This is a genomic window from Rathayibacter sp. AY2B3 (assembly GCF_002931755.1).
GTDB lineage: Bacteria > Actinomycetota > Actinomycetes > Actinomycetales > Microbacteriaceae > Rathayibacter.
Map to the genome: position 1 here is coordinate 1 of NZ_PSUG01000019.1, position 56,487 is coordinate 56,487.

Consider the following 56,487-nt stretch of genomic DNA (forward strand, 5'->3'; position numbering starts at 1 on the left):
GCCCTCCAGCGCCCCTGCGGGGCGCTCGCCAGGCCCGGCCGGGCACCGCGACGAGGCCATCCGCTCCGCCCCCCGTATACATCGGGCCGAACACGGGACGACGCATTCCTCGCGGATTCGCAGGCGCCGTTATACTCGACGGGGCGCGCAACGCGCCAGAACTTCGAAAGGTACCGCGTGGACATCCTCCAGGTCGTGCTCCAGGTCATCCTGGGCATCACGAGCCTCCTGCTCACCATGCTGATCCTGCTCCACAAGGGGCGCGGCGGCGGTCTGTCCGACATGTTCGGGGGAGGAGTCACCTCCAACCTCGGGGCGTCGGGCGTCGCCGAGCGCAACCTGAACCGCATCACCGTGATCCTGGGCCTCGTCTGGCTGGCCTGCATCGTGGTGCTCGGACTCATCACCAAGTTCACCACCGGAGCATAGGGGTACTCGCAATGGCATCAGGCGGCAGTGCAATCCGCGGTTCGCGCGTCGGCGCAGGACCCATGGGCGAGCAGGACCGGGGCTTCCACGCGGAGCGCGTCGCGGTCTCCTACTGGGACGCTCTCGGCAACGAGACGGTGCGCCACTTCTCGGCGGCCCTCCCCGAGGACGAGATCCCCGAGGTGATCGACTCCCCGCAGTCCGGTCTCCCCGCGGGCCGCGACCGGGCGAACCCGCCCCAGGTCGCGAAGACCGAGCCCTACAAGACGCACCTCGCCTACGTGAAGGAGCGCCGCACCGAGGCCGAGGCGGCCCAGCTCCTCGAGGAGGCGCTGCAGCAGCTGCGCGCCCGACGGGGGACCGCGACCCCGTCCTGATCCTCACCACCGGACGACGAACGACGGAAGGCCCGCCCCCTGGGGGGACGGGCCTTCCGTCGTCTCCGGAGGCTCAGTAGCTCGGAGCGATGAGCGACTCGGGGACCTCGGCCGCAGCCTCCTGGTCGACGAAGAACACCGTGCGCTTGCGGCCGAACGCGCCCGACGCGGGCACCTCGTTCGTACTGGCACCCGCGAGCGCGAGGCCCAGGGCCGAGGCCTTGTCCGCGCCGGCGAGCACCATCCAGATGCGATCCGACTGGTTGATCAGCGGCAGTGTGAGCGTGAGACGCTCCGGCGGCGGCTTCGGCGAGTTGCGGACCGCCAGGACGCCGGGCGTCGTGGCGCGGATCGCGGAGCGCTCGGGGAACAGCGACGCGATGTGCCCGTCCGGTCCGACGCCGAGGAAGGTGATGTCGAACCGCGGGTACTCGCGCCCCTCGGAGGCGTGCTCTCGCAGCTCCGCGTCGTAGGCGGCAGCGGCGCCGTCGAGGTCCAGCCCCTCGTCCGAGGCCGGGTAGGAGTGCACGTTCGCCGCCGGCACGTCGAGGACGCTGAAGAGGTCCCCCGCCTGGACGTCGTTGCGGTCCTCGTGGCCGCGGGGCACCCAGCGCTCGTCGCCCCACCAGAAGTGCACGCGCGACCAGTCGACGTTGCCGGCCGCGGAGGAGGAGCCGATCTCCTTGAGCGTGGCGGCTCCCATCGTCCCCCCGGTGAGCACGACGTTCGCCGACCCCAGGTCGTCGAGGACGTCGATCGTCTTGGTGAGGAACCGGGCGGCGACCGAGCCGGCGAGGGTCTGCTTGTCGCGGTGGACCAGCACGCGGCGTTCGGTGGTCATCTCAGGGGACTCCTTCGGGTTCGGGTGCCGATCGGCGGGGTTCGGCTCCGTGTCGGGAAGCTCTGAGGTGGGGGCACCTGGACGGGCGCCCCCACCTCAGGAGGCGCTGCGGACCTCGGCCTTCTCGGTGAGCATGTCGACCCCGCGCGAGATCACTTCACCGTACAGGTCATCCGGGTCGAGCCGGCGCAGCTCCTCCGCCAGGCAGTCCCGGAGGCTGCGGCGCGGGAGCGAGATGTCGTGGACCGGCTGATCGGGCTGCGTGAGCGTCGCGACGTTGGGCACCGAGCGCTCGAGCTCGATCACTCCGGAGTCGCGGATGAGCCGCACGCCGTGGATCCCGCTGGACCCGGTGGCGCTGATCGTGAGCTCGTGGTCGACGGGGATGTCGAGCTCGAGCTGCAGCCAGGCCGCGAGCAGGATCGTCGAGGGGGAGTCGGGCGCGCCCGAGACCTCGACGGCCGTGATCGGCTCGTAGGGCGGCTGATCGAGCACGGCGGCGAGCTGCGCGCGCCAGAGGGTGAGACGGGTCCAGGCGAAGTCGGTGTCCCCGGGCGCGTAGGTGGAGGCGAGGTGGTGCAGCGCCTCCGCCGGGTTCGACTGAGCCGACGCGTCGGTGATCCGCCGGGTGGCGATCCGGCCGATCGGGGACGCCGAGGCGTTGTCCGGAGCGCTGTTCGGCCACCAGGCCACGACGGGGGCGTCGGGGAGGAGCAGGCCCGTGACCAGGCTCTCCTCGTCCTCGGCAGCGTCACCGAAGGGGCGGAGCACGACGACCTCGCTCGCGCCGGCGTCGCCTCCGACCCGGATCTGCGCGTCGACGCGGGCCGTCGCGTCGACCGGGACAGTGGTGGTGCCGTCGTCCTTCGAGACCACGATGACGCGCATCGGGTGCTCGCGGGACGCGTCGTTCGCGGCTTCGATGGCCTCCTCCTCGTGACCTCGGGAGGTCGCGATGATGAGGGTGAGGACGCGGCCGAGGGCGACGGCGCCGCCCTCCTCGCGGATCTTGACGAGGGTCTTCGAGACCTCGCTCGTCGTGGTGTCGGGCAGATCGACGATCATGGACGCCTCCAGGTGCGGCCGTCGCGGGCGAGGAGCTCGTCGGCGGAATCGGGGCCCCAGGTTCCGGGGCGGTACTGCTCGGGCTGGCCCTGCGTGGCCCAGAACTCCTCGATCGGGTCGAGGATCTTCCAGGACAGCTCGACCTCCTCGTGCCGCGGGAAGAGCGGCGGCTCGCCCAGGAGGACGTCGAGGATGAGGCGCTCGTAGGCCTCGGGGCTCGCCTCGGTGAACGCGTGGCCGTAGCCGAAGTCCATCGTCACGTCGCGCACCTGCATGCCGGCGCCAGGCACCTTCGAGCCGAAGCGCATGGTGACGCCCTCGTCGGGCTGGACCCGGATGACGAGCGCGTTCTGGCCGAGCGACGTGGTCTGGCTCTCGGCGAAGAGCTGCTGCGGCGCCCGCTTGAACACGACCGCGATCTCGGTGACGCGGCGGCCGAGGCGCTTGCCTGCCCGCAGGTAGAACGGCACGCCGGCCCAGCGGCGCGTGCCGATGTCCAGGCGCATGGCGGCGTAGGTCTCGGTGGTCGAGGTGGGGCTCATGCCGTCCTCCTCGAGGAAGCCGAGCACCTTCTCGCCGCCCTGCCAGCCGCCGGCGTACTGTCCGCGGGCGGTGGCGGTGGAGAGGTCGGCGGGGAGGCGGACGGCCGCGAGGACCTTCTCCTTCTCCGCACGGAGGTCGGCCGCGTCGAACGAGATCGGCTCCTCCATGGCGGTCAGGGCGAGCAGCTGCAGCAGGTGGTTCTGGATGACGTCGCGCGCCGCTCCGATGCCGTCGTAGTAGCCCGCGCGACCGCCCACGCCGATGTCCTCGGCCATGGTGATCTGCACGTGGTCGACGTAGTTCGAGTTCCAGAGGGGCTCGTACATCATGTTGGCGAAGCGCAGGGCCAGGATGTTCTGGACCGTCTCCTTGCCGAGGTAGTGGTCGATCCGGAAGACGGAGTCGGGCGGGAAGACCGACTCGACGACGTCGTTGAGCTCGCGGGCCGTCTTCAGGTCGCTGCCGAACGGCTTCTCGATGACGACCCGGCGCCACTGGCCGTCCTTCTGCTCAGCGAGGCCCGAGCTTCGCAGCTGCTCGGTGACCTGCGGGAAGGACTTCGGGGGGATCGACAGGTAGAAGGCGAAGTTGCCGTTCGTGCCGCGCTCGCGGTCGAGGTCGTCGACCGTCGTCTTCAGGCGGGCGAACGCCTCGGGGTCGTCGAACTCGCCCTGCACGAACCGGATGCCCTGCGCGAGCTGCGCCCAGACCTCCTCGTGGAACTCGGTGCGGGCGTGCTTCTTGACGGAGTCGTGGACGACCTGCTCGAAGTCCTGGTCGTCCCAGTCGCGGCGGGCGAACCCGACGAGGGCGAAGCCGGGAGGCAGGAGGCCGCGGTTGGCCAGGTCGTACACCGCGGGCATGAGCTTCTTGCGGGAGAGATCGCCGGTCACGCCGAAGATGACGAGCCCGCTGGGCCCGGCGATCCTGTTCAGCCGGCGGTCGAAGCTCAACCTCAGCGGGTTGAACTCGGGGGTGATGTCCACAGACATGTGCAGTGTCCTTCTGTGTGCCGGTGGGACCGGCGCACTGCTATCGGTGAGGGAGGGGGAGGAGCGGGCGCGCCCGGCTGCTGCCCCGGGAAGAGGTCGCGGGACGACCGAGGGCACGCCGCCGCGCGCTGGAGAGCGCGGCGGCGGCGTGCCCGTCGGATCAGGTGTTGAGAGCCTCGAAGAGCGCCTCGAGGTCGGCCTCGGGGTCGGTCAGCGTGAGGGTCAGCACCGGCCGGCCGTGCTCGGCGAGCACGCTCGCGTCGCCGGCGGCCTGGGCCAGGATGAGCTGGCCGAAGGTGAACGGGCTGTCCGGGATCTCGAGGTCCACGTCGGAGCGCTCGGTGATCTGGAGGAACACGCCGGTCGGCGCCCCGCCCTTGTGGTACTGCCCGGTCGAGTGCAGGAAGCGCGGGCCCCACCCGAAGGTGACGGGGCGCTGGGCCTGCGCGGCGAGGAGGTCGCGCACGCCCTCGAGCTGCGGGAGCGCGAGGCGGTCGACGTACGCCTGGATCGAGACGTAGCCGCCGTCGCCCAGCTGGGCGAGGAGACGGTCGACAGCGGCGGCGACGGTCGAGACGCCCTCGGTGACGCTGCTGGTGCCGGTGACCTCGATGCCGGCGTCGGTGAACGCAGGGGCCTCGGGCTCGGGGCGCTTCTCGAGCAGGGCCCGGGTCGCGACCTTCGCCGACTCGACGTCGGGCTGGTCGAACGGGTCGATGCCCAGGAGGCGACCCGCGACGGCGACGGCGTACTCCCACGTCAGCATCTGCGCGCCGAGCGAGCCGGACAGGAGGATCTCGCCCTCGTGGCGGTCGCGCGGGAACAGGTGCAGCGCCGTGGCGTCCTCGACCAGGCGGACGACCTGCACGTCGGGCAGGTCCTCCGAGAGCTCGGGGGCCAGCGTGCCCAGGACGACGGGGAGGATGCCTGTGCCGTCCTTGCCGGTGGACTCGGCGATGAGCTGCTCCGCCCAGTCGGCGAAGCCGACGATGTCGGTCCCGTCGGCGACGATCGCGAGCTTGTCGCGGCGCGGGCTGGTCGCGGCGATCGCCGCTCCGAGGATCAGGCCCGGGTTCTCGGGGGAGTCCACGGCGAGCCCGAGGGAGGCCTCGGCCGCCTCGTCGAGGAGGGCCTCGATGTCGGCGCCGGCGAGCCCGGACGGCACGAGGCCGAACGCGGAGAGCGCCGAGAAGCGCCCGCCGATGTTCGGGTCGGCGTTGAACACGCGGTAGCCGGCCTCGCGGGAGGAGGTGTCCAGCGGTGAGCCCGGGTCGGTCACGATGACGATGCGGTCGAGCGGGTCGATCCCCGCCTCCGTGAACGCCTTCTCGTAGGCCTTCTTCTGGCTCGCGGTCTCGACGGTCGAGCCGGACTTCGAGGAGATGACGACCGCGGTCGAGGCGAGCCGGTCGTTCAGGGCCGCGAGCACCTGCCCGGGCGCCGTCGAGTCGAGCACGGTGAGCTCGACGCCGGCGGTGCGGGTGATGACCTCGGGCGCGAGCGAGGAGCCGCCCATGCCGCCGAGGACGATGTGGTCGACACCCTTGGCCTGGAACTCCTCGCGCAGAGCGAGGATCTGGGGGATCAGGGGACGGGAGACGGTGGTCGACTCGGTCCAGCCGAGGCGCTTGGCCGCCTCCTCCTCCGCCGCGGCGCCCCACAGGGTGGGGACCTGAGCGGTGATCCCGGACGCGACCTCGTCGGCGACGAGCTCGGGCACCACGCGGTCGACGGCCTTCTCGGCGTCTCCGCTGACGTGGATCTGGATGGCCATGATCAGGCCTGCGCCTTCGCGCCCTCGAGCGCCGCGGTGACGGTGTCGAGCAGCTCGTTCCAGGAGACGATGAACTTCTCGACGCCCTCCTTCTCGAGCAGCTCGGTGACGTCGGCGTACGAGACGCCCTGCGCCGCGACGGCGTCGAGGACGGCGTTCGCGTCGGCGTACGAGCCGGTGACGGTGTCGCCGGTGATGACGCCGTGGTCGAAGGTCGCCTCGAGGGTCTTCTCGGGCATCGTGTTGACCACGCCGGCCGCGACGAGCTCGGTCACGTAGAGGGTGTCGGGGAGGTCGGTCGACTTGACGCCGGTCGAGGCCCAGAGGGGGCGCTGGCGGTTGGCGCCGGACTCCTGCAGCAGCAGCGCGCGCTCGGTGGCGAACGCCTCGACGAAGACCTCGTAGGCCAGCTGCGCGTTGGCGACGCCGGACTTGCTCTTGAGGGCGCGGGCCTCGTCGGTGCCGACGGCCTCGAGGCGCTTGTCGATCTCGGTGTCGACGCGCGAGACGAAGAACGAGGCGACGGAGTGGATGGTCGACAGGTCGATGCCGGCGTCCTTGGCCTTCTCGAGGCCGGCCAGGTACGCGTTGATGACGGCGCGGTAGCGGGCGAGCGAGAAGATCAGGGTGACGTTCACCGAGATGCCGGAGCCGATGACCTCGGTGATGGCCTCGAGGCCCTCGACGGTCGCGGGGATCTTGATCATCGCGTTGGGGCGGTCGACCTTGGCCCAGAGGGCCTTGGCCTGCTCGATGGTGCCCTGGGCGTCGTGCGCCAGGCCGGGCTCGACCTCGATCGACACGCGGCCGTCGTAGCCGTTGGTCGCGTCGTAGATCGGGCGGAAGATGTCGGACGCCGCGGCGACGTCGTCGGTGGTGATCTCGAAGACGGCGTCGGTCACCGAGGTGCCGGCGGCGGCGAGCTCGCGCACCTGGGCGTCGTAGGACTCGCCGTTGGTCAGGGCCGCGGCGAAGATCGTGGGGTTCGTGGTGACTCCGACGACGTTCTTCTCCTCGATGAGCTTCTGCAGTCCTCCGGTGGAGATGCGCGAGCGGGAGAGGTCGTCGAGCCAGATGCTGACGCCGGCGGCGGAGAGCTCTGCGGTGGGGGTGTTCTCGGTCATGTCTCTTCTTCTTCTGCGTAGGTGGTGCGTGGTGTGAGGGGGGAGCCGCTGCTCCGACGGCGAAGGCCGCGTCCGTGGTGGACGCGGCCTTCGGGTCAGGAGGCTGCGAGCGACTCCTTGGCGGCGGACAGTGCCGCCTCGGTGGTGATCCCGAACTCGCGGAACAGGGTCTTGTAGTCGGCCGAGGCGCCGAAGTGCTCGATCGAGACCGAGCGGCCGGCGTCGCCGACGTACTTCTGCCAGCCCAGGCTCAGGCCGGCCTCGATCGAGACGCGGGCCTTCACCGAGGAGGGCAGGACCTTCTCGCGGTACTCGGCGTCCTGCTCCTCGAACCACTCGAGAGACGGAGCCGAGACGACGCGGGCGTTGACGCCCTCGCTCTTCAGGGCCTCGCGCGCCTCGACGGCGATCTGGACCTCGGAGCCGGTCGCGATGAAGATCACGTCCGGAGTGCCGCCCGGCGCTTCGGCCAGGATGTACGCCCCGCGGGCGACGTTCGCGGCGGAGGCGAAGGTCTCGCCCTCGGCGTCGCCCTCGCCGCGCTCGAACACCGGGATGTTCTGACGGGTGAGCGCGAGGCCGGCGGGGCCCTCGCGGCGCTCGAGGATGGTCTTCCAGGCGTAGGCGACCTCGTTCGCGTCGCCGGGGCGGACGACGTCCAGGCCCGGGATCGCGCGGAGGGTCGACAGCTGCTCGACCGGCTGGTGCGTCGGGCCGTCCTCGCCGAGCGCCACGGAGTCGTGGGTCCAGACGTAGATGGCCGGCGCCTTCATGAGCGCGGCGAGACGGACCGCCGGGCGCATGTAGTCGGAGAAGATCAGGAAGGTGCCGCCGAAGGGGCGGGTGTTGCCGTGCAGGACGATCCCGTTGAGGATCGCGCCCATGGCGTGCTCGCGGATGCCGAAGTGCAGCACGCGGCCGCCCTTCTTCCCGGTCCACTCGTGGGTCGAGAACTCGGTCGGGACGAAGGAGCCGGCTCCCTCGATCGTCGTGTTGTTCGACTCGGCGAGGTCGGCGGAGCCGCCCCACAGCTCGGGGATCACGCCGGCGAGGGCGTTGATGACCTTGCCGGACGCGGCGCGGGTCGAGACCTCCTTGCCGGGCTCGAAGACGGGGAGCGCCTCCTGGACGCCCTCGGGCAGCTCGCCCGAGAGGACCCGGTCGAGCAGCTCCTTCTTCTCGGGGTTCGCGGACGCCCAGGCGGCGAGCTGCTCGTCCCACTCGGCGTGCTGGGCCTGACCGCGCTCGACGGCCTTGCGGGTGTGCTCGATGACCTCGTCGGCGACGTCGAAGGTCTTCTCGGGGTCGAAGCCGAGCACCTCCTTGAGTCCGCGGAGCTCGTCGGCGCCCAGGGCGGAGCCGTGGATCTTGCCGGTGTTCTGCTTCTTCGGCGACGGCCAGCCGATGATGGTGCGCAGGATGATGAGCGACGGCTTGTCGGTCTCGCCCTTCGCGGCCTCGATCGCGGCGTGCAGCTCGGCGACGTCCTCGTGGTACTCGCCGGTCTTCTTCCAGTCGACGACCTGGACCTGCCAGTCGTAGGCCTCGTAGCGCGCCTTGACGTCCTCGGTGAAGGCGATGTTCGTGTCGTCCTCGATCGAGATCTGGTTGGAGTCGTAGATGACGACCAGGTTGCCGAGCTTCTGGTGGCCGGCCAGCGAGGAGGCCTCGCTGGTGACGCCCTCCTGCAGGTCGCCGTCGCCGGCGATGACGTAGACGAAGTGGTCGAACGGGGAGGTGCCCGCGGCGGCCTCCGGGTCGAACAGGTCGCGCTCGAAGCGCGAGGCGTAGGCGAAGCCCACGGCGGAGGCGAGGCCCTGGCCGAGCGGTCCGGTGGTGATCTCGACGCCGTCGGTGTGGCCGTACTCCGGGTGGCCCGGGGTCTTCGAGCCCCAGGTGCGCAGCGCCTTGAGGTCGTCGAGCTCGAGTCCGTAGCCGCCCAGGTAGAACTGGACGTACTGCGTCAGCGAGGAGTGGCCGACCGACAGGATGAACCGGTCGCGGCCGATCCAGGTCGCGTCGGACGGATCGCGGCGCATGACCTTCTGGAACAGGAGGTAGGCGGCGGGCGCGAGGCTCATGGCGGTTCCGGGATGGCCGTTGCCGACCTTCTCGACCGCGTCCGCGGCGAGAACCCTCGCCGTGTCGACTGCCTTCTCGTCAATGGATTCCCATTGCAGTTCTGACACTTGGTACTGACCCTTCTCGAGACGTGGGGCAGACGGGGACCGTCCGCCCTCTCGCATGGTGGAGCACGCCGCATGACGACTTCGACACGATGCTCCGGCGACGACCCTCTCGGCCCCGTGCCGACGATCGTCGGGCGGGCTCGGGTGCGTGCCGGGCGCTCTGGCGAGCAGTCCCGAGTATACGGAGGGGGGTGCGCCGCGGACCGGGGGTTGTGCGGTCGCATATGTCTGCGTCCGATTGGACAAGCGTGCACGCCGGGCCCGGCTCCCGGACGGGCGCATTACACTCGTTCGGGATCATCGAATCGTTAGAGGAGCAATGGACGCAGTCGTGGAGACCACCGCCGTCGAGCGGGACGGGGCGTCGACGACGACCCTCTCGCGCAAGGTGAAGGCCTTCGTCGCTCTGACGAAGCCGCGCGTGATCGAGCTGCTCCTCGTGGTGACCGCTCCGACGATGATCCTGGCGCAGGGCGGGATCCCGAACCTGCTGCTGGTCCTCAACGTCCTGATCGGCGGCGCCCTGAGCGCCGGGTCCGCGGGCGCGTTCAACTGCTACTTCGACCGCGACATCGACCGGATCATGAACCGGACGAAGAACCGGCCGCTCGTGACCGGTGAGATCTCGGACCGGTCCGCACTCGTCTTCGCGACCACGATCGGCGTCCTGTCGATCGTCTGGCTCGGCCTGACGGCCAACTGGCTCTCCGCAGGCCTCTCGCTCGCCGCGATCCTGATCTACGTCGTGTTCTACACGCTCTTCCTCAAGCGCCGGACGCCGCAGAACATCGTGTGGGGCGGCATCGCGGGCTGCATGCCGGTGCTGATCGGCTGGGCGGCGGTCACGGACTCGCTCGACTGGGCCCCCGTCATCCTCTTCTCCGTCATCTTCCTCTGGACGCCGCCGCACTACTGGCCGCTGTCGATGAAGTACCGCGACGACTACCAGGCCGCCGGCGTGCCGATGCTGGCCGTCGTGCGCGGGCGCACGATCGTCGGGCTCCAGGTCATCCTCTACGCCTGGGCCACCGTCGCCTGCTCGCTCCTGCTGATCCCCGTCGCCGGCATGGGCGTGCTCTACACGGTGGTCGCCCTCGGCAGCGGGATCTGGTTCATCGCCGAGACGCACCGCCTCTACAGCCTCGCGATCCGTCACGAGCACGTCTCGCCGATGCGCGTGTTCCACGGGTCCATCGGGTACCTCACCCTGCTCTTCCTCGCCGTCGGCATCGACCCGCTGCTGCCCTTCTGATGGTGACCCCGTTCTCCTTCCTCGCCGAGCGGGTGACCCTGGGTCCGCGCGCACTGCGCTGGGGGACAACCGCGGCGCTGGTCGCGAGCATCCTGATCATCTTCTTCGGGGGCGTCGTCCGGCTGACCGGCTCGGGCCTCGGCTGCCCCACCTGGCCGGCGTGCGAGCCGGGCTCGCTCACCTCGACCCCCGAGCTCGGCATCCACGGCTTCATCGAGTTCACGAACCGCGCGTTCACCGGCGTCCTCGTGGTCGCTGTGGGCTGGGCGATCACGGCCGCGCGCCTGCAGAAGCCGCGCGACCGCACCATGACCAGGCTCGCGTGGTCGCAGTTCTGGCTCGTCGTCGCGAACGCCCTCGCGGGCGGAGCGACCGTGCACTCCGGCCTCAACCCGTACATCGTGGCGGGGCACTTCGTCCTGGCCATCGCCCTGCTCACCACCACCGCACTGACGTGGCACCGCGCCCACCGCTCGCAGTCCGTGGCCTTCGAGCCCGACCGCACGACGCGGGCCCTCAGCATCGGGCTCGTCGGCCTGACCCTCCTCGTGATCCTCGTGGGGACCCTCGTCACGGGCACGGGGCCGCACGCCGGCGACTCCGCGGAGGTGCCGCGGATGCAGTTCCACTGGGAGAGCGTGACCGTCCTGCACGGCGTGCTCGGAACGGCGGTGCTCGTCGCGGGAGCCGCGCTGCTCCTGCGCCTGTCGCGGGCGGCGGGCGCGGAGCTCGCCCGGCGGCGCGTGATCGCCTTCCTCGTGGTCGTCCTGCTGCAGGCCCTGGTCGGGGTCGCGCAGTCCCTCACCGCGCTGCCCGAGACGCTCGTCGCGGTGCACCTCCTCGGTTCGGCGCTCATCTGGGTCGGCGCGGTCCGCGTGCTGCTCGACGTGAACCCGCGGCTCTTCACCGTGCGCGCCCAGCGCCGGGACGCCGCTCAGGAGCTCCAGCCCACCGCCTGACCGCGGGCTCCGGCTCGGCGGAGAGCAGGTGCCGCCGGAGGCGCCGGAGCACGCGGGGGAGCGCCCGAAGCGGGAGGTCGGCCGCGACGGCGCGGGCGAGAGGGCCGAACGCCCGAGCGGGTCCGGCCGGCAGGCCGGCGCCCATCAGTGCGGTCACGAGTCGGGCGGGAATCGGGGTCGAGGCGTCGTTCGTCATGACGGAACCGAATCACGGACCACCGACACCGGTATGGTCATGCGCGTCTGGAGTCCGGCCGCCGGTGCCCGGCCGACACCCAGGTGCGGAGGTTCCGCTGAACGGCGGACGCCGGTAGAATGAGAAGCTGGTCACGGTTCGACGCACCCTGCGCACGTGATCCGCACACGGCCCGATGGAGCGCCGACGCACACCTCCGGAATCCAGGGACGCACATCATCCGCTCCGCGCATCAGATCGATCGCGCGACCGGCCGGAGAGCACCCGCGGGCCACCCCCGGGGGAATGACTCCGGGACCCGACCGGTTAGCAGTGGGTAGGAAACGAGGTACACATGTCAGACATCCTGATCGACCGCCCCGAGCTCGAGAGCCTGGGCGTCTACGAGTTCGGCTGGTCCGACTCGGACTCCGCCGGAGCCTCCGCACGCCGCGGCATCTCGCCCGAGGTCGTCTCCGACATCTCCGCGCTCAAGAACGAGCCCGCCTGGATGCGCGACCGTCGCATGAAGGCCCTGAGGCTTTTCGAGCGCAAGCCCATGCCGACATGGGGTGCCGATCTGTCGGACATCGACTTCGACAACATCAAGTACTTCGTCCGCTCCACCGAGAAGCAGGCGCAGACCTGGGACGACCTCCCGGACGACATCAAGAACACGTACGAGAAGCTCGGCATCCCGGAGGCGGAGCGCCAGCGCCTCGTCGGCGGCGTCGCAGCCCAGTACGAGTCCGAGGTCGTCTACCACCAGATCCGCGAGGACCTGGAGGAGCAGGGCGTCATCTTCATGGACACGGACACGGCTCTGCGCGAGCACCCCGAGATCTTCGAGGAGTACTTCGGCACGGTCATCCCCGCGGGCGACAACAAGTTCGCGGCGCTGAACACCGCGGTCTGGTCCGGCGGCTCCTTCGTGTACGTCCCCAAGGGCGTGCACGTCGACATCCCGCTGCAGGCCTACTTCCGGATCAACACCGAGAACATGGGCCAGTTCGAGCGGACCCTGATCATCGCGGACGAGGACAGCTACGTCCACTACATCGAGGGCTGCACAGCGCCGATCTACAAGTCGGACTCGCTGCACTCGGCCGTGGTCGAGATCATCGTGAAGAAGAACGCCCGCGTGCGCTACACGACGATCCAGAACTGGTCGAACAACGTCTACAACCTCGTCACCAAGCGCGCGATCGCGCACGAGGGCGCGACGATGGAGTGGATCGACGGCAACATCGGCTCCAAGGTCACGATGAAGTACCCGTCGATCTTCCTGGTCGGCGAGCACGCCAAGGGGGAGACCCTCTCCGTCGCCTTCGCGGGCCCCGGCCAGCACCAGGACGCCGGCGCGAAGATGGTCCACATGGCGCCGTACACGCAGTCGTCGATCGTCTCGAAGTCGATCGCCCGCGGCGGCGGTCGTGCCGGATACCGCGGAGAGGTCCGGGTGGACGCGAACGCGCACCACTCGGCGAACACCGTGCGCTGCGACGCCCTCCTGGTCGACACCATCTCGCGCTCCGACACCTACCCGGCGATCGACATCCGCGTCGACGACGTGCAGCTCGGCCACGAGGCGACGGTGTCGAAGGTCAGCGAGGAGCAGCTCTTCTACCTGATGTCGCGCGGCCTGCCGGAGGACGAGGCCATGGCCATGATCGTCCGCGGCTTCATCGAGCCGATCGCACGCGAGCTGCCCATGGAGTACGCCCTCGAGCTGAACAAGCTCATCGAGATGGGGATGGAGGGCAGCGTCGGTTGACGCCCGCCTCCCCCCTCGAAGGGGCGCCCGGACGGGGCGCCCCGCACCCATCGAAAGGAACCACCGCCAGATGACGGTCCCCACGAGCGCCGCGACCCCCGAGATCGACGGCGCGGCCGCCGCCGAGCGCCTGGGCATCAGCGCCCACTCCGACGGGGCGTTCACGCCCGTGCAGACGCGCTCCGAGCGCTTCGCCTCGTCCGACGTCGAGGCCTTCGAGGCCGTCACCGGACGCGAGATCGCCTGGAAGCTGACGCCCGTCGCCCGCCTGGGCGATCTCATCGACGGCGCTCTCGACGGCTCGCCCACTCCCGTCGAGCACGCAGCGGTGGACGGCGTCGACGTCTCGTGGGTCGGCCGCGACGACCAGCGGATCGGCACGGCCGGCCTCCCCGAGGACCGCGCCGCCGCGAACGCCTGGTCGAGCTTCGAGAAGGCCCTCGCCGTCCGCGTGACGGGAGAGGACGAGAAGGTCGCCACCCTCGTCCGCTCGGGCCTCGGCTCCGCACCCCGCGCCGCGCACACGATCATCGAGGCGGCGCCCTACGCCCGCGCCGTCGTCGTGCTGCAGAACGAAGGAGAGGCCTCCCTCGCCGAGAACGTGGAGATCCTCGTCGGCGAGGGCGCGCAGCTCACCGTCGTCACCGTGCAGGAGTGGGCGGACGACGCCCGGCACCTCGCCAACCACTTCGTGCGGGTCGGACGCGACGCGAAGGTGAAGCACATCGTGGTCACCCTCGGCGGCTCCATCGTCCGGGTGAACCCCTCGGCGCACCTCGTCGAGCGCGGAGCGGACGGCGAGCTCTTCGGCCTCTACTTCGCCGACGGCGGCCAGCACCTCGAGCAGCAGGTGTACGTCGACCACGACGCCCCCGACACCCGCAGCCGCGTGACCTACAAGGGCGCGCTGCAGGGCGAGGGCGCGCGCACCGTCTGGATCGGCGACGTCCTGATCCGCAACAGCGCCACCGGAACCGACAGCTACGAGCAGAACCGCAACCTCGTCCTCTCGGACGGCACGCGCGCCGACTCCATCCCGAACCTCGAGATCGAGACCGGCGACATCGCCGGAGCGGGACATGCGTCGGCGACCGGGCGCTTCGACGACGAGCAGCTCTTCTACCTGCAGTCCCGCGGGATCCGCGAGGACGAGGCGCGACGCCTGGTCGTGCGCGGATTCCTCAGCGAGATCGTGCAGCAGATCAAGGTCGCCGAGCTCGAGGACCGCCTGCAGCTCGCGATCGAGGCGGAGCTCGCCGGCAGCGCCGGCCAGACCGGCTCCTCCCGCGGATCGGCGGTCACCGCATGAGCAACGCCGCGATGATCTGCTCGGTCTCCGAGCTGATCCCCAACCAGGCCATGCGGGTCGAGGTCGACGGAGTCGCGATCGCGGTCGTGCAGGACTCCGCCGGCGAGATCCACGCGATCGGCGACACCTGCACCCACGGCGAGATCTCGCTCTCCGAGGGCTTCGTCGAGGGCGAGAGCCTCGAGTGCTGGGCGCACGGCTCCCAGTTCTCCCTCCGCACCGGCACCCCGCTGAACCTCCCGGCCTACGAGCCGGTCCCCGTCTTCGTCGTCGAGATCATCGACGGCGACGTCTACATCGACCCGACCGTCACGAAGGAAGTCTGAATGTCCGTTCTCCAGATCAGCGATCTCCACGTCAGTGTCGAGACCGAGCAGGGGACCAAGCAGATCCTCCGCGGTGTCGATCTCACCATCAACCAGGGTGAGATCCACGCGATCATGGGCCCCAACGGGTCCGGCAAGTCCACCCTCGCGTACACGATCGCGGGACACCCCAAGTACCACGTCGACGGCGGCTCGATCACCCTCGACGGCGTCGAGGTCCTCGACATGACCGTCGACGAGCGCGCCCGCGCGGGCCTCTTCCTCGCCATGCAGTACCCGGTCGAGATCCCCGGCGTGACCAACACCAACTTCCTCCGCACCGCGAAGACCGCGATCGCCGGCGAGGCGCCCGCGATCCGCACGTGGACGAAGGACGTCAAGTCCGCGATGGCGAACCTCCGCATGGACTCGTCCTTCGCGGCGCGCAACGTCAACGAGGGCTTCTCGGGCGGCGAGAAGAAGCGCAACGAGATCCTGCAGCTCGAGCTGCTCGCCCCGCAGTTCGCCGTCCTCGACGAGACCGACTCCGGCCTCGACGTCGACGCGCTCAAGATCGTGTCCGAGGGCGTCAACCGCGCCCACCAGAGCACCGGCCTCGGCGTGCTGCTGATCACGCACTACACGCGGATCCTGCGCTACATCCAGCCGGACTTCGTCCACGTCTTCGTCGCCGGCCGCGTCGCCGAGCAGGGCGGCAAGGAGCTCGCCACCCGGCTCGAGGACGAGGGCTACGACCGCTTCCTGACCTCGGCGACGGTCTGATCATGGCGGTCACCACTCTCGAGCCGAAGCTCTTCGACCAGGTCGAGGAGGCCCTCAAGGACGTCATGGACCCCGAGCTCGGGGTCAATGTGGTCGACCTGGGACTCATCTACGACCTGGGCTGGGACGACGAGAACGACGCCCTCGTCATCCACATGACCCTCACCTCGGCGGGCTGCCCGCTGACCGACGTGCTCGAGGAGCAGACCGCCGAGTCGCTCGACGGCATCGTCGAGGCCTTCCGGATCAACTGGGTCTGGATGCCGCCGTGGGGTCCCGACCGGATCACCGAGGACGGCCGCGACATGATGCGCGCGCTCGGCTTCTCCATCTAGCAGACGCACGCGAACGCCGAAGGGCCGGGAGGATTCGTCCTCCCGGCCCTTCGGCGTTCGTGCGACCGCTCAGCGCGAGCGGCGCGAGAGCATCGCCCAGGTGGTGGGGAGCAGCGCGGCGGCGACCAGCGCCTTGAGCGCGTCGCCGATGAGGAAGGGCACGAGCCCCATGGAGAGGACGGAGCCGAGGTCGGCGGGCAGCCCCAGCGAGGCGAGGGCGGCGGCCAGCCAGGGCAGGCCGACGAGGTAGATGGTGGCTGTGCCGGCGAGGAAGGTCACCAGCGTGCCGAGGACGCGACGGTCCCACTGCCGCTGGGCGAGCCATCCGGTGACGATCGACGCGAGGACGAAGCCCACGATGTAGCCGCCGGTGGGACCCGCGAGGACAGCCCAGCCGTGCGAGCCCTCGGTGAAGACCGGGGCGCCGAGAGCGCCCACGAGCGCGTACACGAGCATGGAGAGCGCGCCGCGGAGCGCGCCGAGCGTCGTGCCGACCAGGAGGACCGCGAAGGTCTGGCCCGTGAAGGGGACCGGCCACATCGGGATGAACAGCTGCGCCATCGCCGCGGTGAGACCCGCACCCGCGAGCACCAGCAGGGCGTCGGTCGCGACGGAGCGGGTGACGAGCCGGTCGGCGAGGACCGGGCGCGGGAGGGCGGAAGAGGAAGGGGACATGGGTGATCTCCGAGGGTCCTGGTCGCCCGAGAGCGAGGAGCGAGCGCGTCCGCGGTGAGCGGACGTGGATCCGCCCCGCGGCTCAGGAAATATACTAGGGGGCTGCCGCATCGCGGCCTCATGCCCCACTCCTCCCGAACCGAACGCCATTTCTTGGCGGGAACGGACAGCACTGTGCTCAGCGTGCACGACCTCGAACTCCGAGTCGGCGCCCGACTCCTGATGGAGAACGTCTCCTTCCGGGTGGGCGACGGCGACAAGGTCGGCCTCGTCGGCCGCAACGGGGCGGGGAAGACGACGCTGACCAAGGTCCTCGCGGGCGACCTCATCGCCTCGAAGGGCACGGTCGACCGCGGCGGCGAGATCGGCTACCTCCCCCAGGACCCGCGCTCGGGCGACCCGGAGGAGCTGGCGCGCACCCGCATCCTCGACGCGCGCGGGCTGGGGCAGCTGGTGCTCGGCATGCAGGAGGCGACGATCGCGATGTCGAGCAACGACACCTCCGTGAGCGAGGCCGGCATGAAGAAGTACGGCAACCTCACGGACCGCTTCCTCTCCCTGGGCGGATACGCGGCGGAGGCGGAGGCCGCGTCGATCGCGAGCAACCTCAACCTCCCCGACCGGATCCTCGACCAGCCGCTCAAGACGCTCTCCGGCGGCCAGCGGCGCCGCATCGAGCTCGCGAGGATCCTCTTCTCGGACGCGAGCACGCTGATCCTCGACGAGCCGACGAACCACCTCGACGCCGACTCCGTCGTCTGGCTCCGCGAGTTCCTCAAGAACTACCGCGGCGGCTTCATCGTGATCAGCCACGACATCGAGCTGGTCGGCGAGACCGTGAATCGCGTCTTCTACCTCGACGCCAACCGCCAGGTCATCGACGTCTACAACATGAACTGGAAGAACTACCAGCGCCAGCGCGCCGCCGACGAGGAGCGCCGCAAGAAGGAGCGGGTCAACGTCGAGAAGAAGGCCGGCGCCCTCCAGCTGCAGGCCGCCAAGTTCGGCGCGAAGGCCTCGAAGGCCGCGGCGGCGCACCAGATGGTCGCGCGTGCCGAGCGCATGCTCAGCGGACTCGAGGAGGTCCGCGCGGTCGACCGCGTCGCGAAGCTCCGGTTCCCGACTCCGTCCGCCTGCGGACGCACCCCCCTGCAGGCTCAGAACCTGTCGAAGAGCTACGGCTCGCTCGAGATCTTCACCGCCGTCGACCTCGCGATCGACCGCGGCTCCAAGGTCGTCATCCTGGGGCTCAACGGAGCGGGCAAGACGACGCTCCTGCGCATCCTGGGCGGCGTCGACCAGCCCGACACCGGAGTGATCGAGGCCGGGCACGGCCTCCGGATCGGCTACTACGCGCAGGAGCACGAGACGATCGACGTCAAGCGCTCGGTGCTCGAGAACATGGTGTCGTCGAGCCCGAACCTCACCGAGACCGAGGCGCGCCGGGTCCTGGGTTCGTTCCTGTTCACCGGGGACGACTCGCACAAGCCGGCCGGGGTCCTCTCCGGCGGGGAGAAGACCCGTCTCGCCCTGGCGATGATCGTGGTCTCGGGAGCGAACGTGCTCCTGCTCGACGAGCCCACCAACAACCTCGACCCGGCGAGCCGCGAGGAGATCCTCGACGCGCTCGCGCACTACGAGGGCGCGGTCGTCCTGGTCAGCCACGACGAGGGGGCCGTCGAGGCGCTGAACCCCGAGCGGGTCCTGATCATGCCGGAGGGCACCGAGGACCACTGGGCGGCCGACTACCTCGACCTGATCACGCTCGCCTAGCGGGCGTCGAGCAGCTCGTCCTCGACCTCGGAGTCGCTGCGGCCGCGGCGTCGGCGGCGCTCCTCGCGCCGCTCCTCGGCCGCCACGACCTCGGGGTCGTCGGCGTTGCGGATGCGGTACTCGTGGCGGATCGCCCAGCCGAGCCCGCCGAAGCCCATGACGGCGAACAGCACCCACTGGATCGCGTAGCTGATGTGCAGGCCCTCGTCGGCGACCGGCTTGATCGCGGCCAGCGGGGGAGCGTCGATCGGCGCCGGCGCCTCGGCGACCAGCAGGCCGTACGCCGAGGTCCGCAGGGGCTCGTCCAGCTGCGTCGACAGGTCGTCGAGCTGGATGGTGGCGATCTGGCCGGCCGGCGCGGAGCGTCCGTCGATCCGTCCCTCCGCGGGCTTCAAGCGGGCGACGACGGTCACCTCCCCCTCGGGCGGTGCGGGGATCGTGTCGGGGGAGTCCTGGGTCGAGCCGACGGGCACCCAGCCGCGGTCGACGACGAACACGCTGCCGTCGTCGAGCCGCAGCGGCGTCAGGATCTCGAAGCCGGGATTGCCGTTGTAGGGCCGGTTGCGGACGAGCGTCTGCCCCTGCGTCTCGTAGACGCCGGCGACCTCGACCGGGCGGTACTCGAGCGCGTCGTCCCAGGCGGAGTCGGCGGGGAGCAGCCCGTCGAGGGCGACCGGGTCGGCGGTCCAGTTCGCGGTGACCAGCCTGTTGGTCGAGGCGGCCTGGTCGAGCCGCGCGACCTGCCAGCGAGAGAGCAGCACACAGGCGACGGCGAAGACGATCGCGAGCGCGAGGTAGCCGAACCAGCGCCGGGAGAAGACGAAGCGCCAGGAGGGTCGGGGCGCGTCGCCTCTCACCGTTCCGCTCCGCGGTCGACCGTGTAGAGCGGCTTCACCTCGAGCGGGAAGTCGCGGGCGAGGAGGAACTCGCGCAGGAACTCCCGGTGCTCGCCGCAGGCCAGCCAGGTCTTCCGGCGGTCCTCCGTGTGGATCCTCGGGTTCCGCCACTCGATCGCGAAGGTCGCCGTCCTCGGGCAGCCCGCTCGGGAGCAGGCGTGCGCGTCGGGGACCCGGCCGAGGGGGATCACGGTCGGTCGCCCCGAGGGTCGCCGCCCTCGGGGCCGGTCGGCGCCTCGGAGTCGGGGGCCGGGGCGGGAGCCGGAGCCGGCGGGACCGGTCGGGAGAGGACGATCGCACCCGGCCGCTCGACGTTGCCGCGCTCGCCCGCGCTGCCGACGTTGGCCAGCACGACGGCGAAGTAGGGCAGGACCACGGCGCCGATCGCGAAGAACAGCAGCCACCATCCGTGGGCGAAGAGGAGGCAGATGACGCAGAGCATCCTGATGCCCATGGCGATCGAGTACTTGATCGCACGGGAGCGCCGCTCGGCGCTCGGCGACGGCGGTAGGGAGGTGAGTGTCTCGCGTGGTTTCACAGCCCTGCAAGCCTACGTCGCGGCAGGTGGGTGCAGGCCGGGAGGGCCTCATCCCGGAATCTGTTGCGCGACGCGCCTCTAGGATGTACGGGTCGCCCGGCGCCGCACGAGCGCCGGCAGGAGGGACACCATGACCACGCCGCGCACCGTCCTCGTCACCGGGGGCAACCGGGGGATCGGCTTCGCCATCGCCCAGGAGTTCGTGGCCGCCGGTCACCGGGTCGCCGTGACGGCGCGCTCGGGCTCCGGTCCGGAGGGCTCCCTCACCGTCGTCGCGGACGTGACCGACGCCGCCTCCATCGACGCCGCGTTCACGCAGGTCGAGGCCGAGCTGGGCCCGGTCGAGATCCTGGTGGCGAACGCGGGCATCACCCGCGACACCCTGCTGCTGCGCATGACGGAGGAGGACTTCACCTCCGTCGTCGACACGAACCTCACGGGGGCGTTCCGCGTGGTCAAGCGCGCGTCGAAGGGGATGCTCAAGCAGCGCTTCGGCCGCGTCGTCCTCATCTCCAGCGTGGTCGGCCTCTACGGGTCGCCCGGCCAGATCAACTACTCCTCGTCGAAGGCCGCCCTCGTGGGCTTCGCCCGCTCGCTGACCCGCGAGCTCGGCGCCCGCAACATCACCGCCAACGTCGTCGCCCCCGGCTTCATCGAGACCGACATGACCGCCGAGCTCTCGCCGGAGCAGCAGGCGGAGTACCGCAAGAGCATCCCGCTGGCCCGCTACGGCACCGCTGCCGAGGTCGCCAAGGTCACGCGCTGGCTGGCCAGTGATGAGGCGGCGTATATCTCCGGTGCCGTGATCCCGGTCGACGGCGGCCTCGGGATGGGCCACTGACCGATAAGCCTGGAGCTTATATCTGCCGGATATAAGCTCTAGGCTTATGCGATGACCTCCTCCGACGTCGTCGCCGTCCTCCTGGACCTGGTGACCTCCCGCTCCCTCGTCGACCGTGCGGGCGCCCAGCGCGAGATCGAGCAGGGCTTCGCCGACGTGGAGGCCGCGGTCCCGGCGATCCAGCCCCTGCATCCGACGGTCGGCGACGAGTTCCAGGCGATCCACCCCTCCGTCCACTCCGCGCTCCGGGCGACGCTGCAGGCGCGCCTCTCGCTCCCGGCCGGCATCGACTGCCGCGTGGGCATCGGCCTGGGCGAGGTGCGGGTGGTCGGCTCGGGAATCGCAGGGGACCTCGAGGACGGCTCCGGCTGGTGGCGCGCGCGCGAGGCCATCGACCGCGCCCACGCGCTCGAGGACGGCGCCGTGCCCACGGCACGCGGGTGGTTCGTCGCCGGAGACTCGGACGGGAGCGCCGGCGAGGCGGCGGTCAACGCCTACCTCCTCTCCCGCGACGCCCTGGTCGGAGCGCTCAGCGCGCGCGATCGCCGGCTCGTGCTCGGGAGCCTGCGTGGAGCGTCGCAGAAGGAGCTGGGCGAGCAGGAGTCGATCTCGCAGCCCGCCGTCTCGCAGGCGCTGCGGCGCGCGGGAGCGGGCGCCCTCCTCGCCGGCGCGCGCCTGCTGGAGGAGACGTGCTGACGGCGCTGCTGCTCGCCGTGATCGGCCTCGCCGACCTCGCGCGCACGCACCTCCGCCGCCGTGCGGCCCTCCTCGCGATCCCCGTGCTCGCCGCCGCCGCCGTGACCGCAGCGCTCGTCGTCGGAGCCCCGCCGCTCGGTGCGGCGATCGTCGTCGTCCTGGCCGGAGCCTGGCTGCTGACGACCACGACCGTCGAGAACGCGCGGCCGCCCGGGGGGCTGCGCCCGGCCGTCGGCCTCATCGCGGCGGTCCTGGTGCTGACCATCGTCGACCGCGCCGCCGGCGTCCCGACGGCGCCGCTCGCGCCTGCCGCCGTCGCGAACACGCTCCCTCCGCTCGAGCAGCTCGCCCTGGCGGTCGGAGCCGGGCTCTTCCTGCTGGAGAGCGGCAACGTGATCGTGCGGGCGGCGCTGTTCCGCGAGCTCCCGCAGGCCGAGCCCGCGCCGCGTCCGCGCTGGAGCGAGCGGTTCGCGCGTCGCGAGCCGACCGACGCCCGCCTGCCGGACCTCCAGGGCGGGCGCACGATCGGACCGCTGGAGCGGCTGCTGATCGCCGGCCTCACGCTCGCGGGAGCGATCGGCCTCGCCGGTGCCGTGCTCGCCGCCAAGGGGATCGTGCGCTTCCCCGAGATCTCCCGCGACGGCGGCAGCGGGGAGAAGGCGGAGTACTTCCTGGTGGGCTCGCTCGTCAGCTGGGCGCTGGCGCTCGGCTGTGCCGGGCTCGTCGCGACCGCGGGCGGCTGACCCCCTCGAGGGCGGAGGAGACGGGCCTCAGCCGCGGAGGCCGAGGACGGGCAGCAGCTGCGAGAGGTCGAGGCCGCCGACGACGAGGTCGGCGCGCTCGCGCACCAGGGGCTTGGCATTGAAGGCGACGGCGAGGGCGGCGACCGCCATCATCTCCAGGTCGTTCGCACCGTCGCCGACGGCGATCGTGCGCTGCGGCGGAACGCCCGAGAGCGCCGCCCACTCGCGGAGCGCCTCCGCTTTGGCCGCGGCGTCGATGACGGCTCCGTCGACCGCTCCGGTCAGCAGGCCGCCCCGGCAGCAGAGGCGGTTGGCCCGGACGAAGTCGAGGCCGAGCGCGCCGGCGACCGGGTCGAGGACCTCGTGGAACCCTCCGGACACGACTCCGATGCGGCCGCCGACAGCGTGCACGCCGGCCACGAGCTCAGCGGCGCCGGGCGTGACGCGGACGCCCGAGCTCACGCCCGGGAGCACCGACTCGGGGATCCCGGCGAGAGTGGCGACGCGCTCGCGGAGGCTCTCGCCGAAGTCGAGCTCGCCGCGCATCGCCCGCTCGGTGACGGCGGCGACGCGCTCCTCGGAGCCGGCGTGCACCGCGAGGAGCTCGATCACCTCGTCCTGGAGGAGGGTGGAGTCCGCGTCGAGGACGACGAGGAAGCGGGCAGGCGTCGCAGGACGCTCACTCATGGGCCGGTCCGATCGGTCGGGTGGGCGCGCCGGGGCGCAGAGCTCGACCCGTGGGGGTGCTACGGGTGGACGACGACGCCCTTGCCGACGACGGTGATGCCCGACTCGGTCACGGTGAACCCGCGCTCGCGATCGTGGTCGTGGTCCACGCCGACCCGAGCACCGGGCTCGACGACGACGTCCTTGTCGAGGATAGCGCGGACGACCAGCGCGTCCGGGCCGATGCGGACCTTGTCGAAGACCACAGAGTCGGTGACCGTCGCGTTCGACTCGATGACCGTCCAGGGCCCGACGACGCTGCGCTCGATGTGCGCGCCCGAGATGACGGTGCCGAGCGAGACGACCGAGTCGACCGTCGATCCCATGTTGCCCTTGCCGTCGCGGACGATCTTGGCCGGCGGGGAGTTCAGCTGCGACGAGAAGATCGGCCACTGCTGGTTGTAGAGGTTGAAGACCGGCAGAGCCGAGATGAGGTCCTGGTGGGCTTCGAAGAAGGAGTCGATGGTGCCGACGTCCCGCCAGTAGTAGCGGTCGCGGTCGGTCGAGCCGGGGACGTCGTTGAGCTTGAGGTCGTAGACGCCGGCCTCGCCGCGCGCGACGAAGTCGGGGATGATGTCGCCGCCCATGTCGTGGTCCGACGTGGAGGACTCCCCGTCGCGGATGACCGCGTCGATCAGGGCGTCGGCGTCGAAGACGTAGTTGCCCATGGAGGCGAGGACCTCGTGCGGCGAGTCGGCCAGGCCCACGGCGTCCTTGGGCTTCTCGAGGAACTCGGAGATCATCGTCGGCACGATGCCGTCGCCCGCCTCGTCTCCGGCGAGCTGGATGACGCCGAACTGGTCCGCGAGCTCGATCGGCTGGCGGATGGCCGCGACAGTCGCCTTCGCACCCGACTTGATGTGCGCGTCGATCATCTGCGAGAAGTCCATGCGGTAGACGTGGTCGGCGCCGACCACGACGACGATGTCGGGCTTCTCGTCGCGGATCAGGTTGAGGCTCTGCAGGATCGCGTCGGCCGAGCCGCTGAACCAGCGCTTGCCCAGGCGCTGCTGCGCGGGGACCGAGGCGACGTAGGAGTTCAGGAGCCCGGAGAGGCGCCAGGTCTGCGAGACGTGGCGGTCGAGCGAGTGCGACTTGTACTGCGTCAGCACGACGATCTGGGTGAGACCGGAGTTGATCAGGTTGGACAGCGCGAAGTCGATCAGCCGGTACTGCCCGCCGAACGGCACCGCGGGCTTGGCCCGGTCCGCCGTGAGGGGCATGAGGCGCTTTCCCTCGCCGCCGGCGAGGACGATGCCGAAGATCTTCTTTGACTGCATGGCACCACAGTAGGGGCTCGCGCTTCCCCGTGGACCCCGGCTGTCGCCGGGAGAGCGCCTTGTACTACGGTTCGGGGGTGCGAGTCGATCTGCTGACCAAGGAATACCCGCCCGAGGTGTACGGGGGAGCCGGTGTCCACGTGGCCGAGCTCACCAAGGCGCTGCGCAGTGACCTGGAGGTCGTGGTGCGCTGCTTCGGCGCGCCGCGCGAGGAGGCGGGCACATTCGCGTACTCCGTCCCCGCGGAGCTCGCCGAGGCGAACGGCGCCCTGCAGACCCTCGGGGTCGACCTGCAGATCGCGCAGGACGCGGCGGGGGCCGACCTGGTCCACTCCCACACCTGGTACGCCAACGCCGCGGGGCGTCTCGCCCAGCTCCTGCACGGCATCCCGCACGTGGTCTCGGCGCACAGCCTCGAGCCGCTGCGTCCGTGGAAGGCCGAGCAGCTCGGCGGCGGCTACCGCGTCTCGAGCTGGATCGAGCGGGAGGCGTACGAGAACGCCGACGCCGTGATCGCGGTGTCCGGCGGCATGCGCGAGGACATCCTCCGCTCCTACCCGGCCCTGGACCCGGCGAAGGTCCACGTGGTCTACAACGGCATCGACCTCGACGCCTGGCACCCCGTCGAGGACGAGGCCGTCCTCGCCGAGCTCGGCATCGACCCCTCGCGACCCTCCGTCGTCTTCGTCGGCCGCATCACCCGGCAGAAGGGCCTGCCCTACCTGCTCCGCGCCGCTGCGACCCTGCTTCCCGAGGTGCAGCTCGTGCTCTGCGCCGGCGCCCCCGACACCCCGGAGATCATGGCCGAGGTGACCTCCCTCGTCCGCAGCCTCCAGGAGGAGCGCACCGGCGTCGTCTGGATCGACCGCCACCTGCCGCGCCACCAGCTCTCCGCGGTCCTGACGAGCGCGACCACGTTCGTCTGCCCCTCGATCTACGAGCCCCTCGGCATCGTCAACCTCGAGGCGATGGCCTGCGGTGCGGCCGTCGTCGGGACGGCGACCGGCGGCATCCCGGAGGTCGTCGACGACGGCGTGACCGGTCGGCTCGTCCCGATCGAGCAGGTCACGGACGGCACCGGCACCCCCGTGGACCCGGAGCGCTACGTCGCCGACCTGGCCGCCGCCCTCGCCGAGGTCGTCGCCGACCCGGAGGCGGCCAAGCGGATGGGCGCCGCGGGCCGCGAGCGCGCGCAGAGCCACTTCAGCTGGACGCAGATCGCGCGGGACACCCGGGCGATCTACGACTCGCTCGTCTGAGCCTCCCGGCCGCCTCCTTTAGAATGGCTCCCATGCCCAGCGTTGTCTCGTTCGTCGATGTGTCCTTCGTCCGGAACGGCAAGCGGATCCTCGACCACGTGTCGTGGGACGTGGCCGAGGACGAGCGCTGGGTGATCCTCGGCCCCAACGGGGCGGGCAAGACCTCGATCCTGCAGATCGCCGCCGCGCAGAACTACCCCTCGACCGGTGCCGCGCACCTGCTCGAGGAGACCCTCGGCCGCGTCGACGTGTTCGAACTGCGTCCGCGCATCGGCTACGCGTCGACCGCGATGGCCCGCCGCCTCCCGGCCGGCGAGACCGTGCTCGACGTCGTGATGACCGCCGCGTACGCCGTGACCGGCCGCTGGAACGAGGGCTACGACGCGATCGACGAGCGCCGCGCCCGCCGGGTGCTGTCCGAGTGGAAGCTCGAGCACCTCGCAGAGCGCACGTTCGGGACGCTCTCGGACGGCGAGCAGAAGCGCGTCCAGATCGCCCGCGCGGTCATGACCGACCCCGAGCTGCTCCTGCTCGACGAGCCGGCCGCGAGCCTCGACCTCGGCGCCCGCGAGGAGCTCGTCCAGCTGCTGGGCGGCTTCGCGAAGGACCCGGCGTCGCCCGCGATCGTGATGGTGACCCACCACGTCGAGGAGATCCCCGACGGCTTCACCCACGCCCTGCTCCTCCGCGACGGAGCGGTGGTGGCGGCGGGCCCGCTGGCCGAGGCCCTGACCGAGGCGACGCTCGCCGAGACCTTCGGGCTCGACATCGCGCTCACCCGCGAGAACGGGCGCTTCTCGGCCCGCGCCCGCGGCTGACCCGGCTCCGGGGTCCGGGCGCGGCGCGTCTTCTGCGCGCGCTGCCGGTCTGGTATTCTCGGTAGCTGGTTCGGGCCCGTTCGCGGTGCGCCCGCCCTCATCCACCCGTTCCCGTCGACGACAGGTGCGGTTCAGGACCATCGACGACAGGACACGACCATGAAGACCGACATCCACCCCGAGTACTCCGCGATCGTCTTCCGCGACCTCGCGTCCGGTGAGACCTTCCTCACCCGCTCGACCGCGAAGAGCAGCAAGACGATCGAGCTCGACGGCGTGACCTACCCCGTCATCGACGTCGAGATCTCCTCCGCCTCGCACCCGTTCTACACGGGCAAGCAGCGCATCATGGACTCGGCCGGCCGTGTCGAGAAGTTCAACAGCCGCTACAAGAACTTCGGCAAGTAGCACTCCCCGAAGGGCCCTCGACCTCACGGTCGGGGGCCCTTCGTCGTTCCCGCCGGGCGGTCCTCAGTAGCGGTAGAAGCCCTCACCGGTGGCCGTACCGAGGCGGCCGCGGTCGAGGTACTCCGTCTTCAGATGGGCGGCGAACGCCTGGGAGGCCTCGTCCGGCGCCGCGGCGGCGATGGTGTAGGCGGTCCGCAGACCGACGACGTCGAAGATCTGGAAGGGTCCGAGAGGCGCGCCGGTTCCGATCCTCCAGGTCTTGTCGATGGTCTCGTGATCCGCGTAGCCGCCCATGAGCAGACCCGACGCGGCGTTGAGCAGCGGCACCAGCAGGGAGTTCAGGACGTAGCCGGCCTTCTCCTTCTGCAGCCGGACGGGCTCGAGGCCGCTGGCGACGGCGAACTGCACGACGGCGTCGACCACGGCGGGGTCGGTGTCCGCCGTCCCCATGATCTCGGCGGTGTTCTGCGCCCAGACGTGGTTGGCGTAGTGCAGGGCGAGGAAGCGGTCGGGTCGGCCGGTCGAGGCCTTCAGATCGCTGGGGAGCAGCGTGGACGAATTGGTCGCGAAGACCGTGCGCTCGGGAGCGAGCGCACCCAGCCGGCCGTACAGCTCCTGCTTCACGCTCAGGTCCTCGGGGACGGCCTCGATCACGAGGTCGGCGTCGGCGACCGCCTCCGCGAGGTCGGAGGTGAGGCGGAGGGAGTCGAGCGCCTCCTGCGGTCCGCCGGCGACGCCGCCGGGCACCGACTCGTAGACGCCCGAGAGGCCGCGCAGCCGCTCGCGCGCCGATTCGAGGACCTCGTCGGAGAGGTCGTAGACGGTGACGGCGAAGCCGTGGAAGGCCGACTGGAAGGCGATCTGGGAGCCGAGCACTCCGCTGCCGAGGACGGTGACCGTGCGGATCGTGGGCATGACTTCTCCTTGCGAGAGGGGGAGGGGGAGCACGTGCTCACCCGATCCCACAGCGCCGCGGTCCGCGGAGCGAGGGCTTGCGCCGACGCGCAGTCCGTGGCCCTCGGGGAGCCGGCGCGGTAGCGTCCCGGCATGGTGTCCTTCGCCGACAAGCCGATCCTGCCGTTCACGACTCCCGAGGAGTGGGACGCCTACCTCCGCGGCGAGCCCGACCCGGACGGGGTCCGGCTGAAGCTGCGCAAGAAGGCCGCCGTGGATCCGGGGATCACCTACGCCGAGGCGCTCGACGTCGCGCTCTGCCACGGCTGGATCGACGGCCAGGCGGGAGCCTTCGACGAGCAGTTCAAGCTCCAGGCCTTCACCCCGCGGCGTCGCGCGAGCCCGTGGTCCAAGGTCAACCGCGACCACGTCGCGCGGCTGCTGGCGGAGGGCCGGATGCTGCCGGGCGGGCTGGCCGAGGTCGAGCGCGCTCGCGGCGACGGGCGCTGGGACGCGGCCTACCGGCAGCGCGACGCGGAGGTGCCGGACGACCTCCAGCGGGCGCTCGACGCGGATCCGCAGGCCCTGGCCTTCTTCGCGACCGTCGGCGGGCAGAAGCGCTTCGCGTTCCTCTTCCGCCTCTCGCAGCTGAAGCGGGCCGAGACTCGGGAGCGGCGGATCGCGGAGTACGTGGCGCTCCTCCACGAGGGGCGCACACTGGCCTGAGGCGTCAGTGGCGGACCGGCCAGCTCCCGTCGGCGACGAAGGACTCGTCACGGACGCGGCGCATGTACTCCTGGAAGGACTCGGCCTGCGTGCGGCACCAGTCGACCTGGAGCGCGTGCAGGGCCTCCGCGCCCACTCCCAGCTCGTCGGCGAAGGCGCGGCCCAGGGCCTGAGCGACCCGGCCCGCCGCGACGGCGTCGGCGCCCGCGTCGTGCGCCTCGGTGAGGGCGACCCCGTAGTGCTCCGCGGCGAGCGTGAGGGTGCGCTTCCCCCTGCGGTAGCGGTCCACCGCCTTGTCGATGACGAGCGGATCGATGACGGGACTCGGATCCAGGAGCACGGGCACGCCCCAGCGGCGCGCCTCGTGAGCGAGCAGGGACAGGTCGTACGGGGCGTTGTAGACGACGACGGGGATGCCGCGCGCCAGGAGCGAGCGCAGCGCCTCCGAGACCTCGGCCACGACCTCTCCGGCCGGACGGCCGTGCTCGCGGGCGTGCTCGGTGCTGATGCCGTGGACGGCCGAGGCGCCGGCCGGGATCTCGACTCCGGGATCGGCGAGCCAGGTCGTGCCCTCGATCGGTTCGCCCGCCGCGTCGATCACGCCGACGTGTGCGGTGACGATGCGGCTCGTGCGGACGTCGATGCCGGTGGTCTCGAGGTCGAACACGGCCAGCAGGTCGAACCAGCGCGCCCCCTCGGAGGGGACGAGCGCCTGCTCGGCGTCGTCGAACAGCATCGGCTCGGTCTGCGTCTCGGTCGTTCCGGTGGTGCTCACGCCGACAGCCTAAAGGGGGCCTCCGACATCGGCCGGAGGCCCCGCGGCGTGCTGCCGGGTCAGCGAGCCTCGTGCGCCTTGGCGACGTGCAGCCAGAAGAAGCCCTGCGTGCCGAGCGTCATCATCAGCGTGCCGTCGTCCGAGAATCCGGGGAAGCGGCCTCCGCCGAACAGGTCGCTCAGCGTCGATCCGGGGTTCTCGGGGTCGGTGATGGTGACCGAGACCGGGTTGTGGTTGAAGCTGAAGACGCAGAGGACCTCCTCCGGCTGGTCGCCCATCGCCGTGCCCGAGCCCGCGTAGTCGCGCACGAACGCGAGTACCGACTCGTGGTCCGTCTCGAGGACGCGCATCGACCCGAGACCGAACGCCGGGTGGCCGCGGCGCACGTGCAGGACGTTCCGCATCCAGTGCAGCAGGGAGCGCGACTGCGCCAGCTGCGCCTCGACGTTGACCTGGTTGTAGTGGTACACGAGCGACTGGACGATCGGCTGCACCAGCTTGCCGGGGTCGGCGGCCGAGAAGCCGGCGTTGCGATCGGGTGTCCACTGCATCGGCGTGCGCGACGCGTCGCGGTCGTTGAGCCAGATGTTGTCGCCCATGCCGATCTCGTCGCCGTAGTAGAGGAACGGGCTGCCGGCGAGAGAGAAGAGCAGGGCGTTGATCAGCTCGAGCTCGGCGCGCGAGTTGTCCAGCAGGGGTGCGAGCCGGCGGCGGATGCCGATGTTGGAGCGCATCCGCGGGTCGTAGGCGTACCAGCCGTACATGGCCTGGCGGTACTCCTCGGACACCATCTCGAGCGTGAGCTCGTCGTGGTTGCGCAGGAACACGCCCCAGGCGGCGCCGCTGGGGATGTCGAACGTCTCGGAGAGCACCTTCTTCAGCTCGTTCGCCGTCTGCGCGCGGAGCGAGTAGAAGATGCGCGGCATGACGGGGAAGTCGAACGCCATGTGGCACTCGGGCTCCTCCTCCGTGCCGAAGAACGCGGCGACCTCGCGCGGCCACTGGTTCGCCTCGGCGATCAGGATGCGGCCGGGGTAGTCGCGGTCGACCATGGTGCGGAGGTTCTTGATGAACTCGTGCGTGGGCGGCTCGCCCTCTCCGTTGCCCTCGTCCGACTCGTAGAGGTAGGGGATCGCGTCGAGCCGGATGCCGTCGACGCCGAGGTCGAGCCAGAACTTGACCACGTCGTGGATCGCCTCGTGCACGGCGGGGTTCTCGAAGTTGAGGTCCGGCTGGTGCGAGAAGAAGCGGTGGAAGTAGAACTGGCGGCGCTCGGCGTCGAAGGCCCAGTTCGAGTCCTCGGTGTCGACGAAGATGATGCGGATGTCCGGCCACTTGTCGTCGGTGTCGTTCCAGACGTAGAAGTCGCCGTAGGGGCCCTCGGGGTCGGAGCGCGACTGCTGGAACCACTCGTGCTGGTCGCTGGTGTGGTTGAGCGGGAAGTCCATCACGATGCGCATGTTGCGCTCGTGGGCCTTCCGGACGAGGTCGCGGAAGTCCTCCATCGTGCCGAACTCGGGGAGGATCGCCTTGAAGTCGGAGACGTCGTAGCCGCCGTCGCGCAGAGGCGACATGTAGAACGGCGGGAGCCACAGGGCGTCGATCCCGAGCCACTGCAGGTAGTCGAGCTTGGAGGCGAGCCCGTTGATGTCGCCGGCGCCGTCGCCGTTCGAGTCGTAGTACGACCGGATCATCACCTCGTAGAACACCGCCCGGCGGTACCACTGGGGGTCGAGGGCGAGTCCGGGGAGTTGGATCGGCGACGTGAAGCTCACGGTGCTCCTTCTGCTGCTGCCTGAGCGGATGACCGTCTCGCGAGACGGGTGGGCGGTGCGCCGTGTTGCGAGCGCGTGATCATGCTCCCGGCTCGGATCGAGGCCACGCAAGGCGTTGCGGCCAGATCTTCGACGGGCTTTCCCTACGATAAGGAACGCGATGACCACTCCCTCCCCCTACGCCTCCGATCTCGGCCGTGTCCCCGTCCGCGAGGCCGCGGTGGACGTCGCCGGATCCCACACCGCCTACTGGACCTACGGCGCTGCGGACGCCTCGACCGTCCTCGTGCTGGTGCACGGCTTCCGCGGCGAGCACCACGGCCTCGAGCCCGTCATCGCCCGCCTGCTCGCCGGGGGAGCGGACGTGCGGGTGCTCGCTCCCGATCTGCCCGGCTTCGGCGCCTCGACCCCGATGACGCGCCTGCCGCACGACGTGGACGGCTACGCCTCCTGGCTCGGCTCCTTCCTCGACGCGCTGGGGCTCCGCGGCGAGGCGGCCGTCCTCGGCCACTCCTTCGGCTCGATCGTCGCGGCCGCCGCGATCGCCGGGGGCCTGCCGACTCCGCTCCTGGTCCTGGTCAACCCGATCGGCGCGCCGGCGCTGCAGGGACCGCGCGGCGTCCTGACCCGGCTCGCCGTCCTCTACTACCGGCTCGGTGCGCTCCTGCCGGGGCCACTGGGGCGGCGCCTGCTCAGCGACCCGCTGATCGTGCGGGTGATGAGCCTGGCGATGGTGAAGACGAAGGAGCCGGCGCTGCGACGCTTCGTGCACGACCAGCACGACCGCTACTTCAGCGCGTTCGCCTCCCGCGACACCGTCCTCGAGGCGTTCCGCGCCTCCGTCTCCCACGACGTCGGCGAGTACGCGCCCCGGATCGCCGTGCCGACGCAGCTGATCGCGGCGGCGCAGGACGACATCACTCCGCTCGCGGCCCAGTACCGCCTCCTCGAGAGGCTCCCGCACGCCCGCCTGCACGTCATCGACGGCGTCGGCCACCTGATCCACTACGAGACGCCGGACGAGGCCGCCGCCGTGCTGCGGGCGGCCCTCGAGGAGGGGATCGACCGATGAGGATCGTCGTCGACTGCCGGTACACTCGGCTCGAGCGGCACGACGGGATCAGCCGCTACACCGCGGAGCTCGTCCGCGAGCTCGCGAAGCTCCACGACGTGACCATGCTGATCAGCGATCGCCGCCAGCTCGCGATGCTCCCGTCGCTCCCGTGGGAGCGCGTGACCGGGCCGACCAGCCCGTTCGAGCCGTTCGTCGCGCTGCTGGTGAACCGGCTGCGGCCCGACGTGGTCTTCTCACCGATGCAGACCATGGGCTCGCTCGGCCGCCGCTACCGGCTCGTGCTGACCGTGCACGACCTGATCTACTACCGCCACCGCACTCCGCCGCGCGACCTGGCCGCTCCCGTGCGCGCGCTCTGGCGGCTCTACCACCTCGCCTGGTGGCCGCAGCGGAGGCTCCTCCAGCGCGCCGACGCGGTCGTCACCGTCTCGGAGACGACCCGCGACCTGATCCGCTCCCACCGCCTCACCACCCGGCCGGTGGTCGTCGTCCCGAACGCGGCGACCGAGCCCGACGAGGCGAGCGTCGCGCTGGCCGAGTCGCTGCCCGACCGGTCGGGAGCGCGCTCGCTCGTCTACATGGGCTCGTTCATGCCGTACAAGAACGTGGAGACGCTCGCGCGCGCGATGCGCCTCCTGCCCGACTACGAGCTGCACCTGATGAGCCGGGCGAGCGACGAGACCGTCGAGACGCTGCGGGCTCTGGCACCGACCGCGAAGCTGGTGTTCCACCAGGGGGCGCCGGACGCGGAGTACCGCGCGGTGCTCGCGCGGGCGACCGCCCTCGTGACGGCGAGCCGCGACGAGGGCTTCGGGATCCCGCTGGTCGAGGCGATGGCGCTCGGGACGCCGGTCGTGGTGAGCGACATCCCGATCTTCCGCGAGATCGCCCAGGACGCCGCCGTGTACGTCGACCCGTCGAGCCCGAAGGGCATCGCCGACGGCGTGCGGTCGCTCGAGGACGGCACCGTGTGGCGGGCGCACTCGGCCCGGGCGAAGGAACGGGCCGCGGCCTTCTCCTGGCGCGACTCCGCCCGGGTGCTCTTCGGGCTCCTGCAGGACCTCGGCCGGCGCTGACGCAGGCCCGCCGACCGGGCCGCCTCCGGGAGGCGGACCGTCAGGCTCCCGGGGCCGGGCTGAGCACGTCGTCGAGGTCGACGTCCGCCACGACCACGTCGCCGGAGTCGTCGACGCCGACGATGCGCAGGGCGCCGTCGACGATCGCGAAGTCGTGCCGGGAGCCGTTGCCGACCGAGACGCCGTGCACGGGGAGGTCCTCGCTGCTCAGCGCGCGGATCAGGCTGCCGATGACCGCACCGTGCGTGGCGACGACGACGGACGCGTCGGGGAAGCGGTCGGCGACCTCGAGCAGCGCGGCGGTCGCCCGCTCGACGACCTCGGCTCGGGTCTCACAGCCGGGGATCGGTGCGCGCTCGATGCCTCCGGGGAAGCGCTCGGCGAGCTCGGGGCCGGTCATCCCCTCCGCCTCGCCGTAGGCGCGTTCGGCGAGCCCCGGGACGGCCAGCGGCTCGTCGAGGCCGAGACCGCGCGCGATGATCGCTCCGGTGTCGAAGGCGCGCTGCAGCGGACTGGCGACCACCGCGTCGAAGCGCCGCTCGGCGAGCAGCCGCGCCGCCGCCCGCGCCTGGGCGCGCCCGGTCGCGTTGAGCGGGATGTCGCTCCTGCCCTGGATGCGCCGGGCGGCGTTCCAGTCGGTCTGGCCGTGTCGGACGAGGGTGAGCTGGGTCACAGGGGTCTCTCGGGAGGTCGGGTGCGGAGCGGTCAGGAGCTCAGAGGGCGGCGGTGCGACGGGCGGGCAGGCGCTCGGCGAGCTCGCGGAGGACCTCGCTGGTGCCGCCCTCGATCTTGATGCTCGCGCGCGAGTCGCCCTTGGTGGTGCCGCGGTTGACGATCACGATCGGCATCCGGGCGCGACGGGCTATCTCGAGGAAGCGGATGCCGGAGTTGACCACGAGCGACGAGCCGGCCACGAGCAGGGCGTCGGCGCCCGCGACGATGGCGCGCGCCTCCTCGAACCGCTCCGTCGGGATGAACTCGCCGAAGAAGACGATGTCCGGCTTCAGGATCCCGCCGCAGACGGTGCACTCGGGAACGGTCATCGCCGAGACGTCGTGGACCTCCGCGTCGCCGTCGGGGTTGAGCGAGGAGACGTCGGGGTCGTCGAGCCAGGGGTTCAGCTCCTCGATCCGCTCAGCGACCGCGTCGCGGGCGAAGTACTGGCCGCAGGTCATGCAGCGCACGCGGTCCGCCGAGCCGTGCAGATCCACCACACGGCGCGAGCCGGCGCGGACGTGCAGGCCGTCGACGTTCTGGGTGACAACGCCCGTGAGCAGGCCGCGCTCCTCGAGCCGGGCCAGCGCCCGGTGGCCGTCGTTCGGCAGCGTGCTGGTGAAGCGGCGCCAGCCGAGCTGACTGCCGGCCCAGTACCGGCGGCGGTAGTCGGGATCGGCGACGAACTGGGAGTAGGTCATCGGGCTGCGCACCGGCGCGCCGGCTCCGCGGTAGTCGGGGATGCCCGAGTCGGTGCTCATGCCCGCGCCGGTGACGGCGGCGATGCGGCGCCCGCTGAGGAGTTCGACGGCCTGCTCGACCGCGAGCGCCTCGGGGCCCTCGGCGACCGGTGTCGGACTCGACTCCATCCGCGCCTCCTTCGAGGGCCGTTCGAGCGGCCCCTGGACGAGTTTAGTCCGCGCCGTGCCCTAGATTGCCGGGATGCCGATCGTGCCCGTCACCGACCTGGACCACCCGCTCCTCGCCGACTACCACCGCCTCACCGACGTGGCGCTGCGGCGGGTGCTGGAGCCCGACGGCGGGCTGTACATCGCCGAGTCGGCCAAGGTGATCGAGCGCGCGCTCGACGCCGGGCACCTCCCCCGCTCGGTCCTGGTGCAGGAGAAGCGGCTGCCGGACGCGGCCGGGGTGCTCGAGCGTCACCCCGGGGTGCCGGTCTTCGTGGCGCCGGATCCTCTGATCGAGGAGCTGACCGGGTTCCACCTCCACCGCGGAGCCCTCGCCTCGATGCACCGTCCGCCGCTGCGTCCGATGGCCGAGCTGCTGGAGGGCGCGCGCCTCGTCGTGATCCTGGAGGACCTGGTCGACCACACCAACGTCGGCGCCGTCTTCCGCGCCGCGGCCGGCATGGGCGCGGACGCGGTGCTCGTGACGCCGCGCTGCGCGGACCCCCTGTACCGGCGCAGCGTCCGGGTGAGCATGGGGACCGTCCTGCAGGTGCCGTGGACGCGCACGCCCGAGTGGGCTCCGGCTCGCCGAGCTCTGGAGGAGGCCGGATTCTCGGTCGCCGCGCTGGCGCTCGCCCCGGATGCGGTGCCGCTCGACGAGTACGCGGCGGTCCGCCCCGAGCGCGTCGCGATCGTCCTGGGTGCGGAGGGGGACGGGCTCAGCCGCGCGGCGCTGGACGCCTCGGACACCGTCGTGACCATCCCGATGCTGCACGGCGTCGACTCGCTCAACGTCGCCTCGGCGAGCGCCGTCGCGCTGTGGGCGCTGACCCGCGGGCGCTGACCGGCGGGCTCCACCGCGCGGCGGCCCCGAGGCGACCTGCCGCTGACTCCGGGCGTCGGGCCGTCCTCCGGTGCCACGCGTCGCCCGTCAGCCGTCGCGTCCGACGACGGGGCGGCGTCCGGGACGGGTGGGAGGCCCGCCCGTACGATGACGGGGTGACCTCCCCGACCCGATCCGACGACGCCCTCGACCTGTTCGGGGAGCCCGCCGCGCCGGAGCCGCGACCGCGTCGGCGGCGCGGAGCTGTCGTCGCCGGCCTCGTCGCCGCGACCGTGCTGGTCGGCGGAGGCGGCGCCTACGCGACCAACGCGGCGACCGCGGAGCTGCCGACGGCGAGCGCCGTCGCGGTCGATCCCGTCTCGAGCACCGTCGACGCGCCCGCTCTGGCCTGGCCGGCCTACGGCTCGGGAGCCGTGGCGGCCGTCGGCGTCGACGGGACGGAGGAGGACGGGCTGCTCGCGCGCTACGGCTCCACGGACACCGTGCCGACCGGGAGCATCGCCAAGGTCGTCACCGCCCTGGTCGTCCTCGCCGCGAAGCCGATCGCGGACGGGACGGACGGCGAGACGATCACGTTCACGAGCGCGGACGTGCGGTACTACGACGAGACCCTGGCAGAGAACGGCTCGAACGCTCCGGTCACCGCCGGCCTGCAGCTGACCGAGCGGCAGGCGCTGACCGCGATGATGCTCCCGTCCGCGAACAACTACGCGAAGTCGCTCGCGATCTGGGCCTACGGCTCGGAGGACGCCTTCCTCGCCGCCGCGCGCAGCTGGCTCGACGGGCAGGGACTCGAGCGGACCTCCCTCGCCGACACCAGCGGGCTGTCGCCGGCGACGGTCAGCACGACGGCCGAGATGGTGCGCCTGGGCGAGCTGCTGATCGCGGACCCGGTGCTCGCTCCGATCGTCGCGATGCCGACCGCGGACATCCCGGGCGTCGGCGAGGTCGACAACACGAACTCCCTCCTCGGCCGATCCGGAGTGGACGGGATCAAGACGGGCACGACCGACGAGGCGGGCTCCTGCCTCCTCTTCTCCCTGGACGCGACCGTCGAGGGCCGGACGGTCACCCTCGTCGGCGTGGTCGTGGGCGCGCGCACGCACCCCCAGCTCGCCGCGGACGTGCTGACGCTCGTCCCCACCGTCGAGGCGGGTTTCCGGACCGTCCCGCTGACCGTCGAGGGCCAGGACTACGGGAGTCTCACCAGCGCCTGGGGCCAGACCGCCACCGCCGAGACCGTCGAGGCGCGCTCCGTGCTCGTATGGGGCGCGGTCTCGACGACGACCACCGTCGCGCTCGACCCGGTCGAGACGGTGGCCGACGGCGAGCGCGTCGGGACCGCGACGGTCGACGTGAACGGCACCCCGTACGAGCTGCCCCTGGTCGCGGAGGGCTCGATCGAGGACCCGGGCTTCGCCTGGCGGCTCGGGCACCCGGGCGAGCTCTTCGGCTGATCGAGGGGGCGGGCCTACCGAGGACGGAGCGGTGTCCCGCGCGGGAGCGGACGGGCCGGCGACGATCCGGCGACTAGTCGCCGATGACCCGTACCCCGGCGGTCGCGATGTCCTCAGCGACCTCTTCCGGCGTCGCGTTGCCCGGCACGACCGAGCCCGGCTCGGAGGCCGCCGGATCCGTGCGCCAGCGCTCGGCGGAGGGACGCTTGGCTGTGACGAAGTCGCCGGAGGACTGGTGGCGGACGCGGCGCAGCACCCACGGCACGAGGTACTCCCGCGCCCACTGGATGTCCTCCGTGCGGGCGGCACGCCACGTGCGGGCGTGCAGCGGCTCCGGGGCCAGGGGCCGCAGGTCGTTCTCGACGTTCAACGACTCGAGCACCATCCGCGCGACCTCGTGGTGGCCGTGCGGGTTGAGGTGCAGGCGGTCCGGCGCCCACATCCGCACGTCCTGGATCTCCTGGAGGGACCACTGGTCGGCGACGATGCAGTCGTAGCGCTTGGCCAGCGCCCGCAGGTTCTCGTTGTAGATCGCGACCTTGCCGCGGATCCGCCCGAACACGGGGGAGAAGCCCACATCGACCCCGGTGAACAGGACCACGGTCGCCCCGTCGGAGCGGAGCCGGGCGAGGCCCGCCTCGAAGCGGGAGGCGATGTCGTCCGGGTCGGTCCCCGGGCGGATGACGTCGTTCCCGCCCGCGGAGATGGTGATGAGATCGGGACGCAGCTCCAGCGCGGGCTCGACCTGCTCGTCGACGATCTGCTGCAGGAGGCGGCCGCGCACCGCCAGGTTGGCGTAGGCGAAGTCCTCGTTCTGGCTGCCCAGGACCTCCGCCACGCGGTCGGCCCAGCCGCGGTGCCCGCCGGGACTGCCGGGCTCGGGATCACCGATCCCCTCGGTGAAGGAGTCGCCCAGGGCGACGTAGCGGGACCACGGATGACGCTGCTCGACCATCCCTCCATCATGCTCCGCACCCGGCCGGCGGCGGCACAGTGCGACACGCCGGGCGCCTCGCGGCGGGCCGCGGAGGCCGAGCCGCTGTCGGTGGCGTCGGCTAGATTCGATCCACGTGAACAGTCCCTCGAGCTTCGGTCATCAGGTCGGCACCTCCGCCGCTGAGCACCTGTCCCCGTCGTTCCCGGGCAGGGCCCCGTGGGGTACCGCGAACAAGCTCCGCGCCTGGCAGGCGGAGGCGCTCGAGGCCTACTTCCAGCACGAGCCGCGCGACTTCCTGGCGGCCGCGACCCCGGGCGCGGGAAAGACCACGTTCGCGCTGCGGCTGGCCGCCGAGCTGCTGCACAACCGCACGGTCGACCGGATCACCGTGGTCGCGCCGACGGAGCACCTCAAGCGCCAGTGGGCCGAGGCCGCGCACCGCGTCGGCATCCGCCTGGACCCCACCTTCACCAACCGCATGGGCCGCCATGCCCGCCACTACCACGGCGTCGCCGTCACCTACGCGCAGGTCGCCGTCCGCGCCGAGCTCCACCGCGAGCTCACCCTGTCCGGCCGCACCCTCGTCATCCTCGACGAGGTGCACCACGCCGGCGACGCGCTCAGCTGGGGCGACGCGGTGCGCGAGGCCTTCGAGCCCGCCGTCCGCCGGCTCTCGCTGACCGGGACGCCGTTCCGCTCGGACACGGCGGCGATCCCGTTCGTCAGCTACCTCCCGGACGAGGAGGGCATCCGCACCTCGCTCACCGACTACGCCTACGGCTACGGCCGCGCGCTCGCGGACGGCGTCGTCCGGCCCGTGCTGTTCATGGTCTACGCCGGGCAGATGCGCTGGAAGTCCAAGGCCGGCGACGAGATGGAGGCGCGGCTCGGCGAGGGCAACACCAAGGACATCACCTCGCAGGCCTGGCGCACCGCGCTGGATCCCAAGGGCGACTGGATCCCCTCGGTCCTCCGCGCCGCGAACACCCGCCTCACCGAGGTGCGGCGCGCCGTGCCCGACGCCGGCGGCCTGGTCATCGCGACCGACCACTACACCGCGCGCGCCTACGCCGCGATGCTCCGCGAGATCAGCGGGGAGACCGTCACCGTCGTGCTCTCCGACGAGAAGGAGGCGAGCGACCGGATCGAGGAGTTCGCGAAGGACACCAGCCGCTGGATGGTCGCGGTGCGCATGGTCTCCGAGGGCGTCGACGTGCCGAGGCTCGCCGTCGGCGTCTACGCGACGTCGGCGTCGACTCCGCTGTTCTTCGCCCAGGCGATCGGCCGCTTCGTGCGCGCGCGGCGCCGCGGCGAGACCGCCTCGGTGTTCCTCCCGAACGTGCCCGGCCTGCTCGCGCTGGCGGGCTCGATGGAGCTGCAGCGCGACCACGCCCTCGACCGCAGGACCTCCGACGACGAGGAGTACCCCGAGGCCGACCTGATGGCCGACGCCGAGCGCAGCGACAAGGCCTCCTCCGACCTGCTGGAGGAGGGCCGCTTCGAGTCGATCGGCTCGGCCGCCACCTTCGACCGCGTCGTCTACGAGGGCGCCGAGTTCGGGATGGAGGTCGAGGTCGAGAGCGAGGAGGAGCTCGACTTCATCGGCCTGCCGGGGCTCCTCGAGCCCGACCAGGTGCGGGAGCTGCTCCAGCACCGGCAGCAGCGGCAGGCCAAGCGCGCCGGAAGCCGCGCGGGGGCGGCGGCCCCGGCCGAGCCGGCGAGCGAGATCCCGGCGCCGCTCTACCGCACGCTCAAGGAGCAGCGCAGCCTGCTCAACTCCCTGGTCGGCCTGTGGGCACGGGGGACGGGCGAGTCGCACGGCCAGGTGCACACCGAGCTGCGCCGGCTCTGCGGCGGACCCGCGGTGGCGCAGGCGAGCGTGACCCAGCTGCAGGCGCGGATCGACCTCCTGCGGCGCAGGCTCGGCTCGCACTGATCGCGGTGGGGCGTCCCGGTGCGGGGGCGCTCCCTCTGACGGAGCCGATCGCTGCTCCTGTCAGGACCGGCGGGCTCCTCCACGTGGGCCGGCCGGTGTCTCCGGCGCGGTCTAGCCGATGCACCCGGCGCGGCGCCAGCCCTCCCCGGCGGGCCGGGTGCGACCGTACTGTTCGAGCGTGACCCACTGGAACGACCTGCCCGCCGACGCGCCCGCAGGACGGATCGGACGGCGGTTCCGGCCGCCGGTCGTGACCACCGGAGGAGGGACCGCGCGATGAGCGCTGACCGTCAGGGGAATGCTCGAGACACGCTCGCTAAGCTGAGCAGTCGGTCCGTCGCGGAAGTGACGGACCATCACCCCCGACGTCGGGCATCCGCAGACCGCACATCGGCGTCTCCCGGACTGCCCGAGACCAATCCCCTGAGGAGTCTCGTGGAGACCTGGCCCGGAACCGCCTACCCGTTGGGCGCGACGTTCGACGGAAGCGGAACGAACTTCGCCCTGTTCAGCGAGATCGCCGAGCGCGTCGAGCTGTGCCTCTTCGAGGAGGACGGCACGGAGACGCGCGTCGAGATCCAGGAGTCGGACGCGTACGTCTGGCACTGCTACCTCCCGCAGGTGCAGCCGGGCCAGCGCTACGGCTTCCGGATCCACGGACCCTACGACCCCGATTCGGGGCACCGCTGCAACCCCAACAAGCTGCTGCTGGACCCCTACGCGAAGGCGATCTCGGGGGAGATCGACTGGGACCAGTCCCTCTTCTCGTACACCTTCGGCGACCCGGACTCGACGAACGACGAGGACTCGGCGCCGCACATGATGATGGGCGTCGTCATCAACCCCTTCTTCGACTGGGCCGGAGACCGCCGCCCGCGCACCTCCTACGACAGCACCGTCATCTACGAGGCGCACGTGAAGGGGCTCACCAAGACGCACCCCGACGTGCCGGAGGAGCTGCGCGGCACCTACGCCGGAGTCGCCCACCCCGCGGTGATCGACCACCTCAAGCACCTGGGCGTCTCGGCGATCGAGCTCATGCCCGTGCACCAGTTCGTGAACGACTCCACGCTGATGGACAAGGGCCTCTCGAACTACTGGGGCTACAACACGATCGGCTTCTTCGCTCCGCAGAACACCTACTCCTCCACGGGCGACCAGGGCCAGCAGGTCCAGGAGTTCAAGAGCATGGTGAAGGCGCTCCACGCGGCCGGCATCGAGGTCATCCTCGACGTGGTCTACAACCACACGGCGGAGGGTAACCACCTCGGCCCGACCCTGTCGTTCCGCGGCATCGACAACGAGGCCTACTACCGCCTCGTCGACGACGACAAGCGCTACTACATGGACTACACCGGCACCGGGAACACGCTCAACGTGCGCCACCCGCACTCGCTGCAGCTGATCATGGACTCGCTGCGCTACTGGGTGACGGAGATGCGCGTCGACGGCTTCCGCTTCGACCTCGCCTCGGCGCTGGCACGAGAGTTCTACGACGTCGACCGGCTCTCCACCTTCTTCGAGCTCGTCCAGCAGGACCCGGTGGTCTCGCAGGTGAAGCTGATCGCCGAGCCGTGGGACGTCGGACCCGGCGGCTACCAGGTGGGCAACTTCCCGCCCCAGTGGACGGAGTGGAACGGCAAGTACCGCGACACTGTCCGCGACTTCTGGCGCGGCGAACCGTCGACGCTGGGGGAGTTCGCCTCGCGCCTCACCGGCTCGGCCGACCTCTACGCGCACTCGGGCCGCTACCCCGTCGCCTCGATCAACTTCGTCACGGCGCACGACGGCTTCACCCTCCGCGACCTGGTCTCGTACAACGAGAAGCACAACGACGCCAACGGCGAGGACGGCAACGACGGGGAGTCGCACAACCGCTCCTGGAACCACGGTGTGGAGGGGCCCACGGACGACCCGCGGGTGCTCGCGCTCCGGGCGCGCCAGCAGCGGAACTTCCTCGCGACGATGCTGATCTCCCAGGGCGTCCCGATGATCCTCCATGGCGACGAGCTCGGCCGGACCCAGAACGGCAACAACAACACCTACGCCCAGGACGGCGAGCTGACCTGGATCGACTGGGCGCACGCCGACCGGCCGCTGCTCGAGTTCACCGCGGCGCTCATCCGCCTGCGCGCCGAGCACCCGACCTTCCGCCGCATGCGCTTCTTCGACGGCCGCCCCGTCCTGCGCGGCGACGGCGAGCCCCTGCCCGACATCGTCTGGTTCACGGCCGCAGGCACGGAGATGTCCCCGTCCGACTGGGACTCCGGCCTCGGGCGATCGGTGGGCATCTACCTCAACGGCAACGGGATCCGCGAGCGCGACCAGCGCGGGCGCCCCGTCACCGACGACAGCTTCCTCCTGTACTTCAACGCCGACGACGTCGACGTCGAGTTCGCGATCCCGAGCGACGAGTACGCGCTCGAGTGGAGCGTGCTGGTCGACACGGCCGGCGCCGAGGCCGACTCGATCCCTCGTCCGGCCGGGGCGATGCTCACGGTCCAGGCGAAGTCGCTCGTCATCCTGCAGGAGCACAGTACCCCCGAGCCCGAGGTCGACCACTCGGTCGCGGCCTCGCTCGCGTCCCTCGCCGCGACGTCGGCGATCCCGATCGTGTCCTCGTCCGGACCCACCAGCCCCCACGCCGAGTCGACCGACTCCGCGACCGCCCCCTCGACAGGAGCCTGACGTGCGTCTGCCCGCCTCCACCTACCGCCTCCAGATCCGGTCGGCGTTCGACCTCGACGACGCCGCCCGCGTCGCCGACTACGTGCGCGCGCTCGGAGCCGACTGGCTGTACTTCTCGCCGCTGCTGAAGGCCGAGCCCGGCTCGGACCACGGCTACGACGTGGTGGACCACACCGAGGTCGATCCCGACCGCGGAGGCGCGGCGGGCCTGGCGAACGCCTCGGCCGCGGCGCGGGCGGAGGGTCTCGGCGTCCTCATCGACATCGTGCCCAACCACATGGGCGTCGCGACCCCGAGCGAGAACTCGTGGTGGTGGGACCTGCTGAAGAACGGGAAGTCCTCCCGCTACGCCACCGCCTTCGACATCGACTGGGAGGCGGGGAGCGGGAAGCTCCGCGTGCCGATCCTCGGCGACGGTGCGAGCGAGGGCGACAGCGACAGCGAGCTCGACGCGCTCGAGGTCGTCGGCGACGAGCTGCACTACTACGAGAACCGCCTACCGATCGCGCCCGGCACCGCCGAGCCCGGCGACTCCGGCCGCACGGTGCACGAGCGCCAGAGCTATGAGCTCGTGGACTGGCGCCGTGCCGACGCCGAGCTGAACTACCGCCGCTTCTTCGCGGTGAACACCCTCGCCGCCATCACGGTCGAGCGGCCCGAGGTCTTCGACGCCTCGCACGCCGAGATCGTCCGCTGGTTCACCGAGGGGCTCGCGGACGGCCTGCGCGTCGACCACCCGGACGGCCTGGCCGACCCGGGCGGATACCTCGACGACCTGGCCCGCGCGATCGGCGGCGCACCGGTCTGGGTCGAGAAGATCCTCGAGGGCGACGAGGAGCTCCCGCCGCACTGGGCGACGGTCGGCACCACCGGCTACGACGCCCTCGCCGACGTCGACCGCATCCTGGTCGACCCCGACGCGCGGCCCGTGCTGGAGGGCCTCGATGCCGAGCTCACGGGGAGGGGCGCGCCACTGCAGTGGGCCGACCTCATCCACGACACCAAGCGCGGCATCGCCGACGGGATCCTCCGCTCCGAGGTCCTGCGGCTGGCCCGCCTGATCCCCGGCATCGAGGGAGCGGACGACGCGCTGGCGGAGCTCCTGGCGACCTACCCGGTCTACCGCAGCTACCTCCCCTACGGAGCGGAGCACCTCGAGCACGCCCGCGTCGACGCCGTGCGCCGCCGCCCCGAGATCCGCGCGACCATCGACGAGGTCGCCGCGGCGCTCGGCGAGACCGGCACCCCGGTGTCCGTGCGCTTCCAGCAGACCTCCGGCATGGTGATGGCGAAGGGCGTCGAGGACACGGCCTTCTACCGCTTCAGCCGCCTCACCTCGCTGAACGAGGTCGGAGCGGACCCGGACGAGTTCGCGATCGACCTGGTCGAGTTCCACCGCCGCCAGGCCGTGCGCCAGGCCTCGTTCCCCGCCTCGCTCACCACGCTCTCGACGCACGACACGAAGCGCGGCGAGGACACCCGCGCCCGCATCACCGCACTGGCCGAGGACCCGGAGGCGTGGGCGGCGACGCTCCGCGAGCTCCACGCCCTCGTCGGCTTCGGCGACGGCCCGATCGAGCATCTGCTCTGGGAGGCCGTCGTGGGGACCTGGCCCGCGAGCCGCGAGCGCCTGCACGCCTACGCCGAGAAGGCGTCGCGCGAGGCCGACGACTCGACGCACTGGACCGCTCCGGACGAGCAGTTCGAGAAGCGGATGCACGCGGCGATCGACGCGGCGTTCGACGAGCCCGCCGTCCGCCGGCTGGTGGAGCAGACCGTCGAGCGGGTGTCCGCCGCCGGCTGGTCGAACGGCCTCGCCGCGAAGCTCGTGCAGATCACCGCCCCGGGCATCCCGGACGTCTACCAGGGCAGCGAGCTCTGGGAGACCTCCCTCGTCGACCCGGACAACCGCCGCGAGGTCGACTTCGGGCAGCGCCGAGCACTGCTGGAGCGGATCGACGGCGGCTGGAAGCCCGCGATCGACGCCGAGGGCGCCGCGAAGCTCCTCGTCACCTCGCGTGCCCTCCGGCTCCGCCGCGACCGCCCCGAGCTGTTCACTCGCTACGCCGCCGTCCCCGCGATCGGGCCCGCCGCCGAGCACGCGATCGCCTTCGACCGCGGCGGCGCGCTGACCGTCGCGACCCGGCTCCCCGAGGGCCTGGGCACCGCCGGCGGCTGGAACGGCACGGTCGTGGTCCTGCCCGGGCACCCGATGGAGGACGTCCTCACCGGCCGCACCTTCGCGGGAGGAGTGACCCCGGTCGCCGAGATCCTCGCCGACTACCCCGTGGCCCTGCTCGCCCCGGTCTCCTGACCGGTCCCGCCAGCGCACCGCAGATCGACCCGACCCCTCCTGGAGACAGCAGTGATCAGCACGACCCCCTACCGCTACGCACTCCCGACGACCGGTCCCGAGCGGTTCGACGTCTGGGCCCCCGAGGCCTCGACGGTCGAGCTCCTGCTCGGCGGCGACTCGTCGCTGACGATGACCCGCCACGGAGACGACGGATGGTGGCGGGCGCCCGCGTCGGCCCCGGCCACCGGCGAGGTCGACTACGGGTACCGGGTGGACGGCAGCGGTCCGCTGCCGGACCCCCGCTCGCGCCGCCAGCCGAAGGGCGTGCACGAGCTCTCCCGGACGTTCGACCCCTCGGCGCACGAGTGGGGCGACTCCGCCTGGACCGGGCGCGAGCTCGCCGGTGCCGTCATCTACGAGCTGCACCTCGGCACGTTCACGCCCGAGGGCACCCTGGACGCGGCAGCGGAGCGCTTCGAGCACCTGCGCTCGATCGGCGTCGACTTCATCGAGCTGCTGCCGGTCAACGCGGTGAACGGAACGCACAACTGGGGCTACGACGGCGTCCTCTGGTACGCCGTGCACGAGCCGTACGGCGGACCCGAGGCGTACCAGCGCTTCGTCGACGCCGCCCACCGGGCCGGACTCGGCGTGGTCCAGGACGTCGTCTACAACCACCTCGGCCCGAGCGGCAACTACCTCCCGGAGTTCGGCCCCTACCTCAAGAACGAGAAGGCCAACACCTGGGGCAGCTCGATCAACCTGGACGGCGAGGGCTCCGACACCGTCCGCGGATACATCATCGACAACGCTCTGATGTGGCTGCGCGACTACCACGTCGACGCCCTGCGCCTGGACGCGGTGCACGCCCTCTCCGACGAGCGGGCCGTGCACGTGCTCGAGGAGATGGCGAGCGAGGTGGCCGTGCTGTCGGCCCACGTCGGGCGCCCTCTGACGCTGATCGCCGAGTCCGACCTCAACGACCCGACGCTGATCACTCCGCGGGAGGCGCACGGCTACGGGCTCGACGCGCAGTGGAGCGACGACTTCCACCACGCGGTCCACGTCGCGCTGACCGGTGAGACGACGGGCTACTACGAGGACTTCGCGCCGCTCGGCGCCCTCGCGAAGGTGCTGACCCGGGGCTTCTTCCACGACGGCACCCTCTCGACGTTCCGCGGCCGTCACCACGGCCGTCCGGTGGACACCGAGCACATGCCGACCTGGCGCCTGGTGGTCTGCAGCCAGAACCACGACCAGATCGGCAACCGGGCGGTCGGCGACCGTCTGACGGCGTCCCTCGACGAGGGGCGGCTCGCGATCGCCGCCGCCCTGACGCTGCTGGGCCCCTTCACTCCCATGCTCTTCATGGGCGAGGAGTGGGCGGCGTCGACCCCCTGGCAGTTCTTCACCTCGCACCCCGAGAAGGATCTGGGCGAGGCGACGGCGAAGGGCCGCATCGAGGAGTTCGCGAAGATGGGCTGGGACCCGGAGGTCGTGCCCGATCCGCAGGACCCGGAGACCTTCCTGCGCTCGCGGCTCGACTGGTCCGAGGTCGGGGAGGGGCGTCACGCCCGCACCCTCGAGGTGTACCGCGAGCTGGCGGCGATCCGCCGCCGCTACCCCGAGCTGACGGATCCGCGCTTCGGGTCGCTCCGCGTGGAGTTCGACGAGGAGGCCCGCTGGCTGACTCTCGGCCGCGGTCGCGTGACCGTGGCGATCAACGTGGGCGAGGCCGCCGCGCGCATCGCACTGCCGGAGGTGGCGGAGACGCTGCTCGCTGTCGGGGAGTACGCGGTCCGGCCGGGGGACACCGAGGTGGATCTCGGAGCCTCCTCGCTGCTGGTGACGCTGAGCGCCTGATCTCCGCGGCGGCCGGCTGCTCGTGGCCGGCCGCCCGAGCTCCTGATCGGCCGCCTCGGCCCGAGGGCTCAGGGAGTGACCGCGGCGTACTCCGTCGCGGTCACGACCCGCACTCCCTCGTCGTGGACGAGCAGGAGCGCCCGCAGGGGAATGGCCCGCTTGTGGCAGGCCGCTGCCAGGTGACGGGCGAGGATCCGGTCGGTCTCGCCGAGGAAGGCGCGACCGGGACGTTCCAGGGCGAAGGCGAGCGAGCCCACGTCCTGGTGCGCCACGGCTTTGGCGAGGGTGGCGACGATCCGCTCGGTCTTCTCCTCGTCGGGGTGCACGGGGAGCCCGTCCACCGGGTAGAGGATCGGCAGTTGCACGCCGTCGCGGTCGAGGAAGATCGGCCATAGGGCCCGGCGGTAGGCCGGCCCGATCAGCGAGGAGACGCGCTCGCGCAGCTCGCGGTCGTTCAGGAGCGGCGCATCGAGGTGCGGAGCGGGAGCGGCGTGGTCGAGAGTGGTCATGGTGTCGCTTTCTCGTGGGGCGAGCGGGAGGTGCCGCGGAGGGGTCATCGGAAGTTGCGGGAGGTGGTGCGAGCGCCGACCGTGAGGGTCTCGAACCGATCGGCGAGGAGGTTCGTCACCCCCTCGTCGGAGCGCTCGAGGATCCCCCTGACCAGCAGGGCGGGTGCCTCGCGGGCCACACGGCGGTAGCGGTTCCATACTCCGACGGAGCAGATCACGTTGAGGATCCCGTGCTCGTCCTCGAGGTTGAGGAAGGTCACTCCACCGGCTGTGGAGGGACGTTGGCGGTGGATCACGACCCCGCCGACCTCGATACGGGTCCCCGAGGGGACGCCGGGGAGATCGGCCGAGGAGCGGGCGCCGCGCCGGGTGAGCCCCTCGCGGAGGTGGCGCAGCGGATGGTCGTCGGGAGAGATGCCGGTGGCCCAGAAGTCGAAGACCACGCGCTCCTGAGGGGAGAGCATCGGCAGGAGCGGGGGCTGCACGAAGACCGTCGAGCCGGCGAGGAACTCCTCGCGGTCGCCTGCGGCGGTGCCGGCCTCCCAGAGCGCCTGCCGTCGCTGCAGACCGAGCGAGTCGAAGGCGCCCGCGGCGCCGAGGGCCTCCAGCTGAGCCGCGGTCGTGCCGACCCGCCGGGAGAGGTCGGCCATGCTCGCATAGGGTCCGCCGCGCTCGCGCTCGGCGACGATGTGCTCGGCGAGCGCGGTGCCGATGCCCTTCACCCCGGCCAGTCCGAGCCGGATCACGAAGCCGCTGTCGCGCCGGTGGTCGTCCGTGTGGAAGTGCTCGGTGCGGTCGAACAGTCCCGTGGGCGGCTGATCGGCGCGGAGGCAGTCGTCGCTCCCGTAGGCGGCGCCGCCCCTCCGACGTGAGGGGGCGTCCTCCCTCGCCTCGAGCCCGGGAGGCGCCAGGGAGCGGTTGACGTCGGGCGAGACGACCTCCACTCCGTGACGGCGCGCATCGGCGACCAGGGTGTGCGGGGCGTAGAAGCCCATGGGCTGCGCCCTCAGCAGCGCGGCGGTGAAAGCGGCGGGGTAGTGCAGGCGGAGCCAGGCACTCGCGTAGACCAGCAGGGCGAAGCTGATCGCATGGCTCTCGGCGAAGCCGAAGTTCGCGAACGCCTGGATCCGGAGGTAGATGTCGTCCGCGACCTCGCCGGTGATGCCGTTGCGGGCCATCCCCTGGTAGAGCCGCTTGCGGAGGGTCTCGATCTTCTCGGTCCCGCGCTTGGACCCCATCGCCCGGCGCAGCAGGTCGGCGTCCTCCGCGTTGCAGTCGCCGACGGCCACGGCCACCTGCATGAGCTGCTCCTGGAAGAGCGGCACGCCGAGGGTGCGCTTGAGCGGCGTCACGAGGAGGGGGTGCTGGTACGTCACCGGCTCCTCGCCGAGCTTGCGGCGGATGTAGGGGTGGACCGCACCGCCCTGGATGGGGCCGGGACGGATGAGCGCGACCTCGATCACCAGATCGTAGAAGCGGCGCGGCTGCAGCCGGGGGAGGGTGCCCATCTGCGCGCGGCTCTCGACCTGGAACACGCCTATCGAATCGGCGCGGCAGAGCTGGTCGTAGACGCCCTTCTCCTCCCGGGGGAGGGTGGAGAGGTCCCACTTCTCGCCGACGTGCTCGGCGACGAGGTCGAACGTGTACTGCAGGGCGGCCAGCATCCCGAGCCCGAGGAGGTCGAACTTGACCAGCCCCATCCAGGCGCAGTCGTCCTTGTCCCACTGCAGGACGGTGCGGTCCTCCATCCGCGCGGGCTCGATCGGGCAGACCTCGCCCACGGGCCGGTCGGTCAGCACCATGCCCCCGGAGTGGATGCCCAGGTGCCGGGGCGTGCCCAGCACCCGCGTGGTCAGGGCGACCACGTCCTCGGGGATGTCGTGGTCGGTGCTCTCGGTGACGGACCCCCACCGCTCGACCTGCTTCGACCAGCCGTCCTGCTGCCCGGCGCTGTATCCGAGGGCCTTGGCCATGTCGCGCACGGCGAACTTGGGCCGGTAGGTGATGACGTTGGCGACCTGGGCCGCGTTCAGCCGTCCGTACTTCCGGTAGACGTACTGGATCACCTCCTCGCGACGCTCCGAATCGAAGTCGACGTCGATGTCGGGCTCCTCGTCGCGGATGCTCGAGAGGAACCGCTCGAACGGCAGGTCGTAGAAGATCGAGTCGACCGCCGTGATGCCCAGGACGTAGCAGACCGCCGAGTTGGCGGCCGAGCCGCGTCCCTGGCAGAGGATGCCGTTCCGCTTGGCGTAGTGGACGATGTCGTGGACGATCAGGAAGTAGCCCGGGAAGTCCTTCTGCTCGATCACCGCGAGCTCCTTCTCGAGGCGGGCGAGGACGTCGGCGTCTGCGCGGGGGTACTTGGCCGGTACCGCCTCCCGCACGAGCTCGCGCAGCCAGCTCATCGTGGTGTGCCCCTCGGGGACCTCCTGGCGCGGCAGCCGGGGCCGGACTCGGCCGAGCTCGAAGGCGATCTCGTCGGCGACGCGCACCGTGTTCTCCACGGAGCCGGGGTAGCGGCGGAAGCGCTCGGCCATCTCGGCGCCGGAGCGCAGGTGGGCGCCGCCGGCAGCGGGGAGCCAGCCGTCCATCTCGTCGAGGCTCCGGCGTGCTCTGACCGCGGCGAGGGCCGTCTGGAGGGGGCGCTCCTCCGGCCGGGCGTAGTGCACGTTCCCGGTGGCGACCGTCCGCAGCCGGAGCTTCTCGGCGATCGCCGCCAGCTGGTCGTTGGCGCGCGAGGCGAGGGGGTCCCCGTGGTCGTACAGCTCCACGAGGACATTGGCGGGACCGAAGAGCCGGACGAGCTCGCGGACCTCCCGCTCGGCCGCGGCCTCTCCCGCAGCGGCGAGCGCGTGACGGACCGCTCCCTTGCGGCAGCCCGTCAGCACGATCCAGTGGCCGTCGGCGGCGCGGGCGAGCTCCTCGAGGTCGTAGCTCGGCTTGCCCTTCTCGGCTCCGGCGAGCTGGGCGGTGGTGATCGCGCGGGCGAGGCGGTGGTAGCCCTCCTCGCGACGGGCGAGGACGAGCAGGTGGGTCCCCTCCGGATCGGCGACCCCGTTCTGAGGCGAGGTGAGCCCGATCGAGAGCTCGGCTCCGAAGGCCGTGCGGACGGGGTGCCCCTGCGCGGCCTCAGCCATCCTCACGATGCCGTAGAGGCCGTCGTGGTCGGTGAGCGCGAGAGTGTCGATGCCGAGCCGGACGGCCTCCTCGACCAGCTGCTCCGGCTTGCTCGCCCCGTCGAGGAAGCTGAAGTGGGAGTGGGCGTGCAGCTCGGCGTAGGGCACCGGATGAGCCGGCGGCCGGACGTCGTCCCCGGCCACGTAGGCGGGGCGCTTGTGCGACCAGGCCGGGCTGTCGCCGCCGTCGCCGCGGACGACCGTGCCGTCGGCGCGCTTGCCGCTGGAGAGGCGGCGCTCGAACTCCGACCAGGGGATCGGCGGATTGTTCCAGCCCATCGGGGCTCCTTCGGTGCTCGTTCGCGGTGGTGGAGGGACTCTCCGGGTCAGTCGTAGCGGGCCTCGGCGGCCCAGACCCCGTCGAGGCAGAGCAGCAGCCAGGCGACACCGCCGGCGTCGACCACCTGGAAGCGGTCGTAGCGGACGGCGGTGCTCGGATCCCACCAGCGCTCGTCGATCGGCCAGGGACCCGCCCATCCGGCGAGGGGCTCCAGGCGGGCCTGGGACGTCCCGGGGGTGAAGTAGGCGGGCACGGAGCTGAGGGCGCCGCGCTCGTCGACCGAGACGGGTTCGCCCCTCGGTCCGCGGACCAGCACGGCGGCGGGCTCCGCGAAGACCGTCGGCGGGAGGGGCGGCGGCAGGGAGCCGGGCCAGGGCAGTGTCCTCGGCCTGGCGTCGCCCGGCTCCCGGTCGCCCCACGGGATCAGGTGCTGGCGGTCGCGGAGGGACCGACCCCCTCCGATCGACGCGGTCATCACGGCCTCGTGCCCGAGCATGCTCTGCACGCGGCTCAGCCCGTGGTGGACGCGCTCCTCCGGGGCGGTGCCCCAGAGACCCTGTTCATGGTTGCCGATCGCGTCGACCGCCTCGGGCTCGACGCACAGCCGCGAGATCGGCGCTCCGAGACCGGTGTCGATCGCCCCGCTGCCCTGCAGCTGCCAGCGGACCCGGTCGAGCACGTCGCCCGGGGTGAACCATCTCGGGTGCAGCCAGCTCCGGGAGGAGACCTCACCGCGCTCGCTGACGACCTCGATGCGAATCGCGGTCGCGACCAGCTGTGCGCGGGTGAGCCCGGCGACGAACTCCTCAGCGGGGACGCGGAAGGCGAAGGCGGCCTGGTCGATGCGGTCCAGAGGGGGCTCGAACTCCATCGCCCGGTCGAGGCGCTCCGGCGGGAGCCGGGGCACCACCGTCTCCGACTCCGCTCCGGCGGCGAGGAGGTGCGCGTGTGCGCCCTCCGGACCGAACCGGGCGGCGACGTCCTCCCGAGGCAGGGCGGCGAAGGCGCCGAGGGTGCGGACGCCGAGCTTGCGCAGGAGCGCCACCAGGTCGTCCCCTCGGCGGGGTACGCGGGCAAGGGCCGCGACGGACTCGGTCTCGAGCGCGTCGAGCGGGAGCGGGGCGAGGAAGCCGGCCGCTGCTCCTGCGGGCACGACGGCGACGGGGCGGCCGGAGTGCTTCGCGGCGAGCTCGGAGGCGAAGAGCCCGTCGGCGATCCCGATGCGGGCGTCGGGCAGACCCAGCTCGGCCAGACGCTGCAGGATCGCCTCGGCCGCGCTCTGCTCGCTCCCGTAGTAGCGGCGGGGACCGCGGGCACGGATCGCGCACAGGCCGGGCCGGATCAGCTGGACGCCCGGAGTGATCTCCTCGAGCGCCTGGATGAGCGGCTCGAACGCCCGGTGGTCGAGCACCGGGTCGTACGGGAGGACGGCGAGACCCGTGCAGCGGGACTGCGCCTCGCGCACGCGCATGCCCCGCCGGACCCCCTCCGCCCGGGCAGCGGGGGAGGAGGCGAAGACCAGGCTCTTCTCCGTGAGGGCCAGGGGGTGCTCGGCGCCGAGGCCGGCGTCGGCGGCGGCCGCGAGGAGGGGCCAGTCGGGGCACCAGACGAGGATCGTCCGCCGCAGCTCGGGTGCGCTCGCCATCTCAGACCGCCCTCTCGTGCAGGCGGCCGTGCTCGACCCGGGAACCGAAGGCGCTCTCGACGCCGGGCATGCTCATCCGCACCGTGCGCACCCGGGTGCCGGCCCGGCCGACCACATCGACCATCGCCTCCCGGGAGCGCAGGTAGCCGTGGCCGTCGCCGAGCCCCTCCCAGCGGCTGCTGCGGACGCTGAGCCGCGCCTCGGCCTGGGGCCACTCGCCGAGGACCACGAGAGCGGCACCCCGCTGACGCAGTCGTGCTCCCAGACGCGAGACGTCCGCCGAGGAGACGGAGGCGGGCGGACGGGTGAGCACGACGGTCAGCACATCGACCAGAGCGGCGGTGACGGTGAGCCAGTGCTCGGCCGGTGCGGGCACGAGCACCAGGCGCTCGAGGTCGATCCCCATGCCGGCGGCGGCCTCGGCCCCGAACTCCGGGACACCCACCACTCCGCACCACGAGCCCTCGGCGGACGGGCCGGCGAGCAGCCCCATCGCCAGGCTCATCGAGCCCTCCACCGAGTAGGCCGCACCCTGCTTGAGCGAGCCGCCCGGGAGCACGGAGGAGAAGGCCGGCAGAGTGGCGAGGCTCCTGGTCTCGAGGGTGGTCGCCTGCATGTCCCGGATGCGGGACTGCAGCTCCTTCACCGACGCGAGCTGCCGCAGAAGGGGCTCTGCGGCCTCGGCCGTCTCCGCGGAGACGAGGGGTGAAGGGGGGCTCATCTGCCCATGTTCGAACATGTGTTCGAGTATGTCAATCGCCACCGACATCCACCGGCGAGCCGTTCGGACCCTTCCGCGACCGGCCCGCACGGGGCACCGTGGAGGTGGTTCCCGACGTCCCGGGCAGTCTCGCATCCGCCCCCGACATCACCGTCCGGCGACGTCCTCCGCCGGATCCCGGCGGGGCAGGGGCCTCCGCCCGCGCCTCTACCATGGGAGCCATGTCCGACGCCCTGCCCGACCCCGCCGACTCCGACGCCACAGCCCCGGCCGCGCCGCGCAGGCGGACCCTCGTGGTCAAGATGGGGTCCAGCTCGGTCACCAAGCAGTCGGGTCCGGATCCCGTTCTCCTGGCCGGCGCGCTCGAGAGCGCGTTCGCCGCCCGCGCGATGGGCTGGGACGTCGTGCTGGTCTCCTCCGGTGCCGTGTCCTCGGGCAGGGCGCTCTTCGCCCGCTCGCAGGAGGAGCCGATCAGCGCCCGCCTGGCGGCAGCGGTGGGCCAGACCGTCCTGATGGGCTTCTACCGCTCCGTGGCCGAGCTCTCCGGCGCCCTGGTCGCGCAGATCCTCATCGGCGAGTCGGACCTCGCCTCGCCCCGGCAGATGGCGCACGTCGCCGAGGCGATCCGCCACGCCCTCGACGCCGGAGTCGTGCCCGTCGTCAACGGCAACGACACCATCGACTCCGCAGGCTCGGACAACGACGGCGTCGCCGGCGGACTGGCGATGCTCCTCGGCGCGGACCTTCTGCTGCTGCTCACCGACGTCCCCGGCGTCTTCGCCGGCAGCATCGCCGAGGGCGTGCATCTCGAGGAGCTGGGCATCTCGGATCTGCGCCGCATCGGCGTGCAGAAGGGCGGCACCGGCCGAGGGGGCATCCGCTCCAAGCTGCGGGCCGCCGAGCTCGCCGCGCACAACGGAGTCTCGACCAGGATCGCCGGGGCGCGCACCCCCGAGGTCATCCTGGGCGCTCTGGGTGGGCCGGGTCCGGGCACCCTCGTCCGAGCCGTGCACGCGCATCCGCCCGTGGAGCAGCGCTGGATCTCCGGAGTGGCCACCGGCCGCGGCCGCGTCGAGATCAACCTCGAAGCCGAGCGGAGCATCGGCGCGGGCTCGAGCCTGTTCGCCTCGGGCATCAAGCGCGTCTCCGGCGAGTTCGGCGGCGGCGACGTGATCGAGGTGCGCGCCCTCAGTGGAGAGCTCCTGGCGCGCGGCGTCTCCCGCGTCTCCTCGCGTCTGCTGACCCTGGTCCGCGCGCTCCGGGTCGACGAGATCGCCCGGGTCTTCGTGGCGGTCCTCGGCCATGCCGCCACGACGTCGCCGTCGGAGAGTCCCGGGGGCGAGGAGAGGCCGCAGCTGACCCGCGCTCTGGAGTACGCGCGCACTCTCTCCTCCGAGCACGCGCGGGCCGTCGCGATGGAGATCGTCTCCCTCTTCCCCGCCGAGAGCTTCTCGGCCCTGCTGGGTCAGGGAGCGGGTGAGGGCGAGCTGGTCGAGCGCTACACCCGGCTCGTCCGCACCCTCGCCATCGTGGAGAACGAGAACCTGGCCGTCTTCCGCTCCTGACCGCCGGAGGCGCGCCACGAATCAGTTCATTTCGCGCCTTCGCGTCATGATCTCCGTTCTCCGGTGTCTTCCTGGTGATGGCGCCGCTCCTGGGCGCCCCGACGGAACGGATCATCGATGAGCGTCCCCACTTCCACAGCCGGCCACTTCCGCGAGTCCGACATCACGCCCGAGAGCTTCGAGACCGAGCGGCTCGAGCGGCGGCTCGCCCTGCTCGAGGCGTCGATCGCCCAGGGGGAGCGGGCGCTGCTGGGCCGGATCGACCCGAGAACCGGAGAACCCCTTCCGGGTGCCTGTGGGGGCCACCGCGCCCAGCTGGTCAGCAACCTGACGACGGAGCGGGCCCTCGCCGAGCGCATCCGAGCGATGCTCGCCGCTCGGAGCTGACGGGGTGCGTACGGCACGATGGGACCATGGTCACCATCACCGTCGCCGGTCTCGCCCAGCACTTCCACCCCGCCGAGCGCGGCACCGTCCGCCTCGAGATCCGGCGCGAGTCGCGGTCCCGGCCCCAGGCGCTCGCCGAGGTCACCGCCCTGCATGCGCGGGTCCGGGAGGAGGCGGCCGCCGAGCAGGCGTCCGGCGCCGCCACCTGGTGGTCCTCCGATCAGATCTCGGTGTCCTCGGTCCGCCGGTACATCAAGGACTCGGACGTCACGCAGCTGTTCCACGTCGCGGCCGCCGGGGTCCGGGTGAAGTACCGCGACTTCGCGGCTCTCGGGCGCTGGGTCGGCTCGATCTCGGAGGTGCCGGGGATCCAGATCTCGGGGGTCGACTGGGACGTGACGGCGGCGCGACGGGCGGGCATCGAGCGCGAGGTCCGTACCGCTGCCGTACGCGACGCGCGCGAGCGGGCCGAGGCCTACGCGGCAGCCCTCGGCCTGACCGAGGTACGGGTGCTGACCCTCTTCGAGCCGGGCCTGCGCCCGCACACGCGCATCGAGGGCGGCTCGGCGCTGATGAGCCGCGCCAAGGCGTTCTCCTCGTCGGAGGAGCCGCTGGCCCTCAAGCCGGAGGACATCGAGGTCACCGCGTCGGTCTCCGCCGACTTCGAGGCGCACTGACGCGGAGCCGCGCTCGGGCGTGCGATCCCGCTGCGGTCCGAGAGCGCGAACCGGCACCTGCGACCCGCTGATCGTCTCGACGCCGACCGTGAGAAACGGCTCGAAGCGTTCATCCGTCGTCTCCACGACGACCCCCTCTCCGCCCGACCACCAGGCATCGACCACCATACGAGTATTGAGCACTCCTCGGCAGCTCTGTCGCGGTTCGGCGTCCACCGTGCGCACCACCGGGAATAGCGGTGGACCTCCGAGCGCTGAGGCAGGCATGGTCTCGCGCATCGGCTTCCTCTCCTTCGGCCATTACCAATCGGTCCCCGGGTCGCAGACCCGCTCCGCCCGCGACGTCCTCCTCCAGACGATCGAGCTCGCGGAGGCGGCGGAGGAGATCGGCATCGACGGCGCCTACGTCCGCGTGCACCACTTCGCGCCGCAGCTCGCCTCGCCGTTCCCGCTGCTGGCGGCGATCGCCGCGCGCACCCGCCGCATCGAGATCGGCACCGGGGTCATCGACATGCGCTACGAGAACCCGCTCTACATGGCGGAGGAGGCGGCTGCCGCCGACCTGATCTCGGGCGGCCGGCTCGAGCTCGGCGTCAGCCGGGGATCGCCCGAGACGGCCCTGCGCGGGTCCGAGGCGTTCGGCTTCGTTCCGCCTGAGGGGATGACCGACTCCGACCTCGC

General features: G+C 71.6%; 51 protein-coding genes (1 of these 51 only partly in view). 29 read left to right on the top strand and 22 right to left on the bottom strand.

All coding sequences use genetic code 11. The annotated features are described in order from the left end of the window. Positions 1 to 177: 177 nt before the first annotated feature. Entirely contained in the window at positions 178 to 429 is a 252-nt protein-coding gene (secG, locus tag C5C24_RS07995) for a preprotein translocase subunit SecG (protein WP_068207965.1), read from the top strand. Positions 430 to 440: 11 nt separating this feature from the next. After that, on the top strand, positions 441 to 806 hold the full coding sequence (locus C5C24_RS08000) for an RNA polymerase-binding protein RbpA (protein WP_055791968.1): 366 nt from the start codon (positions 441 to 443) through the stop codon (positions 804 to 806). A gap of 73 nt (positions 807 to 879) precedes the next feature. Here the strand turns inward: C5C24_RS08000 and pgl are convergent, their stop codons facing one another. From pgl to tkt, 6 genes are all read right to left on the bottom strand, one after another. Further along, on the bottom strand, positions 880 to 1,647 hold the full coding sequence (gene pgl, locus C5C24_RS08005) for a 6-phosphogluconolactonase (RefSeq protein ID WP_104275594.1): 768 nt from the start codon (positions 1,645 to 1,647) through the stop codon (positions 880 to 882). Between the two features lie 96 nt (positions 1,648 to 1,743). Then, positions 1,744 to 2,712: a glucose-6-phosphate dehydrogenase assembly protein OpcA gene (locus C5C24_RS08010; protein WP_104280625.1), complete on the bottom strand. Its 969-nt coding sequence runs from the start codon at positions 2,710 to 2,712 to the stop codon at positions 1,744 to 1,746. After that, positions 2,709 to 4,247, bottom strand: a complete 1,539-nt coding sequence (gene zwf / locus C5C24_RS08015; RefSeq protein ID WP_104221920.1) for a glucose-6-phosphate dehydrogenase — start codon at positions 4,245 to 4,247, stop codon at positions 2,709 to 2,711. Before zwf ends, C5C24_RS08010 begins: the two co-directional genes overlap by 4 nt. 160 nt (positions 4,248 to 4,407) lie before the next feature. Continuing rightward, a complete protein-coding gene (locus C5C24_RS08020) occupies positions 4,408 to 6,021 on the bottom strand; it encodes a glucose-6-phosphate isomerase (protein ID WP_104280624.1) in 1,614 nt (537 codons plus the stop codon). Between the two features lie 2 nt (positions 6,022 to 6,023). After that, on the bottom strand, positions 6,024 to 7,145 hold the full coding sequence (gene tal / locus C5C24_RS08025; RefSeq protein WP_104304712.1) for a transaldolase: 1,122 nt from the start codon (positions 7,143 to 7,145) through the stop codon (positions 6,024 to 6,026). A 95-nt stretch (positions 7,146 to 7,240) separates the two neighbouring features. Beyond that, positions 7,241 to 9,334: a transketolase gene (gene tkt, locus C5C24_RS08030; protein WP_104275599.1), complete on the bottom strand. Its 2,094-nt coding sequence runs from the start codon at positions 9,332 to 9,334 to the stop codon at positions 7,241 to 7,243. 319 nt (positions 9,335 to 9,653) lie between these two features. Here tkt and C5C24_RS08035 point away from each other — a divergent pair, with 319 nt between their 5' ends. The 7 genes from C5C24_RS08035 (at position 9,654) to C5C24_RS08065 (ending at position 16,226) form a co-directional block, all read left to right on the top strand. After that, the gene (locus tag C5C24_RS08035; RefSeq protein ID WP_104275600.1) at positions 9,654 to 10,586 is read left to right on the top strand and encodes a heme o synthase; all 933 of its coding nucleotides are present in this window, start codon (positions 9,654 to 9,656) and stop codon (positions 10,584 to 10,586) included. After that, a complete protein-coding gene (locus tag C5C24_RS08040) occupies positions 10,586 to 11,545 on the top strand; it encodes a heme A synthase (protein WP_104275601.1) in 960 nt (319 codons plus the stop codon). Before C5C24_RS08035 ends, C5C24_RS08040 begins: the two co-directional genes overlap by 1 nt. A 530-nt stretch (positions 11,546 to 12,075) precedes the next feature. Then, positions 12,076 to 13,494, top strand: a complete 1,419-nt coding sequence (sufB, locus tag C5C24_RS08045) for a Fe-S cluster assembly protein SufB (protein WP_104304713.1) — start codon at positions 12,076 to 12,078, stop codon at positions 13,492 to 13,494. 70 nt (positions 13,495 to 13,564) lie between these two features. Continuing rightward, positions 13,565 to 14,803, top strand: a complete 1,239-nt coding sequence (gene sufD, locus C5C24_RS08050) for a Fe-S cluster assembly protein SufD (RefSeq protein ID WP_104280623.1) — start codon at positions 13,565 to 13,567, stop codon at positions 14,801 to 14,803. Next, positions 14,800 to 15,129: a non-heme iron oxygenase ferredoxin subunit gene (locus tag C5C24_RS08055; RefSeq protein WP_181109971.1), complete on the top strand. Its 330-nt coding sequence runs from the start codon at positions 14,800 to 14,802 to the stop codon at positions 15,127 to 15,129. The genes sufD and C5C24_RS08055 overlap by 4 nt, the downstream gene beginning before the upstream one ends. Beyond that, complete coding sequence (sufC, locus tag C5C24_RS08060) at positions 15,130 to 15,891, top strand: Fe-S cluster assembly ATPase SufC (RefSeq protein ID WP_104275603.1); 762 nt, start codon at positions 15,130 to 15,132, stop codon at positions 15,889 to 15,891. It abuts the gene before it with no gap. A gap of 2 nt (positions 15,892 to 15,893) precedes the next feature. Continuing rightward, complete coding sequence (locus tag C5C24_RS08065) at positions 15,894 to 16,226, top strand: metal-sulfur cluster assembly factor (RefSeq protein ID WP_104221939.1); 333 nt, start codon at positions 15,894 to 15,896, stop codon at positions 16,224 to 16,226. Positions 16,227 to 16,295: 69 nt separating this feature from the next. On the opposite strand, the gene C5C24_RS08070 is transcribed toward C5C24_RS08065, so the two are convergent. Continuing rightward, positions 16,296 to 16,901, bottom strand: coding sequence for a biotin transporter BioY (locus C5C24_RS08070; protein ID WP_104304714.1), 606 nt, complete (start codon positions 16,899 to 16,901; stop codon positions 16,296 to 16,298). 174 nt (positions 16,902 to 17,075) lie between these two features. On the opposite strand from C5C24_RS08070, the gene C5C24_RS08075 reads away from it, so the two are divergent. Continuing rightward, positions 17,076 to 18,674: an ABC-F family ATP-binding cassette domain-containing protein gene (locus C5C24_RS08075; RefSeq protein ID WP_104304715.1), complete on the top strand. Its 1,599-nt coding sequence runs from the start codon at positions 17,076 to 17,078 to the stop codon at positions 18,672 to 18,674. Here the strand turns inward: C5C24_RS08075 and C5C24_RS08080 are convergent. From C5C24_RS08080 to C5C24_RS08090, 3 genes are read right to left on the bottom strand one after another with little or no spacing between them, the layout of a single operon-like run. Beyond that, positions 18,671 to 19,531 (bottom strand): SURF1 family protein, encoded by an 861-nt coding sequence (locus tag C5C24_RS08080; RefSeq protein WP_104304716.1) that lies wholly within the window; start codon positions 19,529 to 19,531, stop codon positions 18,671 to 18,673. The genes C5C24_RS08075 and C5C24_RS08080 overlap by 4 nt on opposite strands. Next, entirely contained in the window at positions 19,528 to 19,761 is a 234-nt protein-coding gene (locus C5C24_RS08085) for a hypothetical protein (protein WP_104275607.1), read from the bottom strand. The genes C5C24_RS08080 and C5C24_RS08085 overlap by 4 nt, the downstream gene beginning before the upstream one ends. Then, positions 19,758 to 20,108: a DUF3099 domain-containing protein gene (locus tag C5C24_RS08090; RefSeq protein ID WP_104275608.1), complete on the bottom strand. Its 351-nt coding sequence runs from the start codon at positions 20,106 to 20,108 to the stop codon at positions 19,758 to 19,760. The genes C5C24_RS08085 and C5C24_RS08090 overlap by 4 nt, the downstream gene beginning before the upstream one ends. A gap of 130 nt (positions 20,109 to 20,238) precedes the next feature. On the opposite strand from C5C24_RS08090, the gene C5C24_RS08095 reads away from it, so the two are divergent. The 3 genes from C5C24_RS08095 to C5C24_RS08105 are packed head-to-tail and all read left to right on the top strand — an operon-like array spanning position 20,239 to position 22,388. Further along, a complete protein-coding gene (locus tag C5C24_RS08095; protein WP_104275609.1) occupies positions 20,239 to 20,949 on the top strand; it encodes a beta-ketoacyl-ACP reductase in 711 nt (236 codons plus the stop codon). Positions 20,950 to 21,000: 51 nt separating this feature from the next. Next, a complete protein-coding gene (locus C5C24_RS08100; protein WP_104304717.1) occupies positions 21,001 to 21,645 on the top strand; it encodes a SatD family protein in 645 nt (214 codons plus the stop codon). Then, complete coding sequence (locus C5C24_RS08105) at positions 21,639 to 22,388, top strand: hypothetical protein (protein ID WP_104304718.1); 750 nt, start codon at positions 21,639 to 21,641, stop codon at positions 22,386 to 22,388. Before C5C24_RS08100 ends, C5C24_RS08105 begins: the two co-directional genes overlap by 7 nt. Before the next feature lie 27 nt (positions 22,389 to 22,415). On the opposite strand, the gene serB is transcribed toward C5C24_RS08105, so the two are convergent. Next, on the bottom strand, positions 22,416 to 23,075 hold the full coding sequence (gene serB, locus C5C24_RS08110) for a phosphoserine phosphatase SerB (protein WP_104275612.1): 660 nt from the start codon (positions 23,073 to 23,075) through the stop codon (positions 22,416 to 22,418). Between the two features lie 59 nt (positions 23,076 to 23,134). Next, positions 23,135 to 24,394 carry a glucose-1-phosphate adenylyltransferase gene (locus C5C24_RS08115; RefSeq protein ID WP_104275613.1) on the bottom strand — a complete coding sequence of 420 codons (1,260 nt, stop codon included), beginning with the start codon at positions 24,392 to 24,394 and terminating at the stop codon, positions 23,135 to 23,137. 77 nt (positions 24,395 to 24,471) lie between these two features. Here C5C24_RS08115 and glgA point away from each other — a divergent pair, with 77 nt between their 5' ends. The 3 genes from glgA (at position 24,472) to C5C24_RS08130 (ending at position 26,879) form a co-directional block, all read left to right on the top strand. Further along, the gene (gene glgA, locus C5C24_RS08120; protein WP_104304719.1) at positions 24,472 to 25,653 is read left to right on the top strand and encodes a glycogen synthase; all 1,182 of its coding nucleotides are present in this window, start codon (positions 24,472 to 24,474) and stop codon (positions 25,651 to 25,653) included. Positions 25,654 to 25,685: 32 nt separating this feature from the next. Then, entirely contained in the window at positions 25,686 to 26,471 is a 786-nt protein-coding gene (locus tag C5C24_RS08125; protein ID WP_104275615.1) for an ABC transporter ATP-binding protein, read from the top strand. Positions 26,472 to 26,630: 159 nt separating this feature from the next. Then, entirely contained in the window at positions 26,631 to 26,879 is a 249-nt protein-coding gene (locus C5C24_RS08130; protein WP_068253003.1) for a type B 50S ribosomal protein L31, read from the top strand. A 63-nt stretch (positions 26,880 to 26,942) separates the two neighbouring features. Here C5C24_RS08130 and C5C24_RS08135 read toward each other — a convergent pair whose 3' ends face one another. Further along, positions 26,943 to 27,794 (bottom strand): 3-hydroxyacyl-CoA dehydrogenase, encoded by an 852-nt coding sequence (locus tag C5C24_RS08135; RefSeq protein ID WP_104304720.1) that lies wholly within the window; start codon positions 27,792 to 27,794, stop codon positions 26,943 to 26,945. A gap of 132 nt (positions 27,795 to 27,926) precedes the next feature. On the opposite strand from C5C24_RS08135, the gene C5C24_RS08140 reads away from it, so the two are divergent. Beyond that, complete coding sequence (locus C5C24_RS08140) at positions 27,927 to 28,499, top strand: YdeI family protein (protein ID WP_104304721.1); 573 nt, start codon at positions 27,927 to 27,929, stop codon at positions 28,497 to 28,499. A gap of 4 nt (positions 28,500 to 28,503) precedes the next feature. Here C5C24_RS08140 and C5C24_RS08145 read toward each other — a convergent pair whose 3' ends face one another. Continuing rightward, positions 28,504 to 29,235, bottom strand: a complete 732-nt coding sequence (locus C5C24_RS08145) for a 3'-5' exonuclease (RefSeq protein WP_104304735.1) — start codon at positions 29,233 to 29,235, stop codon at positions 28,504 to 28,506. Positions 29,236 to 29,333: 98 nt separating this feature from the next. Then, positions 29,334 to 31,049: a maltose alpha-D-glucosyltransferase gene (treS, locus tag C5C24_RS08150; protein ID WP_104275618.1), complete on the bottom strand. Its 1,716-nt coding sequence runs from the start codon at positions 31,047 to 31,049 to the stop codon at positions 29,334 to 29,336. A 160-nt stretch (positions 31,050 to 31,209) separates the two neighbouring features. Here treS and C5C24_RS08155 point away from each other — a divergent pair, with 160 nt between their 5' ends. Both C5C24_RS08155 and C5C24_RS08160 read left to right on the top strand, forming a co-directional pair. Beyond that, positions 31,210 to 32,121, top strand: coding sequence for an alpha/beta fold hydrolase (locus C5C24_RS08155; RefSeq protein WP_104280615.1), 912 nt, complete (start codon positions 31,210 to 31,212; stop codon positions 32,119 to 32,121). Further along, positions 32,118 to 33,200 carry a glycosyltransferase family 1 protein gene (locus tag C5C24_RS08160; RefSeq protein ID WP_104304722.1) on the top strand — a complete coding sequence of 361 codons (1,083 nt, stop codon included), beginning with the start codon at positions 32,118 to 32,120 and terminating at the stop codon, positions 33,198 to 33,200. Before C5C24_RS08155 ends, C5C24_RS08160 begins: the two co-directional genes overlap by 4 nt. A 40-nt stretch (positions 33,201 to 33,240) precedes the next feature. Here the strand turns inward: C5C24_RS08160 and C5C24_RS08165 are convergent, their stop codons facing one another. Both C5C24_RS08165 and C5C24_RS08170 read right to left on the bottom strand, forming a co-directional pair. After that, a complete protein-coding gene (locus tag C5C24_RS08165) occupies positions 33,241 to 33,873 on the bottom strand; it encodes a histidine phosphatase family protein (RefSeq protein ID WP_104304723.1) in 633 nt (210 codons plus the stop codon). Between the two features lie 40 nt (positions 33,874 to 33,913). Then, complete coding sequence (locus C5C24_RS08170; protein ID WP_104275621.1) at positions 33,914 to 34,783, bottom strand: Sir2 family NAD-dependent protein deacetylase; 870 nt, start codon at positions 34,781 to 34,783, stop codon at positions 33,914 to 33,916. Positions 34,784 to 34,856: 73 nt separating this feature from the next. On the opposite strand from C5C24_RS08170, the gene C5C24_RS08175 reads away from it, so the two are divergent. Together C5C24_RS08175 and C5C24_RS08180 are read left to right on the top strand one after the other, a co-directional pair. Continuing rightward, positions 34,857 to 35,666, top strand: a complete 810-nt coding sequence (locus tag C5C24_RS08175; protein WP_104304724.1) for an RNA methyltransferase — start codon at positions 34,857 to 34,859, stop codon at positions 35,664 to 35,666. A gap of 155 nt (positions 35,667 to 35,821) precedes the next feature. Beyond that, entirely contained in the window at positions 35,822 to 37,123 is a 1,302-nt protein-coding gene (locus C5C24_RS08180) for a D-alanyl-D-alanine carboxypeptidase family protein (protein ID WP_181135504.1), read from the top strand. Positions 37,124 to 37,196: 73 nt separating this feature from the next. Here C5C24_RS08180 and C5C24_RS08185 read toward each other — a convergent pair whose 3' ends face one another. Continuing rightward, positions 37,197 to 38,078, bottom strand: a complete 882-nt coding sequence (locus tag C5C24_RS08185) for an SGNH/GDSL hydrolase family protein (RefSeq protein WP_104280610.1) — start codon at positions 38,076 to 38,078, stop codon at positions 37,197 to 37,199. Between the two features lie 115 nt (positions 38,079 to 38,193). Between C5C24_RS08185 and C5C24_RS08190 the strand changes: the two genes are divergently transcribed. The 4 genes from C5C24_RS08190 (at position 38,194) to treZ (ending at position 46,843) form a co-directional block, all read left to right on the top strand. Next, the gene (locus C5C24_RS08190; protein WP_104237466.1) at positions 38,194 to 39,996 is read left to right on the top strand and encodes a DEAD/DEAH box helicase; all 1,803 of its coding nucleotides are present in this window, start codon (positions 38,194 to 38,196) and stop codon (positions 39,994 to 39,996) included. A 435-nt stretch (positions 39,997 to 40,431) separates the two neighbouring features. Further along, a complete protein-coding gene (gene glgX, locus C5C24_RS08195; protein ID WP_104304726.1) occupies positions 40,432 to 42,684 on the top strand; it encodes a glycogen debranching protein GlgX in 2,253 nt (750 codons plus the stop codon). 1 nt (position 42,685) lies between these two features. After that, positions 42,686 to 44,998 carry a malto-oligosyltrehalose synthase gene (treY, locus tag C5C24_RS08200; RefSeq protein ID WP_104304727.1) on the top strand — a complete coding sequence of 771 codons (2,313 nt, stop codon included), beginning with the start codon at positions 42,686 to 42,688 and terminating at the stop codon, positions 44,996 to 44,998. Positions 44,999 to 45,049: 51 nt separating this feature from the next. Continuing rightward, entirely contained in the window at positions 45,050 to 46,843 is a 1,794-nt protein-coding gene (gene treZ, locus C5C24_RS08205; RefSeq protein WP_258065097.1) for a malto-oligosyltrehalose trehalohydrolase, read from the top strand. Between the two features lie 68 nt (positions 46,844 to 46,911). On the opposite strand, the gene C5C24_RS08210 is transcribed toward treZ, so the two are convergent. Genes C5C24_RS08210 through C5C24_RS08225 form a run of 4 tightly spaced genes read right to left on the bottom strand, consistent with a single transcriptional unit; the run spans position 46,912 to position 53,177 of the window. Continuing rightward, complete coding sequence (locus tag C5C24_RS08210; protein WP_104275627.1) at positions 46,912 to 47,352, bottom strand: hypothetical protein; 441 nt, start codon at positions 47,350 to 47,352, stop codon at positions 46,912 to 46,914. A gap of 44 nt (positions 47,353 to 47,396) precedes the next feature. Continuing rightward, positions 47,397 to 50,810, bottom strand: coding sequence for an error-prone DNA polymerase (locus C5C24_RS08215; RefSeq protein ID WP_104304728.1), 3,414 nt, complete (start codon positions 50,808 to 50,810; stop codon positions 47,397 to 47,399). Positions 50,811 to 50,857: 47 nt separating this feature from the next. After that, entirely contained in the window at positions 50,858 to 52,456 is a 1,599-nt protein-coding gene (locus tag C5C24_RS08220) for a DNA polymerase Y family protein (protein ID WP_104304729.1), read from the bottom strand. A gap of 1 nt (position 52,457) precedes the next feature. Next, positions 52,458 to 53,177, bottom strand: a complete 720-nt coding sequence (locus C5C24_RS08225; protein WP_104304730.1) for a hypothetical protein — start codon at positions 53,175 to 53,177, stop codon at positions 52,458 to 52,460. Positions 53,178 to 53,398: 221 nt separating this feature from the next. Between C5C24_RS08225 and proB the strand changes: the two genes are divergently transcribed. The 4 genes from proB to C5C24_RS08245 all read left to right on the top strand — a co-directional run. Next, positions 53,399 to 54,742 carry a glutamate 5-kinase gene (proB, locus tag C5C24_RS08230; protein ID WP_181109970.1) on the top strand — a complete coding sequence of 448 codons (1,344 nt, stop codon included), beginning with the start codon at positions 53,399 to 53,401 and terminating at the stop codon, positions 54,740 to 54,742. Positions 54,743 to 54,859: 117 nt separating this feature from the next. Continuing rightward, entirely contained in the window at positions 54,860 to 55,129 is a 270-nt protein-coding gene (locus C5C24_RS08235; protein WP_104304731.1) for a hypothetical protein, read from the top strand. A 26-nt stretch (positions 55,130 to 55,155) separates the two neighbouring features. Then, on the top strand, positions 55,156 to 55,806 hold the full coding sequence (locus C5C24_RS08240; RefSeq protein WP_104304732.1) for an SIMPL domain-containing protein: 651 nt from the start codon (positions 55,156 to 55,158) through the stop codon (positions 55,804 to 55,806). 265 nt (positions 55,807 to 56,071) lie between these two features. Beyond that, positions 56,072 to 56,487 carry the beginning of an LLM class flavin-dependent oxidoreductase gene (locus tag C5C24_RS08245; RefSeq protein WP_104304733.1) on the top strand. 616 nt of this gene lie beyond the right edge of the window, so the window shows 416 of its 1,032 coding nt (coding positions 1-416); it begins with the start codon at positions 56,072 to 56,074; its stop codon lies off the right edge, out of view.

What these genes read in the sequence shown, in the direction of transcription:
- C5C24_RS08000 (WP_055791968.1), top strand. Translation starts at nt 441, where the DNA reads ATGGCATCAGGCGGCAGTGCAATCCGCGGTTCGCGCGTCGGCGCAGGA.
- pgl (WP_104275594.1), bottom strand. Translation starts at nt 1,647, where the DNA reads ATGACCACCGAACGCCGCGTGCTGGTCCACCGCGACAAGCAGACCCTC.
- C5C24_RS08010 (WP_104280625.1), bottom strand. Translation starts at nt 2,712, where the DNA reads ATGATCGTCGATCTGCCCGACACCACGACGAGCGAGGTCTCGAAGACC.
- zwf (WP_104221920.1), bottom strand. Translation starts at nt 4,247, where the DNA reads ATGTCTGTGGACATCACCCCCGAGTTCAACCCGCTGAGGTTGAGCTTC.
- C5C24_RS08020 (WP_104280624.1), bottom strand. Translation starts at nt 6,021, where the DNA reads ATGGCCATCCAGATCCACGTCAGCGGAGACGCCGAGAAGGCCGTCGAC.
- tal (WP_104304712.1), bottom strand. Translation starts at nt 7,145, where the DNA reads ATGACCGAGAACACCCCCACCGCAGAGCTCTCCGCCGCCGGCGTCAGC.
- C5C24_RS08035 (WP_104275600.1), top strand. Translation starts at nt 9,654, where the DNA reads ATGGACGCAGTCGTGGAGACCACCGCCGTCGAGCGGGACGGGGCGTCG.
- C5C24_RS08040 (WP_104275601.1), top strand. Translation starts at nt 10,586, where the DNA reads ATGGTGACCCCGTTCTCCTTCCTCGCCGAGCGGGTGACCCTGGGTCCG.
- sufB (WP_104304713.1), top strand. Translation starts at nt 12,076, where the DNA reads ATGTCAGACATCCTGATCGACCGCCCCGAGCTCGAGAGCCTGGGCGTC.
- sufD (WP_104280623.1), top strand. Translation starts at nt 13,565, where the DNA reads ATGACGGTCCCCACGAGCGCCGCGACCCCCGAGATCGACGGCGCGGCC.
- C5C24_RS08055 (WP_181109971.1), top strand. Translation starts at nt 14,800, where the DNA reads ATGAGCAACGCCGCGATGATCTGCTCGGTCTCCGAGCTGATCCCCAAC.
- sufC (WP_104275603.1), top strand. Translation starts at nt 15,130, where the DNA reads ATGTCCGTTCTCCAGATCAGCGATCTCCACGTCAGTGTCGAGACCGAG.
- C5C24_RS08065 (WP_104221939.1), top strand. Translation starts at nt 15,894, where the DNA reads ATGGCGGTCACCACTCTCGAGCCGAAGCTCTTCGACCAGGTCGAGGAG.
- C5C24_RS08070 (WP_104304714.1), bottom strand. Translation starts at nt 16,901, where the DNA reads ATGTCCCCTTCCTCTTCCGCCCTCCCGCGCCCGGTCCTCGCCGACCGG.
- C5C24_RS08095 (WP_104275609.1), top strand. Translation starts at nt 20,239, where the DNA reads ATGACCACGCCGCGCACCGTCCTCGTCACCGGGGGCAACCGGGGGATC.
- C5C24_RS08100 (WP_104304717.1), top strand. Translation starts at nt 21,001, where the DNA reads ATGACCTCCTCCGACGTCGTCGCCGTCCTCCTGGACCTGGTGACCTCC.
- serB (WP_104275612.1), bottom strand. Translation starts at nt 23,075, where the DNA reads ATGAGTGAGCGTCCTGCGACGCCTGCCCGCTTCCTCGTCGTCCTCGAC.
- C5C24_RS08115 (WP_104275613.1), bottom strand. Translation starts at nt 24,394, where the DNA reads ATGCAGTCAAAGAAGATCTTCGGCATCGTCCTCGCCGGCGGCGAGGGA.
- C5C24_RS08125 (WP_104275615.1), top strand. Translation starts at nt 25,686, where the DNA reads ATGCCCAGCGTTGTCTCGTTCGTCGATGTGTCCTTCGTCCGGAACGGC.
- C5C24_RS08130 (WP_068253003.1), top strand. Translation starts at nt 26,631, where the DNA reads ATGAAGACCGACATCCACCCCGAGTACTCCGCGATCGTCTTCCGCGAC.
- C5C24_RS08135 (WP_104304720.1), bottom strand. Translation starts at nt 27,794, where the DNA reads ATGCCCACGATCCGCACGGTCACCGTCCTCGGCAGCGGAGTGCTCGGC.
- C5C24_RS08140 (WP_104304721.1), top strand. Translation starts at nt 27,927, where the DNA reads ATGGTGTCCTTCGCCGACAAGCCGATCCTGCCGTTCACGACTCCCGAG.
- C5C24_RS08145 (WP_104304735.1), bottom strand. Translation starts at nt 29,235, where the DNA reads ATGCTGTTCGACGACGCCGAGCAGGCGCTCGTCCCCTCCGAGGGGGCG.
- C5C24_RS08155 (WP_104280615.1), top strand. Translation starts at nt 31,210, where the DNA reads ATGACCACTCCCTCCCCCTACGCCTCCGATCTCGGCCGTGTCCCCGTC.
- C5C24_RS08160 (WP_104304722.1), top strand. Translation starts at nt 32,118, where the DNA reads ATGAGGATCGTCGTCGACTGCCGGTACACTCGGCTCGAGCGGCACGAC.
- C5C24_RS08170 (WP_104275621.1), bottom strand. Translation starts at nt 34,783, where the DNA reads ATGGAGTCGAGTCCGACACCGGTCGCCGAGGGCCCCGAGGCGCTCGCG.
- C5C24_RS08175 (WP_104304724.1), top strand. Translation starts at nt 34,857, where the DNA reads ATGCCGATCGTGCCCGTCACCGACCTGGACCACCCGCTCCTCGCCGAC.
- C5C24_RS08185 (WP_104280610.1), bottom strand. Translation starts at nt 38,078, where the DNA reads ATGGTCGAGCAGCGTCATCCGTGGTCCCGCTACGTCGCCCTGGGCGAC.
- C5C24_RS08210 (WP_104275627.1), bottom strand. Translation starts at nt 47,352, where the DNA reads ATGACCACTCTCGACCACGCCGCTCCCGCTCCGCACCTCGATGCGCCG.
- C5C24_RS08215 (WP_104304728.1), bottom strand. Translation starts at nt 50,810, where the DNA reads ATGGGCTGGAACAATCCGCCGATCCCCTGGTCGGAGTTCGAGCGCCGC.
- C5C24_RS08220 (WP_104304729.1), bottom strand. Translation starts at nt 52,456, where the DNA reads ATGGCGAGCGCACCCGAGCTGCGGCGGACGATCCTCGTCTGGTGCCCC.
- C5C24_RS08225 (WP_104304730.1), bottom strand. Translation starts at nt 53,177, where the DNA reads ATGAGCCCCCCTTCACCCCTCGTCTCCGCGGAGACGGCCGAGGCCGCA.
- proB (WP_181109970.1), top strand. Translation starts at nt 53,399, where the DNA reads ATGTCCGACGCCCTGCCCGACCCCGCCGACTCCGACGCCACAGCCCCG.
- C5C24_RS08235 (WP_104304731.1), top strand. Translation starts at nt 54,860, where the DNA reads ATGAGCGTCCCCACTTCCACAGCCGGCCACTTCCGCGAGTCCGACATC.
- C5C24_RS08240 (WP_104304732.1), top strand. Translation starts at nt 55,156, where the DNA reads ATGGTCACCATCACCGTCGCCGGTCTCGCCCAGCACTTCCACCCCGCC.